The organism is Methanosarcina sp. DH1, assembly GCF_020804205.1.
In the GTDB taxonomy this organism is placed as follows: Archaea; Halobacteriota; Methanosarcinia; order Methanosarcinales; family Methanosarcinaceae; genus Methanosarcina; species Methanosarcina vacuolata.
Window position 1 is genome coordinate 89,492 of the sequence record NZ_WJBJ01000016.1, and the last position, 56,713, is coordinate 146,204.

The window sequence follows — 56,713 nt, forward strand, 5'->3', positions numbered from 1 at the left end:
AAGAGAGCAGGGAGCTCCGAAAAGTTATTAAGAGTAAGGTTTATAGTTACCATTGTTTTTGCCGTAACATCATTACATAATTATAGAATTATAATTTTGTGTAGTGATGTTACACTTACTTTTATCACTAGATTTTGGGACTGAGTCCAGTCAAGTTAAAAATTATATATTAGTTGGGATAAGTGCAGGAATTATTACAGGGTGTTTATTTGCTATAAAATTATATGGCAGGGATATACGGGTAATTATTCCACTTGCAATAGCATTACTGATATTCGGGAATTCAGTTAACAATATTTTAAAGCTTTTCGCAATTAAAGACTCCACAAAAGCGGAGAAACAACTCGAAATTGAAATGAAAGACGAAAGAAATACTCTCATCAGGGAAAAAGCCGGGTCAAAAACAAATGAATATATGCTATATCTAAATACTGTTATCGTATTTATATTGGGTTTCATGGGCGCAGAATTCTGGATGCTTTGTCTTTTTGGTTCTTTAATTCTGGCGCAGGGAGTTTTATCTATATATTTATATAATTATTATGCTAACCGATATTGAGATCTCAAATTTTATCGTTCCAGTCCAGTGCAAATGAGAGGTTGTAACCTGTTACCTTAGGCTGAATAAAAAATGATATCTTCAGATACTCTGCAAAAACGAAATTGAAAATAGCAATAGTTTTATGTTTAATAAATTTCTTGACAGTTTTTCGAAAACTGGGAAAAAATATTGTTATAGGTTTTATTGTTTCAGGTTTGGTACTGCAAGCTGAGGAGCTTTTTGTCAGATTTTAAGCCACTACATCCATAGTCGGATTTTCCTGTTTTTATAATCTTTTTGAACCCTCATTTTCTATTTTTACGGCCTTTCTTTTTTAGATATCTTACTTAAGGCCATCACAAGTGTTAAGACGAATATTATAGCAAGGAATATTATGTTTACGGGGCTGGTTAAATCTGAATAGTTATTGACAAAACCAGCAGTGAGAACATCAGTATTTCCAAGACGTAGTCCGTAGTAGGCTCCTTCTATAATTAATACTATAAGTGATACTAAAATGGCTATTAGAAAACTGCGTATTATAGTGTCAGACTTCATTCTTGATCAGCTTTATAACTACACACTGGAATATAAATACGTTTATTTCAGCCGGGTGCTCTGCGGGTTTGTCTGGGAGAGTGAAACTTTCCACGAACAGCAGAAAGTTAAGCTATACTTTGGTCACGCGCAATGTATGGCTGGAACCCGTTGTAAATTATGAAAAAATGGAAAGTAAGTAATCAAAAGCCTTCTCTAAATAAAGAAATAAAGATGGGGCTAAATAGATATAAAAATAAGATGCAGTTATGATGATTATAACCAGAGCACTAGTATAAAAAATTATTTTGATATTCCTGCTTTTCTTCCCTTGTTTTAGTGTTTTTTTTGTTTTCAGGTAGTCTGTACCTTGAATTTGATCCAGATTTTCAGCTTCTTCTTCACTTAGCTTTAAAACAAAATCATTTTTTTTGATACTAACCAGATCTTCTATCAAAGTCCCGAGAAGGATTCTTCCTTCATCTTTTGGCTTTGGAGGCGCTTCAGCGGCAATGAACTTTAAAAAGCTAATTTTGTCTGAATATTCAAATAGTTCTAGTGCCTTTTTAATTTCTTCCTTAAAAGATTTGTACTTAGAATTTTTTAAAGAGTTCTGTGCCCGCCTGCCACCTAAATTGTTTTGAGATGATTTCTCCAGTGAGGTATTACTAAAGAGCAAATTAAACAGGTCTTCATCATGTTCTGTGTATATACCTATTATAAGGTCTTTAATTGGGCCTTCAATATATACATTATTTGAGATTAATACTTTATAAAGATCTTTTTTACATTCTGGAGATTCAATTTTGTTATATATATCTAAGAGAACCTTTTTAATAATGGAATTACTGATATCAGCAGGTTTTTTGACTAACCCCTGAAATAGTTCAACTTTCTCATTATCATCAAATTCGTTTAAAACTAGATCAGAAGGACTACGATAATGTAACGAGTCACTTAATATTTTATTTACAACAGGGCTTATAAAGTCTGGTTGAGTTTGACTTCCTTTTGAATGAGAAGTTTTATCTTTTAAGGGTTCTTTACTCAGATCTTTATAAAAATCCCATAATTCTGATTCAGCAGATTTTCTGTATTTTCCGTTTTCTTCGATCTCAAAATCGGGGTTCGGTTTCATCAAACTAATAGATACTTCCGTCTCCGAAGGATACTGAGAAACATCTACACTAAACGTATATCTATACCTTAATCTTTCAATTAATCTAATAATCAAGGAAAGACCACTACTGAGGTCCGAGACCTTAACTGATACTTTTCTGCCAGCAAGAATCTTACCTGCTGTGTATTCTAAAACATCATCATTTATCTGAATTTCACTTATATTTCTAAAATCCTTTTCATCCCAAAGCCCTACTAACCTGTATTTCTTCAAATCTAGTCTCTCTACCTCAGATTCGACACCTTCATATAACTGCTTTAATGACTGAATATCAGAAAATTGCTTTAATAACTGAATATCAGAATTAACTCTATTTTGGGAATGTAAATTTTTGTAGACCTGAATGAACACAATTCTTTCTTCTCTTCCATTATCAGTTTTTACACTCAAACTACATCCCAAAATTACTTCGTTTCCGTTTTCGTTTGACTTTAAATAGAAAGCACTCCTTTTTGTATCAAGCTGCGTTGCCAGTTCAGTATATTGTCCAAAAAGTATATTGCCTTTTAATAGCTGGCCCGTTGAATTATATATCCCGTAAGGAGCAAAATCCTTTGGAGTTCCTTCAAGAGGATTAGAAGCTGAATTTTTCAATCTCAACAACCCTCCAGGGATTTATTTTTAGACATTTTTGTTGTGTTTCTGCATCCCCATATCCCATAATCTGAGGTTTCATGGTTGCATCCACACTAACGGTGTACATGTAGATCGGTATTTTTTCGGATTTATTCACAATTTCCTTGAATGTGTTAATTTCATAAAACATTTTATATATTTTATGTTCAATATTTTCCGCCTCGTTTGAGTTCTCAAGAATCTGAGAGAGGTCCTCGAACTTGTCAGTCTTAGTTACTACAATCGCATACGATTTCTCATTCCCAAATGTACTGATGATATGTGAGTATTGACCGAAAAGTTTTGTCAAATTATGTTTACCATCACCATCACGGAAATTAACGATATAATCCCCATCCACAAGGAAAATGATTTTACCTGCATTTACTAAACTTTTATATATATGGGCAAAAACAACTTTCTCCACAGACTGTGCAAAGTTATCAGGATTAGATTTTTGCAATTCCTTTACATAACTCATATCTTCTATTTTATTATTCAGTTCGACAGTTTCTGTACCGAAACTGTCGTGAAGGTCATCAATTGTTTTCTGATATATAGTTGAGTCAAAATCTTTTGTATGTTCTCCCCCATAGTCGATAAATTTCATTCTTACAGGCTTGAATCCTTTTTTACCTGATAACTTATATAGTGCAAGATCTGTCCGGAGGTTGCTTTTTGGTAGTTCTCCGTTTTCCAGAGCAGCAAGCATATTTCCAATCTTTAAACTTTCGTTGTTTTTTTCCGACACAATAAATTCTTTCCTTTCACCTCCTAAAAAAACTATGAACTGATCATATAACGCAAGCAGCAACAATGTTTTTCCTGATCCTGATGGACCATATACAAATACATCATAAGCCCTTATACCGTGAATGGTCTCCTTCAAAAGGAACGAAAATATAAACAAAATTACGATTAAAAATATAAATTTTGAAATCTCGTTTTGTGGGATTTCTTGAAAAGACTCATTCATGGTAGTAAAAGCTCGAATGACTAGATATAATGAGGTAAATACAAAAAAGGCCATGATCAACCGACGTAAATACATCGCAAGTCTGTCAAAGGAATTTTTAAAATATGAATAAAAACTTAGGTATCCACCTTCTAACATTCCAAGTATGAATCCGTCAACAAGTAAAAATCCACTTACGTAAAAGACATACAAAAATGGCAAGAACACTGAAAGTAAGAAAATTCCTCCAATTATGGAGTTTCGCTCAAGAATCATCCCAATAGCACTGGAAATAAAAGATGCTACGAGAAAACTGAGAGTGAGTTTTACGTACCATTTTGTATCTGCTATCCAGTAGGACCTACTCATATATAAAAAAATGAGAGATAGGAGAAACCCAACTAAAACAAAAATAATTTCTAAATTCGTATTATTTATAGTGATGTCCAGGCCTAAAACTGTACCTTTTTTACTTATTCTCAAGTTTCAAGGCCTCCTTTAATGGCTTCACTTCATAAAGGTTCTTGATTTTCTGGGGTATTTCCTCTATCCTTTCGTTATTTGCAATATTTCCTGCTTCTTCTGGACTTAAGAGAATATTTCGAGTTATGTATTTTCCATCCTGAAGTTTGAGGACGTGATGCAGGATATTTTCCTTATTCTTTGCATAAATTTCCCAGTACCCTCCTCCAGCTACAAGTGGGTAAATATTGTCAAGAAAACTTGATGCGGCAAAAAAGGTAAGAGCAATCTCCCAGGGTTTTGTATGTCCGTGAGTAGTAAACAGGGAATCATTGGGATGCTGCAAAGACAGGCTCTGATTGATATCTACGCCGATCTTGCTCTTCATGAGTTCAGAACGTACATATCCGGAGGTGGATGATACAACTAAAGCAGCTTTATCAAAAGTCCATCTTTCGGTATCAGTGAGTGAAATTTTTAAATAATTTACTCCAAGTGTTCTACTGTCAAATAAATTCTGATATTTGGCTCTTGCAAGGTTTATGAGTTTGTCAAGCTCTGATTTTCCGTTCGTATCCATGTCAAGGTTGCCCATATCAGATTTGTCTTCCACAAGAGACAGTATCTGGGGGTTAACACTTCCAAGTTTAGTTTTGTATATGCCATTCGTTGTTGCAATATCTATTTTTTTATTGATGTTCTCAAAATGTTCATAGAAAGAATCATAATGTCGAACGAAAGCTGCCCGGGTTGAATATGTTTCGTTCATGGCGACATCGACTTTTTCAAGCATATTCCGCTGAAGGTTCTTTTCTTTGAGTTCTCCCTCCAGACTTTCTTTGTATTCAGATAGCTCTTCCTTCTTTTTGAAGTAGCTAGCATCTTCCAGATAGAGATCTCTCAGATACTCTCGCAAAGATTTCCTGATTTTTGCCTTGTCATCGGATACGAATATTTCATCTAGTTTTTCAGTGCTTACATTATTATTAAGATCAGTAAATATAAAATTATTTATATGCTCTCGAAGTTCATCATTCTTTTTAATTAAATCTATAGTCAAAAAATTATCAGGTATGACTATAGTAAAGGGGGGATCGATACGAATACCCCATTGTTTTTTATTTAAATTGATATAATCTTCTGCTTTTCCAGCTTCTTGTTTATATTTATTTTTCAGTGCCTGTTTGTTCCCTAATATAAGCCTACGAAAGCTGAACTTTTCAACTTCTTCGGACATATAGTTATAAAAATAATAATTAGTGATAGCATCAATAAATTTACTTAGGTTTTCAAGATCATATTCATTATCTTTTGAGACTGCCTCAATTTCTGTTTTAATATTTTTAGTGCCTGCAGATAAAAACCAATTATTTTTATCTCTCCCCACAACTTTCCCGGTGCTCAATTTTTCTATATATTCATCTAATATTTCTTTCAACTTTCGTTCTTTATCAGGAAGGTATTTGATGTTCCTGTTGGTTTGCGCATAGACCCCAAGGTCACTATCGATATCGTTTAAGATATTATTGATGTTTTCATCTACTCCGGTGGAAACAGAATCTAACTCAGCTATATCTTGCTTGTTGACCTTCAGCTTCGTATTCAGAGTTTGAATTTCCTGACTCTTAGCGTTCAGCGCTCCATGAAGAGGAGAGATTTCCAGTTTTCCTTTCAGGATATTGATCATTACAGACCTGCACTCCTCATTCTCAACAACTGCAACCCGTTTGAATAAACTTGCAGTTTTTTCGAGCGTCTCAAGAGCTTCTGGAATCAAGCGGAATAATTTTTTATCGGTTTCATCTTTGAGTTCAGGTGGCGTAACGCCTTGAGTAGAATACTTAGCTCGTGAAATATAAGACGTCAGTTCATTATATGTTCCAATCTCATCAAATTGAATATCTGAAATATTATAGCCAATGAATGTCTTTATATTTTCCACGCTGTGGTACCTGAGCCGTTCTGCGATGTCGTTTGTCCACACTCTTATGATATTTTCACACTCGGTTTTCAGGAACCCAAAGACTTCAGTCGTTGGAGCGGATTCTCCATTTATATTGAACTTAATAAGGAGCCCTTCAACAGCCTCATTTATTTTTTTCCTTGCAACAACAATCTCCCCGAGTTCGTCAACAATCTGGCTGTACCGCTTCTTTAATTTCCTAAGTTCTTCTACGGGATATTCGATTACATGCGAATCAGCAAACAGAAAAGATGAATAGGGCTTTCTTGTGTCACACAGGTGAATATCACTGTTCTCTATATGGAAGAAGTTAATGAGAATCTGCGGGAAAACCGAATCAAAGTCACCTACGGCTTCTAACTCATGCTGTCCGTTAGCATATTCCGTGGGACCCAGGGTTGTAAATATTATATGATCAAAAAGGTTCTCATCACGAAACACATTTAAGTATTCAAGCTCTGTAAGAGAAATGGCAGCATTAAGCTGTTCTTTTTTTCCTTCTTTAGTTGTTGGAAGCACTGCAAAGAGATATATTTTATTTTCCTGTTTTTTCTTGATATATCTTGCAAGATCTATGAACATGCCTGAGCCAGTACCTCCCCCGACCCCTACTATAATAGCTGTGGCTTCAGTAGTCGAAAATGTTGGAAATCCATTCGATTGCCCTTCACTCAGAACTTTATACAGAATAGCTTTTGAGACAGCTCTTCTGCGATGCACACCACCCCCGAAGTCGTCCATGATGAAGGGATCAATACCTTTCAGGCCCTGGAAGGTAACTCCATTTTCGGGATCATGCAACCACCAGGTATTGATCGAGCGGAATCCCTTTATGCTCGCTGAAACTTTAGAGCTGGTTAAATCGGATACATTTGTAACATTTGCAAGTTCTGGCAGATAGTAGGATTTAAATTCGATGTTTCCCGCGCCCTCCAACTTATTTACTTTCGCCATGATTTTTGTTGCCAACTCCTCATCTATTTCAGATTCATTGGCGTCCGTATCCATTGTATAAATTTTAAGTTTATTTCTGCCCTTAGAGTAGTAGTGGAGCAACCAATCATAATCGCATATCTCACGAGCAAGTTTTTTTCCGCAGCCGCCCAAACCTATGATTGTTAGATTAGTAGGATATTTTAAAGATTGCCTTGAGTCGTCCATGTCTGTCATTCGATAACCTCTCGGCTGTTATTCATTCTTATACCGATTATAATACCGATTATCAGGCCCGCAATCACACCTATAATAAGCCACCAGTATGAAGGCCATTCATTATCTTCAGTCAAATGATCAGCAAGTGTTTTTGACTCTGTAACAAGTCCCTTGTCGTGAAGATCCTGCAGATAGGTCTTGAAAAAAGGGTCATCTATTTTATTTATTTGTTCTCTGAATGATTCAACTTCCGGAAGTGAAATTTCGAAGGGGCGTGTTTCCACGCTTTCGATCTGATCTCCTTTGCTATTTATAAGCGTGATTCTATCATAAGCATAGCCCGTATTTTTTTTATATTTAATGAGTGTTACACCATCATACTGTTTTTCTTCAGATATATGCGGAATTTGCCCTTTAATATTAACAACAATTTTTGTTGTGCTTTCATTAACCGGGAAATCGAATTTGTTGGAGTCACTTGTAACGTTTAAATTTGTAATATTATATAAATGAGAATTATCAATTTTAACCAAATCGGTGTCAAAAGATATGTAATCGGCAGCTGGTGAAATATTATTTATTGTTAGTGTATAATTTATTACCTGTCCCTCTGAAACTTTATCTTGTGTTTGACCGTTAATCTCAACATTTGTTGCTAATGCTGTACTTCCAAGAAGTAAAAGTAAGAACAGTGATAAAAATAAGTAGTTTACACTCTTGAACGATTTCATTTTTTATTACACCGTCGCTTTAAATTATTCAACAATAGATTTTCTATTAAACAGTTATAATATTGAAGTCTTTTTAATTAAATATTTGTTTAAATATTAATATGCTATAACTTACACATTTATAATAAATCTGGCAAATATTTAGGCATTAACAAGAATGATAGTCATAAACTAAACATTAAGAAATGCAGTTAATCAGTAGAGTCTAATTTCTCATTCGGATATATAACTCAAACCAAAGGTAAACCACTGAAAAAGCAGACTAAGAAGAATAAGAGCACAGAGATTTCAGTACTCTCAATAGTTATAAAGTCTGAATTGAGTCTTTTCCATGCCCGTTGGTGTTTCTACTTATAAATTTGGATTGTAGTGTTTAACTGTGTATTAATTTGTGCATTGACTATAAATAGTTTACACTATTGAGTGACCTTATTAACTCACAACTTTACCAACAGTTAAATACACATTGGCAGTCTGTACTGGATTTCACCTGACATTTCACAAATATTTTTAAGAAAATAACATTATTCTGCAATTATTCAGCCAAGTAAAACAATATCCGATTCGCATAAAGTATGATCTATCCAGGTCCATTTCAGTTAAGGTTTAAACAAGTGTTGAACTATTTATTTAAATGAAAGAACAAAAAATGACCTCTTATGAAAATCCACGTTCTCCAGCATTCCTCCATAAATACCCTCGGCACCATTGAAGAGTATGCAAAAACTAAAAACTACAGGCTTGAATCAACCCGTTTTTACGAAACGATAAGCTCTCCAGAACTTGATACTTTTGACCTTCTTATCATCGTGGGCGGCCCGATTGGAGTTTACGACTATAAAGAAAATTCCTGGCTGATAGATGAAAAAACGTTTATCAAGCAGGCAATCGAAGCAGGAAAACCTGTACTGGGAATCTGCCTCGGTGCACAATTGCTTGCCGATATCCTTGGGGCCCACGTATATGAAAATAGGCACATGGAAATGGGATGGTTTCCTGTAAAGGCGCTCGGAAGCGAGAATAAGCCGGAATTTCTTGAGGGGCTGCCGGACGAGATAACAGTTTTTCACTGGCACTCCAGGACTTTTGACCTTCCCGCAGGAGCAGTTCAGCTTTTTGAAAGCGAAGGCTGCAAGAATCAGGGGTTTATCTACAATGGCAGGGTTGTAGCACTTCAATTTCACCCTGAAGTAAATGAAGACAGAATTCTGAGTTTGATCAAGCGGTTTGGGGATGGGATGGCAAATGGGCCGTTTGTTCAGAAAAAAGAGGAAATGCTCGGGCAGAGCAAATATCTGGCTGCCACAAAGGAATTCATGTTTTTAGTGCTGGATAAATTTGAAAAAATGAGTTAACGAGTATTGAACTATTCAGCTATTCGGTCATTCAACCGGCAGAAGAATCAGGTGAGTTCTTCGGATGGCTTTTCCGGTGCCTGATGCCCTGTGAGGCTTGCTGTTCGTTTATTTTCTTTTGAGAAAATCCCTTTCACTCCTCCTGAGATCAGGGCTGCAATATCTTTCAACACAAGGCCCTGTTTTAGCCCTTTGGGAAGAGCAATATATTTCGGGCTCCAGACAGGGTTGAATTTTTCTTTAAAATCCCGAAGTCCTTTATAGTTATAAAAGTGTTCTCCGTGAGTAAAGATTAAAGACCCGATTTTATGCCACATCGGAGCGAATTGCCGCGTTTCAAGCCCTGAAAGTGGAGCCATCCCGAGTGAAAAACGCCTGTACCCTTTTTCTTTTCCCCAGAGCATGAGCTTGACAAAAAGATATTCCATTGTCCTGTCAGGGGCGTCGGGCTTGTGGCGCATGAGGTCAACACTGATTTCTTCATTATCCGCACCTGTCCAGATATTTGCAAAAGCAACGATTTCGGACTCGTTCCTGACAAGGGCAATCGGGAAATTACTCAGGTATTTTTCGTCAAAGTAACCAATTGAGAATCGCTTTTCTTTTCCTGCTTTCATTTCCAGCCAGGCATCCGAGATATTTCGGAGTTCAGGCATAAGGCTCCGAACCTCTTCTTTAGAGACAATTTCAAACCAGTATCCTTTTTTCTCCACATTCCTTACAGTATAACGGAAATCTTTGCTTGCACTTCCTTCCAGGGTAAAAGCCTCAAGGGGAACTTTCGCCTCTTCCCCGATTTTTATAAGTGTCAGGCCAAGGTCAAGATAAACCGGAATATATTTTTCGCTCACCTCATAGAAAGCAGCCCTGCCCTGGTGCAGCTTGCTCATTTCATAAAAGTCCCAGATCAGTTCTTTTGCCTGGCTGCTGGTTCCAACGATATCTCCCATTGCAACCCAGGTTTTTCCGGAAACTCCATACATCAAAAAAGCCTGCTTATTATCATCAAAAAGCAGATATTTGTCCCTGGTAAATACCAGGTTTCCAGCCGTTTCCTCACTCTGATTGATAATTCTTTTTGCAAGCTCCATCTCATCTGCCTCTGGAATGTGAATGTCCCTGGAAAAGGGGCTCAGGATTTTTGCCATCCCAAGAACAAGAAGCAGAATGAAAGCTCCTACCGTAGCCCTTAAAAAGCTGGAGGCCTGGGAATTGATCCCGAACTGCCACCAGAGTTCGTTTGAATATTTCACGTTATGGTATGAAAAAAATCCAAGCCATACGAAGCTTACGAAGACCAGGACTATTGCAATTACATTACTCCTGCTAAAAGACTGATGCATAAGCGAGGATTTTCTGTAAAAATATTTTCTGCAGGGAAGCAAAAATAAAAACAGGATAAAAAGAATCGCAGCTTCATGGTAATCAAAGCCTTTCAGGAGGGCAAATATCCCACCCATCAAAAGTACGGAAAGAGAAAGAATATAGGCTCCGTCAATTCTTTTCCAGAGGCCGTTTGCCATGAGCAGGAGTAATACCCCCATAATGCTTCCAAAAAGCCTGGAAGCTTCGATTAATGGAAGAGGAATAATGTAATTGAGGTCATGCAGGTACCTTGGATCTGAAGGTAGAGCTCCGGAAAAGAGAAGGGAAACTCCTCCAAGGAAAACAAGAATCGAAAAGACCTGAGGTGCTAGCTCGGACAGGCTTGAATACGTAGCTTTTTCAATTTTCCTCAGGAATTCGTCTCTCTCTTGATATTCATAGAACATAAGGGCCAGCAGCCCAATAAGGAAGGGCACGAAATAGTAAATTGTCCTGAAAAGAAGAAGCGGTTTAATTATATCGACCGTACCGAAATACGGTTCCAGCATAAACAGCATAAGGGTTTCAAAAACCCCAAGCCCGCCCGGGACAGTACTTATCAGCCCTATAATCTGCGCCAGCGCAAAGAACACAAGGACATGAAGCAGGGTAAGATGTGGATTTGAAGGCAAAAGGAAATAGATAATACTTCCCGAAAGCAGGTAATCTACTGACGATAAGCCAAGCTGCAAGAACGCTATTTTCGGTTCAGGGATCCTGATCTGGTACCCTTTTGTCATGAAATTCAATTTTCTGAACGAGAAAAAGAAATAAACAGCAACACTTAGTAGTAAAAGAATTCCAATAAGGTTTAACGGGATAGGGATCTCGGGCACGTAATCCGACAGTTTCACAGGATAGAATGTGAAAAGCAAACCACCGACAAAGCAAAACCCAACCCAGAAAGTAAGTATGCAGAAAATAATAATTTCCCAGATCTGGCGCAGGTTCAGCCCATTTCTGGAGTAAAACCTGTATCTAAGGGAACTTCCTGTCAGTATATTAAAACCAACACTATAACTTATGGACGTACTGATAAAAGAAGCCCTAGCAGTCTGCTTATAGGGCAGAGGGTTATTAATATGACGAACTGCCAGGTAATCATAACCTGTTAAAGCAAGATAACTCAAGAAGGTTAAAAAGAACGCAAGCTCTATATGGCTCAGTGGAATGCTGGTAATACTTTTGAGCACATACATCGAGTGCAAATGGCGTACCTGTTTATCCAGGGTCCACAAAGCCAGAGAAAATATAACCACTGGCAGAAGGTAGCCTGCAAACCTCTCTATTATAAGAGTCTTTTCCCGCATACTTCCTTTGTCTGTCATTGAGATCAGCGTTTTTCACTTAACTTTTTTCTCACTTAATTCGTTCATAATTTCTAACCTGACTTATTCATAATTTCTAACTAAGCTCTTTATTAATTTCTTATTTAAACCTTTTTAAATTTTTTACATAATTCTATTTAATTGCTTAGCAAATATTTTTAATTTTGTGTTTTAACAGACAAAGTAATTTCCTTAAAATATATACATATCGGCTCTAATCCCAGGAAACGTTTCAAAATATTTGTTTTGAGTGAGAGAATTTATTAAGTTGCCTGTTGCAGAAGAATTAAAACAAAAAGTAAAGAAGAAATGTAATAATTCAGGATGTATCAATAAAGCCTGTAAACACCAGCTACATGATTGAGATTTTTTATTCTACTTCTGAGCACAAAACATATTCCGGTAAACTTCCAGAAAGTATAAAGGGTAAATTTAGTCCTGGGATCAAGTCTCTTATGATCACTCTTAATCATGTTGCTAATTTTTCAGAACCCAAAATACATGAATTTCTAGTATATCGATTCTCAAATATATACATAATAAGAAAATAAATACAGTTTGCGACGCAAATATTATTTTAAAGTCACATGGAATTCTGTAACACGGAAAACACAGCCATGGAAAACACAGCCATGGAAAACGCAGCCTGTCGCAGAGTGATTCGATCTGGAGATTACACCCACGGAAAACACGGAAATCACGGAAGAAAAACGCCTTTACTACTGATTTCCGTGTCTTCCGTGCTTTCAGTGGTTTTCAAAAAATTCATTTCTGACATACTTTGGAATCGATGCACTGGAAAATATTGGTGTTCATATATCTAAAGCCACTATTTCTCGAATCTTGACAAAAGATATTGATTTCTTTCATCAGGAGAAAGCCGAGATTTTTCTGGAAGGTCTTAAGGTTACGCCTTATCAGCAGATTGATGATACAGGTGCAAGAGTCAATGGTGTCAATTATTATACTCAGATTCTTTGTAATCCTTATTATACCGCTTATTTTACAGTTTCCAATAAGACCGGGAAACCATTTTAGATGTGCTTTTATGTGGAAAAGAAAAAACGTACTGCTTTTGAGATGCCATCTCTGGCTCAACTAATCAGAGAAAAAAGCTTGGTGAGCGAAAGATGAGCGATTTCCACTCAATTTGAAGAAGATACGAAATTTCCATTCAATTTGAAGAGGAGACCTAAAAAACAGTTGCCTACCTGAACAGTTAGCCTTAAAAGAAAAACAAGGATAACTTCCCGAAACCGATTCATATTTAAGCGTTTGAAATAATACCACGCTACAAATGTTACTTTAAATCTTGCATCAAGTATTTCATTTAAGTCTTATATTAAATCTTATAAGCCTCATATTAAATCTCAGGTTAAATCTTATAAGCCTCATATTAAATCTCAGATTAAATCTCAGATTAATCTCACAGATATATTGCCACAGACATTAACAGAAATTAGATTCGTATCAACAGGAATTATACTCACACCTACTCATATCACAAAAATCAGAGAGAGGAAAACCGATGAGCAATATTTTACGCAGAGGCAGGCTGGAGGCTGCCCAGGACGAGGAAATTTTACGTTATACCTCCTCTATGGAAGCTGACAGGTGGATTTTTGATGCTGACATAGCAGTAGACCTTGCCCACACAGTAATGCTAAAAGAGCAGGGCATCATAAATAGGGAGGACTGCAGCAAAATCCTTAGCGGGCTTTTGAAAATCCGGGAGGAAGGGATGGAAAAGCTCGATTTCAGCTATGAAGACATCCATATCTCTCTTGAGTCAAGACTCATCGATATGGTTGGGGAAGACGTTGGGGGCAGGATGCATTCTGGGCGTTCCAGAAATGATGAGGTTGCGACCTGCATCAGGCTGGTGCTCAGGGAAGAACTGACCGGGCTGCTTGAAGAAATCCATGAACTAAGGCAAACGTTTCTGACCCTTGCGGAAAAACATACTGAAACGCTCATGCCTGGTTTTACTCACATGCAGCATGCACAGCCGACAACGCTTGCTCATCACCTCTGCGCCCACGAAGCCGCTCTTGGCAGGGACTTTGACAGGGTTCAGGACGCTTACTCCAGGGTAAACCTCTGCCCGCTTGGGGCTGCTGCTTTTGCTTCCACGGGATTTAACCTGAACAGGAAAAGGACCCAGGAGCTTCTGGGCTTTGACGGCTTGCTTGAAAATTCAATGGACGCGGTCAGCACCAGAGACTTTCTTATTGAATGCGCCTCAGGATTTACAAACCTCATGATAAACCTGAGCCGCATGGCCGAAGAACTTGTAATATGGTCCACTTCCGAATTCAATTTCATAGAACTGGACGACATGTACGCTTCTACTTCTTCAATCATGCCGCAGAAGAAAAATCCTGACACTGCCGAACTTATGCGCGGGAAAACAGGAGTAGCAGTGGGCGCACTAATGTCTCTGATTACTATCTGCAAAGGGCTTCCCCTGAGTTATAACCGCGACCTGCAGGAAGCAACCCCAAATATCTGGCGGTCTGTAGAAACGGTAAGGGCTTCAGTAAGGGTTATGGAAGGAATGATAAAAACTATGAAAGTCCACCCTGAAGTGCTTACTGCCCAGTCAGTTACAGGTTTTACAACCGCTACCGAACTTGCGGATACCTTTGTCCGGGAAACCGGAATTCCTTTCAGGACTGCCCACCAGATCGTTGGGATGCTCGCAAGGGAAATGGAAAAACCAACTCTAGAAAAAATCGATTCCGTAGCCGAAATTGTCCTGGGCGAATCTCTTTCAAGCCGGGGGCTCACAGAGAAAATGGTAAAAGAAGCCCTGAGCCCGGTTTCGAACGTAAAGAGAAGAAAAATCACTGGAGGACCAGCTCCCGAAGAAATGCAAAATTACCTCTCGAAAAGGCAGACTGAGCTTGAACTTAACAGGCAGGAAATTGCAACCCTGAAAGATATTACAGACTCAGCTTTTGAAAATCTGCTTGCAACCGTTAATGAGTACAGGAAAACTTGAGTTATAAAGAAGCAAACTCCATACTTAAGTATACTTGATGTCGATAAACTAAGTATTAATACCCAGTATTAATATTACATTGACCTCTTAAACTCAGTATTAATCTCAGTATTAATCTCAGAATTAATATCGGTATTGATATCACTATCACATTGGCCTCTTAAACTTATTAGTATTAATTTCAGTATTAATTTCAGTATAATTTCAGTATTAATACTACTTTGACTTACCAGTATCATGCAAAATGTATAATATTGTAAAAGTAGCCAGGTATTATACAGGAATGTCTGTATGATACCGGAATACCGATTATCTATAAAGAATTAAAAAAGTTATCATAAAAGGGATTATTTATGGAATTCAAACAGGGCGACCGGGTACGTATTGAAAAGAACGGCACTGTCTACGAAGGCAAAGTGATGCCGTCCATGGAAGGATATATTACAATAAAAATGAACAGCGGCTACAACGCCGGTTTTTCCACGGATAAGGTAAAGATAACTCTTCTGGGAAACAATGGAGAAAACAAAAACGGAGGCCGGAACGGCGGAAAAGGACCTAAAACGGCAGGAGAAGAGGTCCAGAAATCTGGAAAAAAGCTTCCAAAGGTCGCTATTCTTTCCACAGGCGGAACTATTGCAAGCAAAATAGATTACAGGACAGGCGCAGTAACTTCCCAGTTCACTGCTGACGATATACTTGCAGCTATCCCTGAACTCAGAGAGATAGCTGATTTCAAAGGCAGGGTAATCTCAAGCATTCTCTCGGAAAACATGGATTCGGAGTCCTGGCAAAATCTTGCCCGTGCTGTCGTAGAGGAAATCGAGGCAGGTGCTGATGGGGTAATCGTGACTCACGGGACAGATACCATGATGTACACGGCTGCAGCCCTTTCCTTTATGATTGAAACGCCTGTGCCCATCGTTATTGTAGGTTCCCAGAGAAGTGCAGACCGTCCGAGCAGCGACAATGCCATGAATGCAATATGTGCGGCCCTTGTTGCTATTAGTGATATTGCTGAAGTTTCGGTTGTTATGCATGGAACAACCTCAGATGATTTCTGCGAGATCCACCGTGGAACAAAAGTCAGGAAAATGCATACTTCCCGCAGAGACGCCTTCAAGTCAATAAATTCCCGACCTATAGGAATCGTGGATTACGATACAAGGGAAATAAAAACTTTCATTGACTATATTAAACGTGGAGAAAGACCTCTCAAATTCAAATCAGGCATGGAACCGAAATGTGCCCTTGTAAAATTCACTCCCGGCTCAAGCCCTGAAATTCTTGACCATTACATTGACAGCGGGTACAGAGGACTGGTTCTCGAAGGTACCGGGCTTGGGCATGTTTCTACAAAATGGATTCCCAGGATCCAGAAAGCAACAGATGCAAAAATGCCTGTTATAGTTATGTCCCAGTGCCTTAATGGCAGAATCTGTGACCGCGTCTATGATACCGGCCGTGATATGCTGAAAGCAGGAGCAATTGAAGGGGAAGATACCCTGCCCGAAACCGCCCTTGTTAAACTGATGTGGGTGCTCGGTCAGACCGATGAATTTGACGAAGCTGTCAAAATGCTCAGGGAAGATCTCAGTGGAGAGATTACAAAGTGCTGTTTTAAGTAAGAAATCATATATTTATCAGATATTTAAATCAGGTATTTATCAGATATTTAAATCAAATATTTATTTCTTCACTTCTTTTTCCTGAACCTCATTTTTGTTTATAGTTTGAATGGTATTTGTTCGAACAGATTTGAGAAAGATTTGAGAAAGATTTGAGAAGATCTGCAGGACTCCAAGGAGAAGTTGAGATAGAATGGCTTAGTAATTGGCTGTTAGAGCATTTACAACAATAAATTACCATTTTTCATATTTTTCCTATAGGGGAGGAGAATCAAACCATAAAGGAAATCAATGCAGGTTAAAGCAACACAACGAGTTTTTGTTTGAAAACAGGATTCAAGATGTTTATCTGAAATGTATTTTTTTACAGGAATATTATTTAACTTGATGAAGTTAAATGTTATTTGTTTTATGAAACTATATTTATAACGGAAAAATTATACTTCATGTTTAACGTAGAAAGGAAATATGAGAAAGTCAAGCTAATATAAAAGTTGGAAACGGTGGGAAAAAGAATATTATCTTAAAAAACGCATATGAAATTCTTCTAATCACAGGCATAAAGAAATGAAAGTACTTGGAAGAACTCTCATGCCAAAAATGCATATGAAATTCTTCTAATCACAGGCACAAAGAAACGAAAGTACTTGGAAAAACTTTCATGCCAAGAAATGAAAGTACTTGGAAGAATTTTCATGCCAAATAAATTATGTTTCATTTTTACATCAGGTGTCGAAATGTAAATTATATCACAAAAACCGATTTTTGTTATATATAAATCGTCATCTGTCTCACAATATAAAAAATTACTTATATGTTTCAAAACAATGAATTAAAAATTATTTTTTGGGTTGAAGTTCATTGAGGTAGGCCAGTAAATGGATAATGATATGGTGGAAGAACTACGGAAAATCGTAGTTGAATCTCTGCAATCTGAAGAAGGAAATTTAAACAAAGCAGTTGACCTTGCAATTAACTTTTCAACAAAAAATTCGATCTCTTTCGATCAGTTATTAGATCTGATCACTCTTTGTGGGTCTGAAGGATCCTATGAATTAGTATATATATTTGCAAAGACCGCTGCAAGCTTATCAACAGGACCTTCAAAAGCAGTTGCTCATTATAATGCGGGAACTGCTTCTTACTTTTTGAACCTACCTGTGGAAGCAGAAGAACAGTATAAGCTTGCTCTGGAAGCAGACTCAAATGATGCAAGCATACACTCAAATTATGGAATTCTCCTGAAACAAATGGGGCGCATTGAGGAGGCAGAAAAACAGTATAAACTTGCTCTGGAAACAGACCCAAAACATATCAGTACACACTCCAATTATGGCAATCTCCTTTCAGATATGGGACGCCTTGCGGAAGCAGAAGAACAGTATAAGCTTGCTCTCAAAGCAGATCCCAAACATGTCAACACACACTCCAATTACGGTAATCTTCTTTTAGCCATGGGACGACGCGATGAAGCAGAAGGACAGTATAAACTTGCTCTCAAAGCAGACCCAAAACATGTCAATACGCACTCTAATTACGGCAATCTCCTTTCAGATATGGGGCGCATTGAAGAGGCAGAAAAACAGTATAAGCTTGCTCTGGAAGCAGATCCCAAACATATCAACACACACTCCAATTACGGAAATTTCCTTTCAGATATGGGACGCCTGGAAGAAGCAGAGGAACAGTATAAACTCGCTCTGGAAGCAGATCCCAAACACGTCAATGTACACTCCAATTACGGTAATCTCTTCCAAAAAATGGGGCGCCTGGAAGAAGCAGAGAAACAGTATAAGCTTGCTCTGGAAGCAGACCCAAATGATGCAAGCACACACTCCAATTACGGCAATCTCCTTTTAGTCATGGGACGGCGCGATGAAGCGGAGGAACAGTATAAACTTGCTCTGAAAGCAGACCCCAAACATGTCAACACACAATCTAATTACGGTAATCTCCTCCAAAAAATGGGGCGCATTGAAGAGGCGAAACAAAGATACGAAAAAGCACTCGAAATTAGGCAAAAACTCCTCAATCAAGACCCCGAAAACATAGCCTATCAGTTAGATGTAGCAATAGCAATCAACAATTTAGGCGCCTTACTTTCTGATATGGGGTACATTGAAGAGGCGAAACAAAGGTACGAAAAAGCACTCGAAATTAGGCAAAGACTCCTCCAAAAAGACCCCGAAAATGCAGTTTATCAATCTTACGTAGGAACGACGCTCAACAATTTAGGTGCCTTACTTTCTGATATGGGGCGCATTGAAGAGGCAAAACAAAGGTACGAAAAAGCACTTGAAATCAGGCAAAAACTCTTCCAAAAAAACCCCGAAAACGCAGCCTATCAATCGGATGTAGCAATAACAATCAATAATTTGGGTGCCTTGCTTTCTGATATGGGGCGCGTTGAAGAGGCAAAACAAAGGTACGAAAAAGCACTTGAGATCAGGCAAAAACTCCTCCAAAAAGATCCCGAAAACGCAGCATACCAATCTTACGTAGGGACTGCGTTTAACAATCTGGCAGGAATCTACAAAGATATGGGAAGATATGAAGAGGCAATGAACCTGTATAGTAAATCTCTTGATATCCGTGAAAAATTGCTGGGGCCAGGACATTCTGATGTTGCAAATACTCTAAACAATATGGCTGTTCTCTACAGAGAAACCGGAAGATATGAACAGGCCCTTGAAACGTTTAATCGTGCACTAGAAATCCTGAAGAATGTTTATGGATCAGAACATCCTAATTACGGACCAGAACATCCTGATTACGGATCAGAGCATCCCGATTACGGATCAGAGCATCCCGATTACGGATCAGAGCATCCTGATTACGGATCAAAACATCCTGATGTTGCAAATACTCTAAACAATATAGCTGTTCTCTATGAAGAAACCGGAAGATATGAACAGGCCCTTGAAACGTTTAATCGTGCACTAGAAATCCTGGAGAATATTTACGGACCAGAGCATCCTGATATTGCAATTACTCTAAACAACATGGCTATTCTCTATAGGGAAATGAGAAGATATAACGAAGCTCTTAAAATGTTTAATCGTGCACTCAAAATCCTGGAGAGTGTTTATGGACCAGGCCACCCTTATATTCAAAAAATTCAGAGAAATATAATTAGCATTAACAAAAATACTGGCAGATAAAAAGATCCCTTCTTCAAGCTGGACGGGAATATTAAAACATTTGCATAAAAACAAAAAAATTCTGATTTATAAAAAGAGGGAGAGTAGAGAGTTCTGAATCACATTCCCGAGTATAAAAAAAGTCCGAAAGACAAATTAGATGATGTTTCTGTGGATTACAGCGCCAGAGAAACTATCTTTGTACCAGGTGTTTATATACGTATAAATGAAGATACTCTAAGAGTTTGTTTAAGTAATCACCTGAAACGATTAGAGAAGAAGAGTCGCTGGACTACTCCTTATGCTATATTTGCCACTATTGTAATAGTACTTGTCACTTCTGATTTTCATGATTTTATCGTCAGTGGCGATACATGGCAAAAAATATTTTATATTGCTGGTATCATTTCAGCTTTATGGTTTATTCGCTCAGTTTTGAATGCACGAAAATCAGAAACTGTAGACGATATAATTAACGATTTAATTGAAAAAGCTCAAAAATAACGTTTAAATTATTTATTTTCAGCTATTTTTTGGAGTGTTCCACGTATTCTATTACCGTGCCGTCGGGATGCTTTACTGTCATGTTCCTGCCGGTTGGAACCTTATTCGGGCCCCGTATGATTTCTGCACCTTTTTCTTCCAGATAAGCCCTGAATTCGTCAAGAGAATCAACAAGAAAAGTAGCCTGCGTGCTTCTGAAGGGTTTCAGGGCTTCATCCGAGCCGGCTATGAGCAAAATATTTTCTATTTGAGCCAGTTCCAGGCCGATTTGCGGGATTTCAAAGCGCATGGCTGCGGGAGAGCCAAGGAGTTCTTCATAGAATTCGAGGGCTGAGTTAAGGTCGTTTATGTAGAGGCGGGAGAGGGTTTGAAGGATTTTCATAATTACTTAAATAACTGTCATCCTAAATTAGTTATCAGGTAAGATTTAAATTGAATATAAAAGCCTTCAAAAAAATTCTCCAATATAGTTTGTTCATTTCTTCAAGCCCTTCTCGAAATCTTTAAGATTTCTCTCTATCAATCCTGGAGTTAGTTCAAAATTTTGTGGAGATTGTAATTCAATCTCGATTTCACTCCCTTTTAAACTTTTAAGACATGGAGAAACCAAGAAAAAGAAAAGTAACATAAATAAGAATGCACATTGCGTTGTGTTATCCTTCCAATCAATAAACGATAATGCAGTAAAAAAAAGAGAGAACATAATTAGCAAAATTGAATTAAGCAGTTCATAAATTGGTTGAAAAAACATTAATATTTTTGTAGTATAGTTATACAAAATCAAAAGAAATAAAAATGAGGATTCTGGTAGTAATAATCCAAAAATAAAAAACAATAAAAATAAAAATGTAATCTTTCTTCTAAAACTGTGGTAAGGTGACTCCCACCACCACTTCGGTATTGAAGTGTATATTTTGTGGTTCCAAATATCTTCAAGTAACTGTTCTGCAGAGTTAGTTACTTTAGATCCAAAATTGAGTTTTATACAATTCGTGAGTTCATCCTTTGCTGAAAAATGATCTTTGAGCTTATAATAGAAACAACCTAAAAAATAACTATTATATGATTCTATCCTTAACGTATTATATCTCAAAAGCTCGGAAGTTACTTTTGCTAGTAATTTAATTGAAATGCTTGAATTACATTTACGTTTAACTAAAAAGGATTGTGTGCTCATCAACAACTTTTTAATCAATTTCTCGCATATTTTTAAGTTTAAACACTCAGTTGTATTGTTTAAAGAAATATATGTGTTTGTTTTTTTGAGATCTTTTATTGGAGTACTTATTTTTTCTAGGTCTCTTATGCATGAAATAATTAAGTCTTGATACATTTTATCATTAGGATCAAAGCTAACTTCTGCTTTGAGGTATTTTGCATAAACTTCCCATATTAAGATTAATGGACTACCAGTACTCAATGAAATTGCTTTTTTAAAATAGTATATAGCACTATCGTATTGTTGCTTTTCAAGCTCAATTCTTCCTTTTAAGAATAACGTAAAATAATTTTTAGGATCTTTAAAGAAAGAGTCATTTAATATTGAACTAGCGTTTTTTAAGTCTCCAATATCTAGATAAAGTTCTGCTAAATTATTATATGCAGCAATAAAGTTGCTATCGTACGAAATTGATTTTTTGAATGAATATATAGCAGTATCAAATTGCTTAAGACTTAAAAGAACTAGACCCTTTCCATTCCATGCGAAGCTGGAAGTTGGGTCAAACTTTAAAGAATCTTCAAAAAGATTTAAGGCTTCTTCAAGTTTTCCAATACTATAATAAACAGTAGCTTTACCAGATAATGCAAAAGCTGGTTTTGGATCATCTATATTTAACGACTCTTTAAAAGCCTCTATAGACTTATCAAATTGCCCCAAACTTGCAAAAGCAACACCTATTCCGTTCAATGAAAAAGTAAGCTCTTTAGTATCTGGTTTTCTTTTGCTTTCATTCTTATTGAGTGCAGTTTTATAAGATTCAATAGCCTCAGTATATTTCTGAAGGCTTAGTAAAACGAGGCCTTTGCCATTCCATGAAAAAGCATTATCTTGGTCAATATAAGTTGATGTATTAAAAGCCTCTAAGGCATCATCATATCTTTTTAGATTACGGAGTACAAGGCCTTTGGTATTCCACGCTTTGGTTAATATTGAATCAATTTCAGTAGATTTATTTAATGTACTTAAGATTTCAATAGATTCATTTAGTGTGCTTAAGGCGTCATCACATCTTTTTAAATTCCAAAGAGCAAGACCTTTACCAATCAACGCAAGAGCTTTTTGTTCATTTTCTAAGGAGTTAGAACATGTTTCGAGAGTGTCTAGGGCTGTGTCATAGCTATTTAAGGCTTCCTCATATTGTCCCATATGACGTAATTCATCAGCTGTTTTGATCAGCTCTTCAACATCCATAAAGGTCTCCTTTTATGTAAGAACTAGCAAGTCATAGCAATTGGGCAGATCTTATATAATTAATTAAAATCACAATCTAATATAAAAACATATTTAAATTAAATAAAAAGTTTAAAAGTATAAATATAATTTTATATGCGATCAAATCAACTACAGGGCTTGAATAAGTGAAAAAGCCTCATCACAGAAAGTAAAAGGTTAAAGAAATGTTAATCCTCGACCACCCCTACGTCTCTGAATTCCTAAAAAATACCGCTGCGGAATTACAGATTCCTGTTTTAAAAAATGAAATGGCAGCCGGACTGAAGACTGAAAAAAGGCTAAATCTTCTTGAAGAAGATGAATTTATCGAATTAATTAAAGAAAAAGGTGAATGTGCCCTTTATTCCAATTCAGAAAATTCAATTGGCTGGATTTCGGAAAATCTAGGTTTTACCGGGCTGCCTGAGAAAATCGAGCTTTTCAAGAACAAAGTAAAGTTCAGAGAGCTGCTGGAAAGGCTTTATCCAGAATTATATTTCAAGAGTGTTAAATTTGAAGAACTGGACGAAATCCGGGTTGAGGAAATCAAAAAACCGTTCATCATAAAGCCTGCCGTGGGATTTTTCAGCCTCGGAGTTCATAAGGTTTCCACCAACGAGGAATGGGATTCGGTCCTGAAGTCCATAAAGGCTGAGGTTGAAGAAATCAAAAAGCTCTATCCGGCGCCAGTTTTGAATGTGGAGAATTTCATTATAGAAGGAAATATCGAAGGGGAAGAGTTTGCGGTTGACGCTTATTTCAACCGCGAAGGAAAGCCGGTAGTCCTCGATATCTTCAAACATATCTTTTCTTCAGAAGACGATGTCAGTGACAGGGTGTATTTTACTTCGAAAACGGTTATAGAAACCTACAGGGAAGCCATTGAGGATCTTTTAAAGGAAATCGGAAAGCTGGCCGGGCTCAGGAATTTTCCCCTTCATCTGGAACTTCGAATATCGCAGGACAGGAGAATACAGCCGATTGAACTGAACCCAATGCGCTTTGCCGGCCTGTGCGTTACTGATATTGCGTATTTTGCATATGGGATTAACACTTACAGGTATTTTCTGGAACAGCTTGAGCCGGACTGGGACAAAATTCTTGCAGATAAAGAAGGGAAGAGCTTCTGCTTTATTATGCTTAACAAATCGGAAGACCTCAATTTGAAGGACGTAAAGGCTTTTGATTACGAAAAACTGCTTTCGGGCTTTGAAAAGCCTCTGGAACTCAGAAAAGCGGATCACGAAACACGCGGCTACTTCGGGTACATGTTTACTGAAACCAGAGACAGTAGCTGGAGCGAGATTGAAAGGATTCTGAAATCGGACCTGAGGGAATATATCATTTTCAAAGAAGTAGTGCCTGCAAGTTCTGTGCTCAAAAATAATGCTCAAAAATAATGCTCAAAAATAAAGATCATTAAAGAAGTAGCTATAAATTTGCTCATTCAAAATAGCGAAGAGCCTTGATTTTGACCTATCATTTATATGAAGGTTCATTCACTGATTTCATTCACTGATTTCATTCACTGATCCATGTTTCTGCTTCAAGAAGCTCTTCATTCTTATAGGTCCTCACTGGAAAAGGAACAATAAACTTAAAGATTTCAACGGCAACATTCATCCAGTCCACGTCTGAAACAACTGCAATCTTTTCGAAGTCTGTAATGTTCAGTATGCCAACCTTGGCGTCCTCCAGCATGGCATTAAGGGTAAACCACTCGAGTTCCTTATCCATGTGATAAAGAATACGAACCTTACCGTACTTCTTGATTTTTTCCTCAACAGCAGGAATTAACACATTTTTGTAGTCATCTCCAGTTACTTCTCCACTCACATTGACTGCTACGACATTTCCCGGCAAACCCTGCATGATCTCTATCATTTAACTCCCCCTTCAGTATACAAGAACTGTAGCGCCCCACATATTCAAATGTTTTTTCCTGCAAATTGCTATCAGAAAGCAATTCAATAATTTTCTTAGCCTTATGCTATTAGAGTTTTGAGTTTTTAATTTGAGTTTTTGAGTTGAGTTTTTGAGTTGAGTTTTTGAGTTGAGTTTTTGAGTTGAGTTTTTGAGTTGAGTTTTTGAGTTGAGTTTTTGAGTTGAGTTTTTAATTTATTAATTTGAATGAATATAAACTTTGACTCGGACCATTATATTCATATCATATTCAAAAGACTCATCATGAAAAATGAATCGGACTTAAGCGGTTGAACTGAGAAAACAATAGCATCATAACCAGAAGTTGTTGAATGAAGAAATATACAAATCAATAGAAACGAATCGATAATTATAATTAAAGTTGTAGGTCTAAACATATGACCTGAAGGATAAGATCAAAGGTTTGCAAATCCAGGCGGATATTAGGCTGGTTTGATATATCCGTCATTCAAGGATTTCAATCAAAAAATTACCTTATTGTAAGGAGATTAGAACGAATATGAAACCTGCGCAGAATTCCAGAAGATCTTTTCATTTTTCCCTCTTTCAGGGAATATTACCCCTCAACTCCAAACAAATACCCCTGGAAATTATCGCAGGGATAACATTCGCAGCGTTTGCCATCCCCGAAGTTATGGGATACACTAAAATTGCAGGCATGCCTGTAGTTACTGGAATCTACACGATCCTGTTTCCAATGTTAGCTTTTGCCATTTTTGGTTCATCCCGTCATCTTGTCGTTGGCGCCGATTCAGCAACCGCGGCAATCATAGCAAGCGGACTGACAACGATAGCCGTGCCGGGATCTTCCCAATACGTCACATATGCGAGCGCAATAGCTCTACTCGTATCAATCTTGCTTTTCCTTGGAGGTCTGTTCCAGCTTGGTTTTCTCGCTGACTTCCTCTCCTACACGGTCCTGATAGGATTTCTCACAGGTGCTGGTATCTACATCTCTATATCACAGATTAGCGGGATGCTTGGGATACCTTCAGAACCGGATGGAACATCTGTGCAGATTATATCTTTAGTAAGAAACCTCTTTCTTACAAATACTCCCACGCTCCTGGTCTCATTATCCGTAATCGGGGTTATTGTTCTTGGCGAAAAGCTCAGCCACAAATTTCCAGGTTCACTAATAGCGATTATTGGCGCAATTGCTGCAAGCCGGATATTAGACCTTTCTTCTTACGGGATTAGCGTACTTGGCACAGTACCACAAGGTCTGCCGCAAATTTCTATTCCTCAAATCCCGCTTTCAAATCTACCAGAGATCTTCAACATATCCGTTTCTTGTTTTATTATTATCCTTGCCCAGAGTGCTGCAACATCTCGTGCTTATGCCATTAAGTTTTCCGACACTTTTAATGAAAATACAGACCTCATCGGATTGAGCCTTGCAAATGCAGCAGCAGGGATATCAGGGACTTTCGTTGTCAACGGCAGCCCAACCAAGACTGAAATGATTAAAAATGCCGGAGGTAGGACACAGCTTACTCAGCTCACAACGGTCTTAACTGTTATATTAGTCCTGCTGTTCTTTACCAGGCCATTCGCCTATTTACCCACAGCCGTACTTTCGTCTATGGTATTCCTCATTGGTCTGCATCTTATCGATATCGAAGGGATGACCGCCCTTCACAGACAGCGGCCTGTCGAGTTTGCTGTCGCTTTGATAACGGCTATAACAGTCGTAGTTATAGGTGTCGAGCAGGGAATCCTTATAGCTATTATACTCTCGATCATTGCTCACCTGCGCCATAGTTACAGGCCACTTAACCTTCTGCTTGTTCCAAAGGCAGGAGGGGCTATGAAGACAGTTCCTCTCGAAAGTGGACAGCAAGCTGTCGAAGGACTGTTAATCTACCGTTTTGGTTCAAACCTCTACTTTGCTAACGAAGACCGCTTCGCGGAAGATATAATAGACCTTGCCATAAAAAATGGCTCACTTAAATGGTTTTGCATTTCTGCCACAAACATTGGAGATATCGATTTTACTTCTGCAGAGACGCTCAAAAAAGTGTATACCCAACTGCGAAAACTGGGCATTACTCTTGTATTAAGTGAAGTAGTACAGCCTGTGATGAGTGAGCTGGATAAAGACGGCATAACCCAAATGGTTGGTAAAGACCATATATTTGAGTCAGTTCAGGATGTTATAGAAGCATATAAAAGATCAACAGATAGTTCGTCACATAGATCTACAGATAATTTTTCACAATAATTTTAAAGCTTCAACTTTTTCCAGTGCCTGGAATTTCTGCGCTGTAATCCTTTTGCACTGTACTTCTTTTTCACTGTAATCCTTTTTACACTGTAATCCTTTTGCACTGTAATCCTTTTGCACTGTAATCCTTTTGCACTGTAATCCTTTTGCACTGTAATCCTTTTTTTAGTGGGTCACTTTGAAATTAGCACAACTACACTCCTGCCCTGCACAATGTAGCTGTTCCCGCTGACCTGAGTTTCGTCTCCGTCTCCGGCAATTTCCTGAGGAGAAGGCAGGAACGTATCGACTGCTCTATACCAGTTTCTACCTGTACATTTGAGTTCCGGAATCTCGAATTCAAGAGGCTCCCAGTACATATTCATCATAACATGTATATCTTCTTCGTCCCCGGGTTCTCCCATGGTAAAAGAAAGGGCTCTTGCATGCGGGTCGTCCCAGCCTGGACTGTAGAGATTGCACCCGTGCCAGGAAATATCTTTTAACCCACGTTCGTTTTCCTTGCCTGTAAAATATCGGGGGCGAAGGATGGTAGTATGGCGTTTTCGAAAATCAATCATCAATTTCCAGAAGCGGAACATATCACGATTTTTCTCTACTAAGTTCCAGTCAAACCAGCTTGTCTCATTGTCCTGGCAATAAGCATTGTTGTTGCCTTTCTGAGTGCGTCTGACTTCATCTCCCATGCAAATCATCGGAACACCTATAGAAAGCAATAGAATTGCAGCGAAATTTTTAATCTGCCTTTCCCGCAAGGTTTTAACCTCCGGGTTTTCGGTCTCTCCCTCAACCCCGCAGTTCCAGCTCAAATTATTGTCAATTCCATCCCTGTTATTTTCCCCGTTAGCCTCATTGTGTTTGTAGTTATAAGAAACAAGGTCGTTAAGTGTAAATCCGTCGTGGCATGTCACGAAATTAACACTATTGATCGGAAGCCTTGATTCGGACTGGTAGAGGTCAGGGCTCCCGGCAATCCGGCTTGCAACCCTCCTTACAAGCCCGGGATCTCCTCTTACAAAGCGGCGGATCTCATCCCGATAATAACCGTTCCATTCAGCCCACCTCGGGCCCGGGAAGTATCCTACCTGATTGAGTGCAGCTGCATCCCAGGCTTCAGCAATCACTTTTATGTATCCGAGAGCATCGTCAAGTTCAATCTGCCATATAACAGGGGGATACTTCATAACCTTCCCATCGGTATCCAGCGAAAGGATAGAACCCTCATCAAACCGAAAACCATCAACATGCATCTCTTCTGCCCAGTATTTTAAGCAGTCTACTATCAGCTTCTGGGGAATAGGATGGTTGCAGCTCACTGTGTTTCCACACCCCGAATAATTGCTGTAGTATTGCTTGTCAGGTTCCAGGAGATAATATATGCTGTTATCTATACCCTTGAAAGAAAACACCGGACCCAGGTTGTCTCCTTCGGCTGTATGGTTGAAGACCACATCAAGAATTACCTCAATTCCAGCTTTGTGCAGAGCTCTGACCATGTCTCTGAATTCTTCCATATGAGCTCCGTACTCAGGATTCACACAATAGCCGCTATGAGGCGCAAAAAAACATATCGGGTCATAGCCCCAGTATTGTTTTCTTCCGTCAAGGCTTGTTGCATCATCAAAATCAAAGACAGGCATTAATTCTACAGATGTAATGCCAAGTTCCTTGAGATATGGAATTTTTTCAATTACTCCTGAAAATGTACCGGGCGCTGTAACTCCTGATGTTGGAGATCTGGTAAATCCGCCTACATGCAGCTCATAGATGATGGTTTCATTCAGTTCTTGCAGCCTTTTTTTGCCGTAGAGCTTTTCGCCCATTCCGGGCATCTCATATATCTTTTCTGCAGTTATGTGGCTGTTATTTCCCCATTTGTAGTGGGACATATCAATTACCACGCTGCGCATAGAAAAAGCAAGGTTGTCTCCTGGAATGCAAGCTTTTTCTCTGTTCCAGAGTGTTTTGTTGTTTCCTTTAGAATAAGGATCTATCAGGACCTTATCTCCGTCAAAACGATATCCTCTGGAGGGATCAAGAGGACCGCCTATCCGATATGCATAGTGGACTCCAGGCTTAAGGCCCCGCACATATACATGCCAGAAGTGAAATGTTTTATTAAGGGCAATACTTGTGGCTTCAGTGGTTTCAATACTTGTATATTCAATGGTTTCAATATCCTCGGAAACCTTAACTGAATTCTCAATATTTTCAATATCCTCGGAAACCATAACTGAATTTTCAACATTTTTAGAATGGGTAAATTCTCCAACTCTGTTTGTGTAAAGGATAAGAGCAGGTTTCAGATCATCACATTTGTGAAAAAGCAGAAGTTCAACGTAATCTGCATGTTCGGAATAAATCGAAAAATTTACTCCATCTTCATCAGGCGTTGCCCCAAGAGGATGGGGATATCCCCTTTCGATAACATAGCGATACTTCTTAAAAGTCTGTTCGTGATCCGTATATAATTCTCTCCTAACATTTTTTGGCTCTAGAAGCATGCCTGAAGTTCTGCAAACTGTAACTCAAATCAAACTGTGGCTCAGATTATCCAGCTTTTCAGCCGTTGACAGATTACCTGCTAACTAACCTGTTTACTTTCTTTTCTCCTTTTAAGCAAATAATTTTTGCTGCCTTTATCTATTCAGGCTCGCAAAAGAGCCATTTCACGAAATATTCCTTTCCAGTAGCCCTTAAGAATTCATCGGTGGCTTTCGATACTTAGATATGGTTTTATCCATATTCATTAACCAGTTTACTTTCTGCAGAAACTCAGGCAAAATACCTATTTATCAATGAAAGTTTCATTTCCTTTATAGATAGAAACAGAGGGAGTACTGGCTCTGGAAGACAATATCATAGAAGTAACTAACCTTGAATATTTTTTCGGCGAAATAAAAGCCGTCGATAACATCAGTTTTACGGTAAGAAAAGGGGAGATATTTTCTTTTCTCGGACCAAACGGAGCTGGGAAGAGTACTGTAATTAATATTCTTACCACTCTCCTGCCTATGCAGAAAGGCAGAGTAACTATTGCAGGCCATGATTTGAGAATCGAGCCTGAAAAAGTAAGGGAATCAATAGGGATTGTCTTTCAGGAGTTGACTCTTGACAGGGATATGACTGTTCGGGAGATTCTGGAATACCACGGAAGGCTCTATTCCATGCCAAAAGCTCAAAGGCAGGCGCGTGTTGACGAATTGCTCAGTCTGGTCGAGCTTGAAGCAAAGAGGGATGTCCTGACAAGATACCTGAGCGGCGGAATGAAGCGCAGGCTTGAGATTGCGAGGGGCCTCATGACCCGCCCGAGAGTGCTTTTCATGGACGAGCCTACAATCGGGCTTGACCCTCAGACAAGAATCAGAATATGGGATTATGTAAAAGACATCAACCGGCAGGGCACAACCATTTTTCTGACAACCCATTACATGGACGAAGCCGACCAGCTCAGTAACAGGATAAGCATCATAGATCATGGGGAAATCATTGTCACAGGCAAGCCCTGGGAGTTAAAAAACGCGCTTGGTGAAGATCTTATATATTTCGAAACAAGTGATAACAGGGAAGCGTCCAGTCTGTTAATGAAACTTGATACTGTAAAAGGAATTCGAGACAAAGCAAAAGGAATAATTGCTATGGTCAATATGGACGGCACCTACCTGCTGCCTGAGATCATGGATAAACTTCGGAACGGGGGTATTAAGATCAGGGCCGTAAACCTCAAAAAGCCATCAATGGATGACGTTTTTGTTCATTATACCGGAAGGGAGATCAGGGATACGGGGACCGAAAAAACGATTGTGTCAAAACCAGGGAGGCGTTAAGAGATGCATAAAGGCTTTCTTACCATATACTGGCGTGACATGCTACGGTTTGTCCGGTTCCGAACTCTCCTGTTTACTTCCCTTGTACAGCCTGCACTCTGGCTAGCTTTTTTCGGAGTAGCAATGTCAAACAACTTTGAAAGGCTTACTGCAACCATGCCGGTTATTCCCGGGGTGAGGGTTGTGGGATACCTGACTTTCATAGGCGCAGGCGTTATTGCCATGACCACGCTTTTTACAAGCCTTTTTGGGGGGACAGTGCTGCTTTTTGACAAAAACTGGGGGCTTATGCGGGAGACCCTTTCAAGTCCTCTTCCAAGAATCCATATAATCATAGGGATAGGACTTTCAGCCATGACAAAATCCTTTATCCAGGCTACTGTGATCATGGTTTTTGGGCTTTTACTGGGAGTCCAGTTTTTTGAAGGCTACACAGTAACGCAGATTCTGGTTTCACTCATCGGGATCATGCTTTTTGTAGGGACATTTTCTCTCGGGTTTCTTTTCCTTTCGGCTGCAATAGCAATAACAATGGAAAGCCCGGAAGGGATGCAGGCTGTAATAACCCTGCTTACTATGCCTTTCTTTTTCACGAGCAATGCACTTTACCCTGCAAATTCATTTCCTCCTGTGCTCCGGGCTCTGTCCACAGTCAATCCTCTCACACACCTTGTCAGCGGAATAAGATATTTTGCAATAGGGAGTGAATTTTCGTCAATTGGACTCCGCTATACTTACACTCAGGGAGAGGTTATTGTCTCCTTCCTGGCTCTCCTGGCTTTTGCGGGAATAATGTTTCTTATTGCAAGGTGGAGGTTTACCAGGGTTACAGTTACGTAATTTCAATACTGCTCATTTTTAAAGCTGTAAAGATAAAAGTAAAAAGGAAAAGTGGAAGGGTAAAGTGGGAGAGTAAAGTGGGGGGATAAACACTGTGGTCTGTACACACAGAACTATGATAAAAATTAAAAACATAGAGCAGGGCTCAAAGGGTTGTGAGGAATGCCTGAAAAGCAGAGATAGCTGGGTACACCTGAGGGTTTGCCTGACCTGTGGACATGTGGGCTGCTGTGACCAGTCAAAAAATAAACACGCAACAAAGCACTTTGAAGAAACCGGGCATCCTGTGATCCAGTCTTTCGAGCTAGGTGAGAACTGGAAGTACTGTTATATTGATCACCAGTATCTTGAGTAAAAGTATAACGCGAATGTCAGATTTTCGAATAATGCTTCGCGTTGTCAGGGTGAAAAATTTTCGATACTGTAATAACAGGAAAACATTTTGAAATACGATAATTACTATCTTTTTTGAATCCGCGCTCTCTACCGCTAATCCTTTTTAGATCCAGCCTGGAAGTAATTAGCATTTTTTGCGGGAATTTTCCCTGATTCTTTTCCATCTAGAGCTTTTATCCAATTTTCCCCGTCCCATTTTTTCCAGTGCATCATTATCATTGCACGGTTTAACAAAAGTTCTTCCCCTGAGTCTATGAAACCGTTTCCATTCTTGAGTCCATGTTCGAAAGTATATCTCAGGCGTCCAGAGTACCATTCCAAAAATCGTGAGAATGCTTCGGATTTCGATATCCTCAGATTATGCATAAAGAATGTGATACAGATTTCTTGAAGTTGATCTTGTCTCGGTAGCCAGATATAATTAATAGAATTATTTTCAGGGTCGAGTAAAACCTCAATTTTTTCAAAAGCTGAATTATAAACAAAATCACCGGATTGAAATACCCACTTCTGCTGAATTTCCTTCGCTAGTGAGCACATTCTGATATACTTCTCTGATGTGTCCATTTCAACCAACCTCAAAAGGAAATATCGAGTAATGGTTAAAAGGTTCACCTGAGCTATGTGAAAGTATTAACCTTAAATGGTAATATAACAGACCTTAAATGGTAATATAACAGACCTTAAATGGTTAATATAATAGCCCTTACAAGGTAATCACTATTTTTTGCAGTTGTTTCGTGTTTTGAATGTATGATGGCACCAGTTACCTCTAGTGTTTAAACAAATTGATGTCAATCGAATTTCCCATAGCAACATAACCAGCAGCGTTTGGATGGCACCCGTCTCCAGAATCGTACTCTTGTCTCAGATTATCATGGCCATCACCCAGCACAGAGTTAAAATCTATCACTTTATAGCCTTGTACATTTGAATATGATAGAATCCACTTGTTCAGGTTGTTTGTTTTTATTTTCAAATTCCGTGGAACATAAGTCATTGGTGTGATTGAGCAAAGTACTGGTGTAATTCCATTTTGTATGGAATTCTTGCACATTACAGCTAGATCATCTTCAATAACCTGTTCAGGCTGTCCAAGGAGAAGGTCATTGATACCGCCCATTATTATAACAAAATCCGGATGGCGTGATATCACATCTCTATCAAACCTGGCTAGCATCTCGTAAGTCTGATCTCCGCACTCACCAGCGTTGTTTATTACTGCCCCAGACAATCGTGATTGCAATATTGAAGGATATGAAGTTCCATTTCCACAAAAACCGTATGTGATGGAATCACCCATACACACTACAGATATTTTATTGTTATTTAGTGTATTATTTTTTAGTGTATTATTTTTTAGTGTATTATTTTTTAGTGTATTATTTCCGATGTCTGCATGACCAGAAAGGGATATAGATGACACAAACATGAGTTGTTATATATTCAGTGTATTCATAAATTTTCTTCTCAGATTCGACTCTTCAAATATGGATTAACTTCAAAGTTTCTTCCATCTTTTCAGGGCTGATGGAGGGATCTTCACATAATCTCAGACGCCTTGGAGCGTCAAGAATGGTACAACCCAAAACGAAATATTATTCGTCTGCCGGAATTCGCACCAGAATTCTGAATAAAAGGCTGACAACCGAAGAAATTGAGAATATCAAAAAGCTCATTCTCGTGAGAAGAACTTCTTTTCAGAAACTTAATTTCCAAAAATATATCCCTTTTTTCTCCGTTCTATCTTTTATTTAATAAAAAACAATTATATAAATATAAACCGATAAAAGGAGTAGCAATGAGTTTAGCAGGTCAAACAGCTCTTGTAACTGGGGGGAGCAAAGGGATAGGAAGAGCTATCTGCCTTGCTCTGGCAAAAGAGGGAGCAAACGTCGTTATTGCAGCAAGGAATGAGAGTGAAATCAAAGAGATCGTAAATAAATTAAAAGCAATGGGCAGTAAAGCCATGGCTGTCCAGGCTGACGTGCAGAATGAAGAGGACGTAAGACGCCTGATTTCAATGACAATTGACAAATGCGGCAGGCTTGATATCCTTATCAACAACGCGGGAGTGGCTTACAAAAAGAAACTGGAAGATACCACCCTGGAAGAGTACGAACAAATGATGGATACCAACTTAAAAGGAGTTTTTCTCTGCACAAAGTATGCGATTCCATACGTCAGAGAAAGCAATAATGGAAAAATAATCAATATATCCTCGGTAGGAGGATTACACGGGCTTCCGAATTTTTCCGTATACTCTGCCTCTAAATTTGGAGTGAACGGAATAACAGAATCTATTGCGTCCGAGTTAGAAGGAGAAATAAAAGTCTATGCTATCTGCCCTGGCGCTGTGGATACGGGTATGTACAGGTCACTATTTTCGGACAGGCCTTCGCTCAAGCCAGAGCACATCGCAGAAAAAGTGCTGGAACTTGCCTCGCCTGATTCAAAAGTTACATCAGGGAAGATAATCGAGATACAGGCGCTTCCAGTCCCTCAGCTTTAATTATAAATACCAAGGAGCAGACCTCCGATAACTATAGGACAGTCATGGGACATTTATGGGACAGTCATGGGACATTTATGGGACAGTCATGGGACATTTATGGGACAGTTATGGAACAGTTCTGGCAGACTTATAACAGATAGCTCTGGCAGCTTTATAGTATCTAAATCATCTTTTTGCCAGGTCTTCTGCATTCTTTTGCCGGAATTTCCTTTTCTTTTTAAGAGATAGCTCTTGATTGCAGTTTAGAAATAGTGCTTCCAAAATTATATCCTTATCCTGCTTGACAATTAATAAAATGACTGTAGAGTGACTGCTGACTGTAGAGTGACTGCTATGAGATTGAAAGGCCAGACAGCCATTGTAACCGGTGGGGGAAAAGGAATTGGCAGGGCCATCTGCCTGTCACTGGCAAGAGAAGGAGCCAACATTGTAATTGTTGCAAGAACCGAAAGAGAAATTAGAGAAACTGCCAGGCTGGTGGAGAGGGAAGGAAGAAGGGCCCTTGCAGTAAAGACCGACATTCGAAAAGAAGATGAAGTCATAAACATGATTTCAGAGGCAGTAAATGCTTTTGGAAAAATTGATATCCTCGTGAACAATGCAGGAGTGGCATACAGGAAATACCTTGTAGAGACTTCAACTGAAGAATATAATGAGATTATGGATACAAACGTGAAAGGTATGTTTTTCTGCACAAAATACGCTCTTCCTCATCTACTTAAAAGGGGAGAAGGCAGGATTGTAAATATATCTTCGGGAGCGGGAAAGCATGGCATACCGAAGCTTTCGATATATTGCGCTTCAAAATTTGCAGTAATTGGTTTTACAGAGTCTCTTGCTTACGAAGTCGGAGGTGGACTTCAGGTTTATGCAGTCTGTCCTGCAGGTGTGGATACCGACATGTACCGCTCGCTTTTTTCAGATGAGCCTGTTCTCAAGCCTGAAGATGTTGCAAACAAAGTTTTGGAACTTTGTTTACCAGAAACCGTTCTTCCTTCAGGCTCTTCAGTAGAAATTTACAGGCGGCCTATGAGGATATTTTGATTTTAATATTTGTACGGAAAAAAGGCATAATTTTTGAATATAAGGTGGAAACATGTTCAAAAACCGTAAAGACGCAGGAGAGAAGCTTGCAAAAGCTCTTGAAAAATACAGGATTGAAAATCCTATTATTCTTGCTATTCCACGTGGGGGAGTGGAAGTTGGACTGCAGGTTGCAGCGAAGCTGAATACCGATTTTTCTCTAATTATTTCAAGGAAACTACCTTTCCCGGACAATCCTGAAGCCGGATTCGGGGCAATAGCCGAGAACGGGAGCACGTTTATTTTAGAAAATGCACACAACTGGCTTTCAGGAGAAACCATTGAACGGATAAAACAGGAGCAAATTGCTGAGATTGAAAGGCGCATAAAAGCTCTCAGAGGAGGAAATTCACTGTCCGAGCTTGAGGGAAGAACTGTAATTCTAATTGATGACGGCATTGCAATGGGTTCTACAATGCGGGCAGCCATTGAACTTTGCAAAAACAGGAAGGCCAGAAAAATAGTGGTTGCAGTGCCTGTAGCAGGAATAGAGATCACAGAAGAGCTTCGGAAAATAGTAGATGAGCTCGTGGTGCTTGAGATTCCTGCATATTTCAGAGCTGTTGCTCAGGTTTACGAGAGATGGTACGATGTTTCGGATGAAGAGGTGCTGGACCTGCTCAGAGAGAATATCAGGAAAAAAGAACTGAAATATCAGGAATTTCATGAGCTTGAAACCTGAAAAATATCTTCCTCTACTGTTCTATATCAAATGATCCCGGCTGTTAAATGATCTGGACTGTTGGATTATCTGGACTGTTAAATGATCTGGACTGTTAAATGATCTAGACTATTGCACAATTTCTGTCAATTAATTCATATTAAATAGTCTATTTGAATAACTATAGAAATACTATACAATTAGTACTCTTAAAAACCAAATTCTGTTACATTAATACTCTGTTACATTAATACTCTGCTACAGTACTCTATTACAATTAGTAATTATGCAATAACTTCTCTACTTTTCCAGAATGAAGTTAGGAGCAGATTTAGAATCCTTCCACAAAATATATCCAAAGACTTCTTTTTTAAAATTAAACATTTTTATTGAAGTTCTGGAACAGATTTAGAATCCTTCCACAAAATATTTTCAGAGACTTCTTTTTCAAAATTAAACATTTTTATTGAAGTTCTGGAAAGGCATATCCGAATAAAAACTTTACGTTATTTTGAATAACGGAAAAGCTTTGTTCTCTTAGAGTTTGTCCATGTTATCTTCAGATAGGAGATTTAAAGCTGCTAACCCTGAGGTAAAGAGAATATGAATATATCAAAAATAGTTGTATATAGATCTATAGATTATATAGAGCGCTCGAAAATATATGGAAACTATAAAATATAATGAAATGGTCTGAAATAGCATACAAGCTCAGAATTAAAGAAGTGTTCAGGAATTAATGAAAATAATAAATCTTTGGATAAATGAAACAGATAAACTTATTATAATAACTAAAAATCGGAGTTTATGGTTATTATTAGTTAAGGGTTATAATTATAATTACTAAAAGATTTGAGGTTTAATATTTCTGGAGCAGAAAAAAATGGATGTACTTATCATAGCGCTTATTTTAGCGGGCCTTTATATGGCCTGGAATATAGGGGCAAATGACCTCGCAAATGCTATGGGGACTTCAGTTGGAACAGGATCCTTATCAATCAAGCAAGTGATTGTTATTGCTGCTGTTTTTGAACTTTTAGGCGCCGTATTGTTTGGTGGACGAGTAACTTCTACAATTGCCAATGGGATTGTCCCCATCAGCATCATTGGCAAAGTCCACCCAGGTATTGTGGCGGTCGGGATGCTGGCTGCGATTCTTGCGGCAAGTTTCTGGGTAACTCTCACCACTTTTTATAACCTTCCCGTTTCAACCAGCCATTCCATAGTTGGTTCAGTGCTTGGCTTCGGGCTGATTGCGGCTTACAATGGAACGATCTCTTTTTCTGAAATCCACTGGGGAGAGCTTCTGAAAATTGTCGCCAGCTGGTTTATATCTCCAGTTCTTGGAGCGGTTTTTGCTTATCTGACCTTTTCCCTAATAAGAAAAATCTACCTTCATAGAGCTATAGACCTGCCTTTTGTTGAGAAAAAATTCATATCCTTACAACTCATTACTGGTTGTTATATTGCATTTGCACACGGGTCAAATGACGTAGCAAATGCGATTGGTCCTCTCTGTGCAGCACTTAATGTTATGGGAGTTTCAGGGACAGAATCCGGAATTCCTTTCTGGGTGCTTTTACTGGGAGGTCTTGGAATGGTAATAGGAATGGCCACCTGGGGCTATAAAGTAGTTCTAACAATTGGCTCAAAGATTACGCAACTTACTCCTACACGTGGTTTTTCTGCCCAGTTCGCAACAGCGACAGTGGTTTTGCTTCACAGTTACAGTTCCCTTCCGATTTCGACTACGCACACTCTTGTCGGCTCGGTTATAGGGGTTGGACTTGCAGGCGGGATTGCAGCCGTTGACCTGCGCGTAATCTGGAAAATTGTTTCTTCCTGGGTAGCAACAGTTCCTATAGCCGCCCTAACATCGGCATTGATCTTTGTAGGATTAAAGGTGATCTTTTTATGAAAGACTACATCCGTTCTGTCCTTGACGTGGTTGCTGAATCTCCCTTTGTGCCTCTGGAAACACACGCAAAAAAGGGAGTGCTGGCAGTTGAAAAGCTGGCTGAAGCAATGGAAGCCTACTGTGCAGGAAACCAGTCCATTCTGGAGGAGAGAACAGATGAGATTGACAAACTGGAACATGAGGCTGATAAACTCAAACAAAAGATAAGAGCAAGCATTCCCTCATCAGTAAGATTGCCCGTGAATAAAAAAGACCTCCTTTCCTTTCTTAAGCAGCAGGACTCTATTGCAGATTATGCTCAGGCGGCTGCCTACTGGATGACCCTTCGGTCCTGTAAGGATGTCCCTGAGGAAATCAAAAAAGGCTTTATGGAACTGATGAACACCTCCCTGAAGACTGCAAGGCTTTACGATGAACTTGCTGGCGCACTTTACAAGCTTCTCGCAACTTCCTTCAGCAAGGAAGAAATCAAAGAAACTATGACCATCATCCCTGAAGTCGAAAGACTGGAACATGATGTGGATGTGCTTGAAACCGCACTCCTGAAAAATATCTTCGAATACGAGGATGTTCTCGGAGGCGCAGGCGTCTGCCACCTTATGGGACTTGTCGAAAGAATAGGAGGCATCGCTGATAAATCCGCAAGCGCTGCTGACCGTCTGAGGACAATGATTCTCAGAAGATAACTTTTTAGTTATCATCTTTTTACAACACATTTTCCTTTTCGACTATAACATTTACAGTATCCTCTTCAAATTGAGTGGAAATCCCTCAATTTCCATTCAATGAACTTTTTTCTCTGATGAGTTGATCCAGAGGGGCCAGAGATGGTATCTCGAATTTGTTGGCAAATCTGTCACATAGAATCTGTCACATATGTACTGATATGTATTTACACCCAGTCTCTTTGCTGTCTGAAAAATCGTCATAAATGTGTCATTTGCCTTTGTTCCTTTCTCTGTTATGGTTTGAAAGCTCACATCTCTTTTTCTGACCTTTGCTCTCGCAGCCAGTTCCGCCACATTGTTATGCAGTAGAACCTCTGGCAGAACCAGTACCTTTAACAAATGTTCCCTGCTTTCCTTCTCCTTAGCGATTCTTTCATCCCGCTGTTCATATCCTGTTTATTTTTTACAAGTCTTTCCTCCCCAACCTGTTTATACTATGAAGTTTTTTCCTATCTATACATTATACTTAGTTTTCATCATGAAACTTTATGGAGATTTATAATGAGAAGCGATATCATCAAAGAGGGACCTGAACGTGCTCCCAACCGTTCACTTCTGAAAGCGACAGGAGTCACAGATTCCGAGATGAGGAAACCATTCATCGCAGTCGTTAATTCCTGGAACGATATAATTCCTGGCCATATCCATCTGAATAAACTTGCTGAGGCTGTAAAAGCCGGAATCAGGAACGCCGGGGGAGTTCCTTTTGAATTCCATACTATAGGAGTATGCGATGGAATCGCAATGGGACATGAGGGTATGAAATATTCCCTTCCCAGCAGAGAAGTTATTGAGGACACGATAGAGCTTATGGTTAAAGCCCATCAGTTTGATGGGATTGTCCTTATTCCCACATGTGACAAGATTGTGCCGGGTCACCTCATGGCAGCAGGCAGACTTGATATCCCTGCAATTGTCGTAACCGGAGGGCCTATGCTTCCGGGTTATGTTGATGACAAATATACAGACCTGATCTCAGTTTTCGAAGGAGTGGGCGCTTACAGTGCAGGCAAACTCTCAGAACCTGATCTTAAAAGGCTTGAAAATCTTTCCTGCGGAGGAGCCGGGTCCTGTGCAGGGATGTTTACCGCAAACACCATGGCCTGTGTGACCGAAGCGCTTGGCCTGAGCCTTCCTGGCTGTGCAACTGCTCACGCAGTGGATGCAAAAAAGGTCCGGATTGCCAAGGAATCAGGTGAGCGTATCGTCGAAATGGTTAAAGAAAACCTGACTCCCAGAAAACTTGTCACTTTGAAGTCTTTTGAAAATGCAATTATGGTAGACATGGCAGTCGGGGGGAGCACAAATACTACTCTGCACCTTCCTGCCCTTGCCCATGAATTCGGGCTGAATCTTCCTCTTGAAAAATTTGACGAGTTGAGCAAGACAACACCCCACCTGATCTCGCTTCGCCCTGGCGGTCCTAATTTCATGCTACACTTTGACAGAGCAGGTGGAGTTCAGGCAGTCATGCAGAGGCTTTCCTCCAAACTTCACCTGGATCAGCTTACAGCAAATGGCAAAACTATCGGGGAAAACCTGAACGAGTTTGAGATTATTAACCCGAAACTCAATAAAGATATAATTGCAACTCTCGACAAGCCTATTCATGCCGAAGGGGGAATTGCAGTCCTTAAAGGCAACCTTGCCCCTGACGGTTCGGTCGTAAAACAGGCAGCCGTTGACCCTAAAATGCGCGTTTATACAGGCCCTGCCAAAGTTTATGACTGTGAAGAAGATGCTATGGAAAGTATCCTTGCAGGCAATGTAAAACCTGGAGATATTGTAGTTATCCGCTACGAAGGCCCAAAAGGCGGCCCTGGAATGAGGGAAATGCTTGCAGCTACAGCCGCAATCGGAGGCATGGGCCTGCTGGAGTCTGTGGCTCTGATAACTGACGGGCGCTTTTCCGGAGGCACACGCGGACCATGTATAGGGCACGTCTCTCCTGAAGCCAGCGAAGGAGGGCCAATTGCTCTGGTAAAAGACGGGGATATGATAGAGATTAATATTCCTGAAAGAGTTCTGAACCTTAAAGTCCCAGAAGAAGAGCTTCAGAAAAGAAAAGCGGCATTCGTACCTCCAAAAAAGGAAGTTACAGGCTACCTTGCAAGGTATCAGCGTTCCGTTCACTCTGCAAATACAGGTGGAATAGTGGACTGAGCTTTCCAAGGTTATTTAAAAACATTATATCGGAAGGGTTCATCCTTCCTCTTTTTTAACCCTCTTCAGCAAATGAAGAATATTTGTTCTTACAAGTAAATAAACCGCCCTGGCTCCGTTCGGCATCTTCACCATAATAGCCGCTTTAACCGCAACCGTTACGTTGGTTTATCACAAACCGTTGCGCCTGTTGATCACAAACCGTTGCGCCGGTTTATCACGCCGATAGGGTTTGGGGATAAGGTTACCAGACTCAAACGGTTCTTGGGGTTTTCGCTCAAGCCTTTTTTGAAAAGGGTTGCGGGCAAGCAGTTTTTTGAAAAGGGTTGCGGGCAAGCAGTTTTTTCAAAAGGGTTGTGGGCAAGCAGTTTTTAGGAAAGGCTGATTTATTCATGTGGTATTTGTGTAATCTGGATGGAATTCTTGAGCAACTCATCAAAAAGCTCACTTCCAAACTGGAGGGCTGAAGGCTCGTAACTTATCAGGCTTTCCCTATCGAAATGCTTCTGACTTTTCGGGAAAAGGGAAATCATGACAAATCTGTCGGTTGCGGTTAGATTTGCGATCCGGAGTTCTCCAGAGTACAGGAAAAACTTCACGCTCTCGAATGTCAGTATATTCTGGAGGTCTTCGAAGTAATCCTTAGAATAGTGCTCAAAAACAGGGCCGGACATGAGAAAGGAAAGCTTGACTCCATCTCTGGCAAGTTCCTTACACATCGAAATAAGCGAGGGGTCAAAATAGGCTATACATTCAAGAATACTACTCGATTTAGAGAGGTTTTCAACGATTTTTGGATCAAGTTCAAACATCCTGTCCAGATCTGGCTGAATCAGGTCACACCTTCCGAGTTCTCCAAGCCGCCTTCGGAAAGAAGAGGGAATTCCCTGAAAATCTCGTTCAGCCCAGTAATCAAAATTGTCCTCGAAGACATCAATTATGCTGACAAGAGGCTGCATCTTTTCAACAAGGACTTTTCCTATAAGTGAAAGGCTGTAGATTTTGTCTTCCTGAACGACCAGGGATTTTTCTTTTAATTTTTTTATTTGAGGCAAAATGGCAGTGGACGTTACCTCAAGGGCTTCCTTGATCTCATCTATGTTTTTCGGACCGCCTTTTAGAAAGAGCAATAACTGCTTTCGCTTGTCGGAAAGAAAAATCAACTCTAGAAGTTCGAATTGCAACCCTTTTCAGTCTCCTATTGAATTATATATAGCTAAATAGATTAAAGCTGTCAAAGATATATAAGTTACTACTGTTTTCAACTTTTTAAGTGGATGACTTTATTAAAATTATATATTTGTTGGGCGGATTGGTCAAATAGACCTAACTTAAAAAGGTTAGTAGATGAAATTGGGATTGAGATAAGAATGGCTCATTATCCAGCACATACCTTGAAATACAGCCCAATAGAGCGCAGGTTATTCTGTCATGTCACAAATGCCTGTAAAGGGTATCGTTTTCAGCATTATTGATGTGGTCAAAAGCCTTGTTGATAAGACTTCTATATCAACAGGACTTAAAAGTGTTATCGACTATCAAGGACAAAATGTATGAAACGGGAAGAAAATTAAGTGGGACCTTCAAGGAAAACATGAAAATTGTATTTGATGATTATTTGGGGAAGTGGAATTATAAAGCAATTCCCAATGTAAAAACATGAAGTATTGGCATGAAAGTATCTCTAATTTCGCACTCTTGGCCCTCGTTCAAAATTTCTGATTATATTGGACACCAACATCACATTTTTGTCCTGTTAAATTTGGGTCAGTGTCCGGAATATGAACTTGAGAATTCTATGCCTTCATTTAATGTCAGGTTCCTCTTTCTTTACAATAATGAAGATTTCACTAATTATTTCATTCGAATACCCCGCTAGCTTGGAGGCTGTCCGACAATTATTGATAGTAATAATAAAGTGCTAAAGAGAAAGCAAATAAGACCTTTAAATCAAAAAAGAAGGAACTCTTTTATTACCGAAGGTAATTGTCGGACAGCCTGCTTGCAGCGGGGTGCGCCAGCGCAACTTTGATTTTAACTGCGGTCTATAATAGCGTTATTATCAGATACTTGAAAAACTAGTAAGAGTTGAGTTTACCCTCAAGTTTTTCCATTAAAGAACGTGCCACTTCTTATAGAATAGTACACATTGTTTTATCGTAAGAGTTCAGCAGGTTACAAGGCTTTCGGATAGGCTAAGTTGGAACTAAGTTGGGACCTTTTTCTGATTCAACATAGTTAGAATTTGGAATTGAGTCGTAAGTGTTCTATGTTTGTCAACCTTTTCACAATACTTGATTGGCAATTAGGACTTACGCAGTTGAACTGAAAAATCAACAGCATCAGATCATCAACTATCTATGATGCGACTTAAATCCACAGTCTTTACTATACTTGATTTTGCTCCTCATGTGCGTAAGTCCTTAAATATCCTTAAATAGGCTCTTCGCTGTTTCGAGTTGGTAACTTATATTCATCTCCGAAATGTCGAAGTAGCATATCTAAAATTTATAAACATTTATTGTTGAAAATCACATTCAGGCTTGACGTTTCTCTTCTTGGCCTAGTACCACGAAAATTTATTTATGGAGCATAAAACTTGGATAGTTATTCATGACAAATCGGCAAGAGCAAGCTTCTTTGAGTAAAGGAATTCAAAGCTTATTCAGGCGATCCATAATTACGTTTTCTCGGCACTAGCTACTTTTTTACCAAGTAATTATTATTAATCCATCCAAAACAGCGAAGAGCCGGAAAACATAACGTTATCTTTTTAGGCGCATATAAACTTACTTCCAAAATATAATGATGAATATAAAACTAAAAATCACTAGATTTTGTAATTGGTTACATTCCTGTGATTATACATATGGATTGAAGGCTTTACACATTGAATTTTAATTTTTATTGGAGACTAAATTCTTATTACAAATTCAGATTTTCGATCAAGAAATTAAAAAATCACTAGATTTTGGAACAGAGTCCGCATATATGTTTTTCTATAAATTGGTGAGATCAATGATTGCGATTTAGAAATTTTACCTTGCGGCTAAACGTGCTTAAGTTTAAATGCATGTATCAATACCAGGCCACATTTATGTGCTTAAAAGTGTGGAACTAAGGATATAAATTAAAATTTTGGTATCCTCTGCAAATTGTATGGGTAAAAGTAAATTTCATGTATTTGCTGAAAATTTAATAATGTATCCAAATCTGAAAAACAACTTCAAGTGATGTATTTAACTTTATAACTGTGTGACAAAATTATTGCATATTTTTTGAGTTGGAAAATTCTCCATTGAATTTGAAGAGGATACAAATTTTGAGATTATTAATAATTATCTTCAGTTTTTACTAACTTATAATTTATATAAGGAAAAGTACGAAAATGATTTAACATCTTTTAACTTTATTTTAAGATTGTAACACTAAAATTATATGATATGTATAAGATAATTAGAGAGTAAGAGAATTAATAAAGCTTTAGAAATCAAAAGGATGAAGATTACATGAAGATAGAAGGGGAATTTGATGAAAAGGAGAGTTTCAATTTTATAAAGAATAAATTTTCTAAGATTGAAAAGATGGTTAGCGATTTTAAAAAGATAAATTTCAATGATGCGGATTCAATCGAGAAACTTGAAAAATACATTCAAAAAATTCCAGAGCTTTCAGATTTAAATCTTTACTTTGAAGATCTAAAAAAAGAATTACAGACACATGTCGTAGAAGCAAAAAGAGTTAGATCAAATAATTTCAGAAAAGCATTCAATGATTACATAAATTGGATTCAGGAAGAGAAAAGACCGTATAGAATCATGGACAAGGATATACTGCGTGTCGGGGTACTTGAGGTTCAGACAAATCCAAAAGATTATTCTGTTAGTTTTTTTTTCAATAAACAAATTCTAATGTCAGGAAAAAAGATTCGTAGTGAAGATGGAATAATAAAGTATGAACAAGAATGCCTGGAAATGCTGAAAAAAGCTGAAATTCCTGAGAAAGATATTGAGAATATCTTTTACAACGCTTACGGGAGTGCTCTGAGAGCTAAAAAAAAGAAAAGCACTTATAACCATAACTTTGTTCCAATCATTCAATTCTACAAAAATATTCAGATAGAGTTGTTCAAAAACCAGCTCGAGAATAAAAAGCCTGGAAGTAATATAAGTATTGAATTTCCTGTCTGGGCACTTCTTTATAATTTAGATATTTACCGGAAAATGAAGAACATATCAGATGAGAAAAGAATATTTTTTGAAACCGGGAACCAGGCAGAAACACAAAAGAATGGAGTCGTATTAAACGGTCTTGATCCTCACTCTAATTATAAAATGTTCTGTTACATTCGGGGAAGTGGGGATTCCTAATGATTAAAAATTTGATACCCGAAAAAGATACTCTTATCGAGTTACTTGAAGTCCTTGCTGAGAATGGAACTCCAAAGCAGGGGATAGCTCAGATTATAGACGTTGGCTCGAACGATTTTCTTAATTTTATTGAAACGGAGCTACTTGATGATTTCATACTCAAAGGTGGGTCCACCTGTCGTTTTTTTGAAGGGACATATGGATCAGGGAAGACTCACCTACTTCAGTTAATTGAAAATTTAGCCCTTGAAAAGGGCTATGTTGTATGCCGGATTGATTTGGCAAATGATCTAAGTTTTGAACATTGGGATCAGATTACAAAACACATATTTGAAAACTGCAGCATGCAAATTAATAATGAAATTATTCGTAAACTTCCAAATATACTATTTGAGATTGAGAATTTAGGCAGTATAAAAGGAGAGATACTGGAAAGATCTCAACTTCCACATCCGGGATTCCAAAATGCGATCCTATACGCGATTAAAAGTTCAGTTCTGGACACTGAGGCACGAGATAATTTATATCGATTTCTTCTGGGAGAAAAAATTACATCAAGCGCCATGAAAGCCTCTGGGCTGAAAAATGTAAAAAATTCATTATCTGTAAGTAATGCTGAACTTATACTTAACACGGTATTAAATGGGTCTCAACTTATCGGATTAAAAGGCTGGGTCCTGCTTTTTGATGAGACAGATAAATCCTGGATGCTTCATACAAGAAGTGCAATTCCAAGAAGAATAAAAACGGCATCCAATATAATTAGGCGATTTATTGACTCCTGCGCCCTTGGGAAAAACCGGGGAGTACTTGCAGTTTTTGCAGTACTTCCAAATTTTATTGCGGACTGCAAGCAGTGTTATCCTGCTCTAGGAGAAAGATTGGGTCTCGAAATGGCTGAAGAAACCGGCTCTGCATGGAGGTGGCCAGTCTTACCAATTTCTGCAGTTAATTCTCTATACTCCTCTGGTAAAACTGAAGGAGAAGCCAGAGAGAATTTCCTCAAGAAAATTACTGAAAACTTCATATCAATTGTAGATTATTGCGAAGGAGATTCCATTAGACTTGAACAGGAGTTGCTAAAAATAGGGATCGAACAACTTGAAGAACATGCTGGAAAAGACTACAAGAGAGCTATTATCAAAGCCTTTGCTCAGCATTCAATTGAAATGATAGGAGTTTGAGGCAAAGATGGAAATATTACATTTGATTGATACTATGGCTGAAAACGGTCATGCTCCAGATGAAGGTTGCGGACTCTTTGGGATTGGAAACGATGATGCAATCCGAAGGATACGTGAAACTTATTTGATAAGAAGATTTTTAAGAGGAGGTTCTGCAGAAAAGTTCGTAGTTGGGCCTTATGGTTCGGGAAAGACTCATTTTATAAACCAATTGTTAGAGGCTGCACGTGGAGAAAGTTGCGTTACTGCAAAAGTGAATCTCACCAAAAGTGTAGATGTCACAAGCAATTATATGATTTATAGGGAGTTTATTCGAAATCTGAGAACTCCAGAATCAACTCCAGAATCTGAAGGTGAAATGAAAAGTTTACTCATTGCATGTATGGAAAAAGTAAAAAATGACATACTTAGGAATGGTCAAACTGAAAAAGATGCTAATGAATACCTTCGCTTCTGGATATCAGGACTGGAAAATTATCATTTTGAACTTGAGATTTTTGGAAGAGTCGTAAAACAGGCTTTTGATGCATACCAGAAAAGAAATGATGAAAAATTCGAATTTGCATATCGCTGGCTCTCAGGAGAATTTGACAATAAGGAAATAAACAAAATGCTCAATGTTTCTAGAATTAGTAAAAGTGAGCAAAATATCATCTCAAAAAGATCGGGGCTTTCACTTTATCAACTCATCAAAAGAGCTGGGTTTACGGGCACTGTAGTCGCATTTGATGAAGCGGAACAGGGTTTTTCAATCAGCTCCCAAAAAAAGAGCCAGCTTCTTTCACTTCTTCAATCTGACATCAATTCTATAAATGAACTTCATAATGGTTCTGCTTTGGTACTTTATGCAATTACTCCAGATATTTCCGAGGAGATGATGGAGTTTGCAGCTTTACAACAGCGAGTTCAGGACCCATTCCGTGGAACGAGTTTCTGGGATGGAAATACGCGTGCTCCTTTAATTTATCTCACGAGAAGAGATGGAATTACAAGAAGCGAAGTTGCAGATGAACTCACTGAAATCGGAAGAAAATTAGTTGAACTTTTGTACTCAAAAGTAGGCAGTGAAATAACAGTCCCGAGAGAAGAAGTTATAGAGAAGATTAAGAGTTTTGCTATTGCGATCAGTAACGAAGACCTTAGTCCTAGTAATAGGAGAAAAATGGTAAAGGGAACGTGCATTATGCTTATACGTCTTTATGAAGATGGAGAGCTTGTTGAGCCTGCTCTTGGAGATGATGAGGACTTTGAAGAAGATGAGGCATAAAAATGGATTGGAAGCCACAAAAAGGAGATTCGGTCAAAACAAAGTTCGGAATCGGCATTATTGTGAAAGTTTATCTGGATAAATTTCTCGTCTGCCTTATAGAGAAAAACCTTGAAGGATATATGGGAATAGATGAAATTTCTCCTTTAAATGTAACAAAAACTCCTGCAATAAAAAATCCAGCAAACCACAAGTTAAGTTTAAATGATAGATTAGCAGCGAGACCTAAGATTCCAACCTTTTTTACAACAAAAATCCAAAAAAGTGATGAAATCAAAGAAAATATCCACCAATCCAAAGTTTGCATAGATGCCCTAAGATTCGGTCTTGTTCCTGATAATTACCTAGAAGATCTGACAATTAAATATGAAGAAACTAAAAAATGGGTAAGATCCTCCTTTCCCAAATCTACAAAAGAAAATAACCAGATAATAAAAAGACCTGTTACGAATCAAATTGTGGGTCAGTTTGGAGATGGAAAAAGCCATTTGATGTCAACTATCAGGCATATTGCAATGGAAGAAGGATATCTTATTGCGCGAACAGAGGTAGATGGCAACAAAGTTAGCTTTTCCAATCCAAACACGCTCCTGTATAGTTTATGGAGAAACTTAGAAGGTAAAGAACTTTCAAAATCCACACCTCTTCTAGACCTTTTTTGCAAGGCGATTCACAATGGGTACGAGATACCAAAGATTTCCTGTCTTAGTACTGATCGAATAAGAAAATTATATTATTTAATTAAGAAAATGGATGCGCAGGGAGACCTTGAGAACGTCAAATTTATGATAAATGATTTTCTAAGCTGTAATGAAAGAATAAATGCTACGGAAGCAAAAAAAGTCCTGAAGGCAGAGACAAAGCTCAAAACCTGGGATATTACCAACGAAGTATTTCCTCTAATCAGCCAGCGTGTGAATGAGAGAACGTACACTTTTATTGAGTGTATAGTTGGAATAGCTCTTCTGTCTCGGTATGCAGGATATGAAGGACTGATTTTACTGATTGACGAACTTGAAGTTGAATCTGTCCTTCTTAGTACAAGTAAGCAAAGAGAACGTTTTATAGAGAATTTAGAGATGCTTAGCACATATGTGACAGGTAAAACAGAATATCCAGAAACTTCTTTAGGGATTTATTTTGCAAGTGTGGGGGATGAATGGGATATTGGAAGTAAATACATAGCCTATATGGTTAAAGGTTCAGGCCAAGAACCGTATCATATACAACCAATAGTTGATTGGAATTTATCCAATAAGGAAATCTTAGAGTTTGTAAGTAATGTATATCACATTTACAGAGAAGCATACACTCTCATGGAAGACCCAGATTTCGGTATACTATCTGAATTGGAAGAGATATTGCAGAATGAGCAGATGTATGAAAGTGGGGCAATTCGATACTTTGTAAAGAAGTATGTTGGGCTGTTGGACAAAAGGTATGGACCTCCGTGACTTTGCAAAAGAATTTAAGGGTGTCTTATATGGAGCAATTCGCCTTTTTGAGTAAAGACTATAAAATTGACTGCAGCATTGCAGGCATGCTTCCTTCCACTTGGCATGCATTTTTTCAGATTTTTGGTAGACTAAAAGCGGTTCAAAGAGAAGTGATTCCTAACATACTACGCGGAGAAGATGTACTGATTGTTTCTGGAACAGCTTCAGGGAAAACAGAAGCAGCCTGCGCACCCCTAGTGGAGAGAAATCTCCTCCGAAAGGAACCTTGGACCATTCTGTACATTGCACCTACCAGAGCACTGGTTAATGATCTGTACGAACGTCTCTATATGCCTGCGCAAAGACTAAACCTTCGAATCAAAAGAAGAACAGGAGATCATAGGGATGATTTGACAATTTCTCCAAACATTTTGATAACTACTCCTGAGTCTTTTGACAGCATGCTCTGCCGTAACTGGAGAGAGAACCACGAAAGACACGACCTTGAAAATGTTGTTGCTGTTGTACTTGATGAAATACATCTGCTTTATGGTACTCCCAGGGGAGAACAAGTCAGATGGCTGCTAGAGCGCTTAAAAAAGCTACGTATTCATGCTGCTTCAAAAAAATGGACAAATGACTCAAAACTTCAAATACTAGGACTAAGTGCAACTGTGCCTGCCCCAGAGGAGGTGAAATGGTACTATTTCTCAGAGAGAGCCGCAATTGTAAAAGGGGAAAACGGGAGAAACATAAAAGTAGTTACAATTCATCCAGATAGTACTTCTGAAAATAATAGTACAGTATCAGCACTTAAAGCATATATTAAACAGCAGGAAGAACCCGAAAAAATTCTCATTTTTTCAAATTCAAGAAAACGTGTTGACAACTTAGCTGAGGCTCTAAAAACCTCGCTTGAACCTTTAGGTTATGATGTATATGCCCACCATGGAAGTCTTGATAGGAAGATTAGAGAGTCTACAGAAGAGGCAGCAAAAAAAAGAGATAAAATTGTAGTATGTTCAACTTCTACCCTTGAAATTGGTATTGATATCGGAAATATTGACCTAGTTTGCCTTGACGGACCTGCCCCTAACGTTTCTTCATTTTTACAGAGAATCGGAAGAGGCAATCGCCGGACAGGAGAAACAAGATTGATGCCTCTCTATGAGTCTATTGAAGAATTCATCATCCACAGTGCACAGATAGAAGCAGCAAGAGACGGATGGCTTGGGGAAGGAAGTATTGGCCCTGAATATGCGGTTCTCAGACAGCAGATTGCCTCATATATTTTTCAATCCAAAAAAAATAAGCGCTCGCTACAAAAACTAAAAGAACTTTTCACCTCGGATTTACTTAATGAAGAAGTATTTGATTCAATTCTAAGGCAAATGGTCTGGAACGAAGAGTTAAAAGAGGAAGGCATCTCGAATAGCATATTTAAACTTGGCCAATACTGGCTTGACGAGACTCAGGAAATGGGTAAAATACACTCCAATATTGACTCTAAACCTGGAATGACTATTGTAGACAGAAACAGCGGCCAACCTATTGCCAAAGACTTGATTCATAAATCAGGAAAGAATCTTAGCATTGGAGGAAATAAGTTTGAAATATGCAAGTGGAAAAATTGGACTATTGAAGTTAAAAAAGCTGTTAAAGACTGCGAACCTTCCGGGTTATGGCAATATGTACCTTCTTCGGGGCATATAAATTCAAACCAGCCTGCAACAGTAAAATATTATCTTGAAATTGACCAAAATATATGGCCTGTGGTTAAAAGAAGTGGATACATGTATGTATTCCACTTTGGAGGGGCAAGGACTCACGCATTTCTTGAACTTGTTGTAAAGGACTATTCTCTTGAGTCAAAAATTAATGAAATTAACGATTGGTACATCTGCTTCCATGACATAGATTTCTCCGGAAGACCGGAAGCTTTTACCAGACTTAACCTCTCTATGTTAAAATTATCACTTCAGGAAAATGAAAAGCTTCTAAGTAAACTTGAAAAAATTATGAGTCGGCCGCATGCAAACAAAACACTTCCTTTAAAAGTAAGACTCTTAGAAATTTGGGGATGGTTAAATCCAGATTTCGAAATAAAATCCCTAATAAACTCCAGTTGGGAAGTCCTTAAAGATAAAGAAAAAGAGAATGTACTAGCATATTTTTTATAAGCCTCAATAAAATTCAAAAGTAGTGAACACTACCCTAAATGCAATCTTCAGTCTTAACAAATTTTCAAAAACCCAGAATCTTCTCTTTGGACAATTCTATCGGTTCTTACCTCTCTTCTACTTAATAGAAATATAATTTTAAAATAAATAATGCTGAGCCTACTCATTTAAAATTTTGTATTCAGGGGTCCGGTTTGGGGATTTCACGATCTAGAGATTCTGTCGCGGATCGGTTTGGCGAAGGATCAAAAACTAAAAAACGGTAGGTAGGGAAGAGGGGAGCGGTAGGCGCGGGATATATATTTTTACAGAAATAATTATGTAGTCTATTTGAAATCAGCTTTTCCATAGAATCCTCTTCCTGAAAACAGACCTGCAAAGAGTAAACGAGAAAGTTAACGCAGCTATAAATAAAATCATTGGAATATGATTTATATCTGAAAGACGAGGCCAGTCAATGAGAGAATTTACTGTAGTTATTGAACAGGACGAAGATGGAGTCTATGTAGCTTCTGTGCCTGAACTTCCAGGATGCCATACACAAGCAGAGAATCTTGACGAATTAAACAGAAGAATAAAAGAAGCAATTGAGCTGTACCTTGAGGTTGAAGCCGAAGAGGGAGAAGAGGAACATCTTGATTTTGTCGGGATACAGAAGGTCAAAGTTGAGGTTTGAATGGATAAAATAGTGCCTCTTCCCAGCAAAAAAGTCATAAAAGCACTTGAAAGTATGGGTTTTGAGCAGATAAGGCAAAAAGGTAGTCACTTGTTTTTACGGCATCCAGATGGAAGAACAACTATAATCCCTGTACATCCCACAAATAAGATTGGAAAAGGAATGATCAATAAGATAATAAAAGATGTAAAAATTACGCGGGATGAATGGATTGAACTTATTAAAAGCCTAATTGTTTTTTAAAGATAGAATAGTGTTAAACTGTAAAAAGAGCAAGATCTTTTCCAGCTCAGGGACTTAACCAACTGAAACCCCTGGCTGCTGAGTGCCCTGATAACTTCACGAGCTGACGGGGTGGGAAGTTTTGGCATGGGAAGAGACCTCTACCGTTGTGGTAAAAACCTGGCCAGCTACGGGGATCTGAGCGTCTTCGTCTTCGAGATCGAGTTCGATTGCTTCTTTTAAGTTCTCAATGGCTTCTTCAATTGTTTCTCCCTGGCTTGCAATATCAAGTTCGGGGCACCATGAAACATACCGTTTTCCTTCTTTTTGGATGACGGCTGAAAATCTGTACGTTTCTACCATAATTAACAGATTTCCGCATTGCTATAAAATATTTATCTTGCTGATGCCGGCCCGAAAAGCCTGGCTTAAAAAATATAATTCTTAAAAAATATACTTTTGAAGAAACCAGTGGCTGCCTTATTTGTCGTTGGGGAAAAATCTCACTTATTCCCGGTAGCTATCAAAAATTTCGCATTCAGGGGTCCAGTTTGAGAATTCCATGATTTTGGAAAAAATGGCAGGTGGGGAGAGAGGGAGCCGTCTGCAGAGAAATATATTTTTACAGAAATATCAGACCGTTTTGACTTTTATTCGATTGTGAGCCCGCGTGAACGTTAATAATTAATTTACCTCTAATTCATAGACCTCAAACTCAGTCAAGAAATTCCTGAACGTGGATTTTAGTCACAAATAATTTACCTGAGTAAGTTTAAATGAGATATAAAAAAACTGAAAATGTAAACTTTTAAAATCTCGCGCCATTGGTGCGAGAAATTTGATACAAAACAAATGGAAATTATGCGTAAAGGCAGATACGACTGAATGCGCCTGGTATCACCTCATAACGAAATTTCAAAAGTATGGGGGAAATAAAGTAAAGAAGCCAGTTTTTCCATTTCAATCAAAACATAATCCTCCTCTAAAACCAAAGTAAGAAAATACCGCCAAATCTTCCCCTCTCCTCCTCTTCCTTTCCTACATTCTTAGAACATTCTCAAACACCCTGATCCCGGAAAATTTAAATGACCTATTTCACATTAACCAGTTCCTCAAGAGAGATTTTCAGTAAATTCCATAACCCCCTCCTGAAGCTTTTAATAAGTATCTTCTGAATTCCCGGGCGCTCTCAAAAATTTTGCATTCAGCCTCCTTTCGGCAGGTCGACATAAGGAATTTGAATATTTTTCTTGATATCGTTTTTCAACATTTGATAATTATCTAGTAAAGTTACAGCTGGTTAACGTGTGGCTCAACTCCAACGACATATATAAACACTGAATCCTTTTTCTATCAAAGTTTAGCATGAAAGATTATGTTTTGATCATATGTAAACCTAATAACTATATACAACAAGGGATCATTATTTCAAAATCGGCATCAATAAAACTATAAAAAATGAAATGTCGACCTGCCGAATCTAGGATTCAGGGGTCCGGTTTGAGAATTTCATGATTTTGGAAAAAACGGCAGGTGGGGAAGAGGGGAGCAGTAGGCGCGGGAAATATATTTTTACAGAAATAATAATGTAGTCTATTTGAAATATACTCTGCATTGTCCCGTCTGAAGGCAATCGAAGATTCCTTTTTCAGTCAATCAATCTTGCACAAAATGAAGTTGTTCAAAAAAGTCACTTAAAATTAAAGGTGCTCAAGCAATTCCTCGAGTGAAACGTCAGCCTGTTTCAGGATTGCGTTTAATGTAGATTTTTTAATAGGGTCGTGAAGTGGTACGGTGACCAGGTTTGATTCTCTTTGCAAAATTACGTGGCTTCCTTTCTGCCTTACAACGACAAAACCCAATTTTCCGAGAGCTTTTATAACCTTTTTTCCGGAAGTCGAAGGCAATTTAGCCAACTGAAACCTCCACAGTAGCGATTTCTCCCAGTACCTGAGCTTGCTCTCTTGTTACTTCCAGGACAAGCTGAATAGCTTCCTTAATGTTTTCAAGTGCCTCTTCTTTAGTATCTCCTTCGCTAATAGCAGCAGGAATTTCGAGGCACTGGGCAGTATAGCCTCCGTCCTCAGATTCTTCAAGTTTGATTGTAAACCGCATAAAGAATAATTGGTAATTTTGATATTTAATATACTCTGCCTCTGATGATTTTAGCGTTGTAGATAAACGGCAGACTTCCAGCCTTTACCCTGAAAAATCAAACAGTGACATCTTTACATCTTTTCTTTTTCTTTCTTCAGCGCATCTATTTTTGCCTGTATCTCATCCTTCTGCTGCTTGTACCTGACTTTGATTTCTTTAACCTCTTTGTAGATAAGCAGGCTTTCTTCACTGATTCCTTTCATTGACTCAATATGTATTACGAGTTCATCTACCCCTTCGTCCAGTCGCGGTTCTACTTCCCGCCATTCTGCATACTTAGCCTCTAATTCTTCCTGACTTTTGTCGTCAAGATCAAAGATCTCGTCCCAGAGGTCCATAATCTGGCTCTCTATCTCTTCTTTTGTAGGCATTGTCTTCTCCTCGGTTCGGTAAATCTGATTATAAGAGCACTACTATTAATTCCTTTCAGTAACCTTTTTCTTGCAGCCGTCAAGCCGGCTTTTTCAACCAGTAGAATGGAATTAATAGTAGAATGGAATTAATATTATTTTTATCCGACTTCCTCATATGTCCTATCAATTTTCAGAATGTTTTTCTGCTATCGTTTTTTCTGAAAATTTTCCTGATTGCTCAAACGTATTTTTTTGAAATTTCTAAAACTCTTTGGCCTTCAAACTCTTTGGCCGTTTGCCTTCATTGAGGACTTCCAGAAGACATTTTCCTAAACTTCAGTTGAGATTATCACTGTAAATTTTCAAATCAAAGTTGATCTGGCGCACCCCGCAGCAAGGAGGCTGTCCGACAATTACCTTAGGTAATTGAGGTTTTTGCTTTGAATATATTAATTATTATATAATATTTTACTAATTTTTTGGTTTATGGTTTTCATTAAATCTTTAAAGAATCAAGTTTGGACTTTACCTCCAGATATCCGAGATCTTATTCCTTCAGATCATATCTGCTATTTAGTTGAGTCTTTTGTGGATGAAATGGATTTTAGTGAATTTGAAACTAGGTATGATGGTTCTGGACACCCTGCTTATCATCCTTGCATAATGTGTAAGATTTTGATTCAATCTATGCTTGATAGAGTTCGATCATCGCGAGCGATAGCTCGCAATGTTCGAGAAAATATAGTTTACATGTATTTAGCTGAAAACCTACAACCTGATTTTAGAACAATCAGTGATTTCAGAAAAGAGAATGAAAAATTGATTACTGCAATGTTCAAAAATACAGTTAAAGCAGCCAGAGATCTAGGAGTAATAGGTCTTGAACAATTAAGCATTGATGGATCTAAAGTAAAAGCTTCTGCGTCAAGAAAAAGTGCGATTATGAAAAATGTCTTGGAAGTAATTGAAGAATACGTCAAGAATGAATTAAAAAAAGGTATTGAAATAAACAAAGTTGAGGATGAGCATTTTGGAAAATGCCGTGGTTATGATCAGTTGAATGAAAGTGAAAAACATAAAGTAAAAGCTGTAGTCGTGAAGTACATAAAGCAAGTCAATAAGGATGAATCTGGCGATAGAAAAAGGAAGATTGAAAATACGATTAAGGAAGCACTTAATGAATTTGAAAAAGACAATATTGATAATGTGAGCTTGACTGATCAAGAATCTCGGTTTATGCTTAACAAAAAAGGAACGATTGAGCTGGCATATAATACTCAAATTACAGTCGATCATAAACTAGTACCATGAAAACTTAATTATGGATCATCAATGTAGATCAAAATAATATCAGCTGATGGTAATCGTTAAAATATATGTTCAACATTTGGGTTTTCACGATACTAGGAATCATAGTTGCAAACGATGTATGCCAAGACAGAAACGACATGTATCAATTGAAGCCTCAAATTGAAATTGTGGAAGAAAATTGTGGTTTATTAAAAGTAGGCACTAAGCTATGTGCAGACACTGGATACTATAGCGGAAACAACATACATTATTTGAATGATAAAAAATTGGATCCATATATTCCAGAGAAAGAAGTAACTAAAACAATAACAGAAAACGTCGAAGATGTTAGGTTCGATATTAGTAATTTTGAATATAATGA

At 38.4% G+C, this 56,713-nt stretch carries 45 protein-coding genes and 2 pseudogenes; 29 read left to right on the top strand and 18 right to left on the bottom strand.

Annotated features, from left to right (window positions below):
• Positions 1-106 precede the first annotated feature (106 nt).
• Together FXW07_RS07820 and FXW07_RS07825 are read left to right on the top strand one after the other, a co-directional pair.
• Complete coding sequence (locus FXW07_RS07820; RefSeq protein WP_229394957.1) at positions 107-559, top strand: hypothetical protein; 453 nt, start codon at positions 107-109, stop codon at positions 557-559.
• Positions 560-1,058: 499 nt separating this feature from the next.
• Complete coding sequence (locus tag FXW07_RS07825) at positions 1,059-1,262, top strand: hypothetical protein (RefSeq protein ID WP_229394958.1); 204 nt, start codon at positions 1,059-1,061, stop codon at positions 1,260-1,262.
• On the opposite strand, the gene FXW07_RS07830 is transcribed toward FXW07_RS07825, so the two are convergent.
• From FXW07_RS07830 to FXW07_RS07845, 4 genes are read right to left on the bottom strand one after another with little or no spacing between them, the layout of a single operon-like run.
• Positions 1,257-2,852 (bottom strand): hypothetical protein, encoded by a 1,596-nt coding sequence (locus tag FXW07_RS07830; RefSeq protein WP_229394959.1) that lies wholly within the window; start codon positions 2,850-2,852, stop codon positions 1,257-1,259. The two genes, FXW07_RS07825 and FXW07_RS07830, sit on opposite strands and share 6 nt — an antisense overlap.
• Positions 2,833-4,311, bottom strand: a complete 1,479-nt coding sequence (locus FXW07_RS07835; RefSeq protein WP_229394960.1) for a hypothetical protein — start codon at positions 4,309-4,311, stop codon at positions 2,833-2,835. The genes FXW07_RS07830 and FXW07_RS07835 overlap by 20 nt, the downstream gene beginning before the upstream one ends.
• On the bottom strand, positions 4,298-7,423 hold the full coding sequence (locus FXW07_RS07840) for a tubulin-like doman-containing protein (protein WP_229394961.1): 3,126 nt from the start codon (positions 7,421-7,423) through the stop codon (positions 4,298-4,300). Before FXW07_RS07840 ends, FXW07_RS07835 begins: the two co-directional genes overlap by 14 nt.
• Positions 7,420-8,136: a hypothetical protein gene (locus tag FXW07_RS07845; protein WP_229394962.1), complete on the bottom strand. Its 717-nt coding sequence runs from the start codon at positions 8,134-8,136 to the stop codon at positions 7,420-7,422. The genes FXW07_RS07840 and FXW07_RS07845 overlap by 4 nt, the downstream gene beginning before the upstream one ends.
• A 659-nt stretch (positions 8,137-8,795) precedes the next feature.
• On the opposite strand from FXW07_RS07845, the gene FXW07_RS07850 reads away from it, so the two are divergent.
• Positions 8,796-9,491, top strand: coding sequence for a type 1 glutamine amidotransferase (locus tag FXW07_RS07850; protein ID WP_229394963.1), 696 nt, complete (start codon positions 8,796-8,798; stop codon positions 9,489-9,491).
• A 47-nt stretch (positions 9,492-9,538) separates the two neighbouring features.
• On the opposite strand, the gene mprF is transcribed toward FXW07_RS07850, so the two are convergent.
• Positions 9,539-12,184 carry a bifunctional lysylphosphatidylglycerol flippase/synthetase MprF gene (gene mprF / locus FXW07_RS07855; RefSeq protein ID WP_229394964.1) on the bottom strand — a complete coding sequence of 882 codons (2,646 nt, stop codon included), beginning with the start codon at positions 12,182-12,184 and terminating at the stop codon, positions 9,539-9,541.
• Between the two features lie 587 nt (positions 12,185-12,771).
• Between mprF and FXW07_RS07860 the strand changes: the two genes are divergently transcribed.
• The 6 genes from FXW07_RS07860 to FXW07_RS07885 all read left to right on the top strand — a co-directional run bounded on the left by FXW07_RS07860 (position 12,772) and on the right by FXW07_RS07885 (position 20,460).
• Entirely contained in the window at positions 12,772-13,008 is a 237-nt protein-coding gene (locus FXW07_RS07860) for a hypothetical protein (RefSeq protein WP_229394965.1), read from the top strand.
• Positions 13,009-13,027: 19 nt separating this feature from the next.
• Positions 13,028-13,222 carry a hypothetical protein gene (locus FXW07_RS07865; protein WP_052725477.1) on the top strand — a complete coding sequence of 65 codons (195 nt, stop codon included), beginning with the start codon at positions 13,028-13,030 and terminating at the stop codon, positions 13,220-13,222.
• A gap of 490 nt (positions 13,223-13,712) precedes the next feature.
• The gene (argH, locus tag FXW07_RS07870) at positions 13,713-15,188 is read left to right on the top strand and encodes an argininosuccinate lyase (RefSeq protein WP_229394966.1); all 1,476 of its coding nucleotides are present in this window, start codon (positions 13,713-13,715) and stop codon (positions 15,186-15,188) included.
• A gap of 353 nt (positions 15,189-15,541) precedes the next feature.
• The gene (gene gatD / locus FXW07_RS07875; RefSeq protein ID WP_229394967.1) at positions 15,542-16,816 is read left to right on the top strand and encodes a Glu-tRNA(Gln) amidotransferase subunit GatD; all 1,275 of its coding nucleotides are present in this window, start codon (positions 15,542-15,544) and stop codon (positions 16,814-16,816) included.
• An 878-nt stretch (positions 16,817-17,694) separates the two neighbouring features.
• Positions 17,695-19,977: a tetratricopeptide repeat protein gene (locus FXW07_RS07880; RefSeq protein WP_229394968.1), complete on the top strand. Its 2,283-nt coding sequence runs from the start codon at positions 17,695-17,697 to the stop codon at positions 19,975-19,977.
• 150 nt (positions 19,978-20,127) lie between these two features.
• A complete protein-coding gene (locus FXW07_RS07885) occupies positions 20,128-20,460 on the top strand; it encodes a hypothetical protein (protein WP_048156897.1) in 333 nt (110 codons plus the stop codon).
• A 22-nt stretch (positions 20,461-20,482) separates the two neighbouring features.
• Here FXW07_RS07885 and FXW07_RS07890 read toward each other — a convergent pair whose 3' ends face one another.
• Positions 20,483-20,842 carry a VOC family protein gene (locus FXW07_RS07890; protein WP_229394969.1) on the bottom strand — a complete coding sequence of 120 codons (360 nt, stop codon included), beginning with the start codon at positions 20,840-20,842 and terminating at the stop codon, positions 20,483-20,485.
• A 93-nt stretch (positions 20,843-20,935) separates the two neighbouring features.
• Positions 20,936-22,873, bottom strand: coding sequence for a tetratricopeptide repeat protein (locus tag FXW07_RS07895; protein WP_229394970.1), 1,938 nt, complete (start codon positions 22,871-22,873; stop codon positions 20,936-20,938).
• Positions 22,874-23,079: 206 nt separating this feature from the next.
• On the opposite strand from FXW07_RS07895, the gene FXW07_RS07900 reads away from it, so the two are divergent.
• Positions 23,080-24,294, top strand: coding sequence for an ATP-grasp domain-containing protein (locus FXW07_RS07900; protein WP_229394971.1), 1,215 nt, complete (start codon positions 23,080-23,082; stop codon positions 24,292-24,294).
• Between the two features lie 121 nt (positions 24,295-24,415).
• On the opposite strand, the gene FXW07_RS07905 is transcribed toward FXW07_RS07900, so the two are convergent.
• Positions 24,416-24,778, bottom strand: a complete 363-nt coding sequence (locus FXW07_RS07905; protein ID WP_229394972.1) for an STAS/SEC14 domain-containing protein — start codon at positions 24,776-24,778, stop codon at positions 24,416-24,418.
• 559 nt (positions 24,779-25,337) lie between these two features.
• On the opposite strand from FXW07_RS07905, the gene FXW07_RS07910 reads away from it, so the two are divergent.
• Positions 25,338-27,062, top strand: a complete 1,725-nt coding sequence (locus tag FXW07_RS07910; protein WP_229394973.1) for a SulP family inorganic anion transporter — start codon at positions 25,338-25,340, stop codon at positions 27,060-27,062.
• Here FXW07_RS07910 and FXW07_RS19260 read toward each other — a convergent pair.
• Positions 27,054-27,185 (bottom strand): hypothetical protein, encoded by a 132-nt coding sequence (locus FXW07_RS19260; protein ID WP_255678944.1) that lies wholly within the window; start codon positions 27,183-27,185, stop codon positions 27,054-27,056. The genes FXW07_RS07910 and FXW07_RS19260 overlap by 9 nt on opposite strands.
• A 53-nt stretch (positions 27,186-27,238) precedes the next feature.
• On the bottom strand, positions 27,239-29,569 hold the full coding sequence (gene glgX, locus FXW07_RS07915) for a glycogen debranching protein GlgX (RefSeq protein ID WP_229394974.1): 2,331 nt from the start codon (positions 29,567-29,569) through the stop codon (positions 27,239-27,241).
• 342 nt (positions 29,570-29,911) lie between these two features.
• On the opposite strand from glgX, the gene FXW07_RS07920 reads away from it, so the two are divergent.
• The 3 genes from FXW07_RS07920 (at position 29,912) to FXW07_RS07930 (ending at position 32,087) form a co-directional block, all read left to right on the top strand.
• Complete coding sequence (locus FXW07_RS07920; RefSeq protein WP_229394996.1) at positions 29,912-30,892, top strand: ATP-binding cassette domain-containing protein; 981 nt, start codon at positions 29,912-29,914, stop codon at positions 30,890-30,892.
• 3 nt (positions 30,893-30,895) lie between these two features.
• On the top strand, positions 30,896-31,732 hold the full coding sequence (locus FXW07_RS07925) for an ABC transporter permease (RefSeq protein ID WP_229394975.1): 837 nt from the start codon (positions 30,896-30,898) through the stop codon (positions 31,730-31,732).
• Positions 31,733-31,826: 94 nt separating this feature from the next.
• Positions 31,827-32,087, top strand: a complete 261-nt coding sequence (locus tag FXW07_RS07930; RefSeq protein ID WP_229394976.1) for a UBP-type zinc finger domain-containing protein — start codon at positions 31,827-31,829, stop codon at positions 32,085-32,087.
• Between the two features lie 134 nt (positions 32,088-32,221).
• Here the strand turns inward: FXW07_RS07930 and FXW07_RS07935 are convergent, their stop codons facing one another.
• Both FXW07_RS07935 and FXW07_RS07940 read right to left on the bottom strand, forming a co-directional pair.
• Positions 32,222-32,695: a hypothetical protein gene (locus tag FXW07_RS07935; RefSeq protein WP_229394977.1), complete on the bottom strand. Its 474-nt coding sequence runs from the start codon at positions 32,693-32,695 to the stop codon at positions 32,222-32,224.
• A gap of 205 nt (positions 32,696-32,900) precedes the next feature.
• Entirely contained in the window at positions 32,901-33,560 is a 660-nt protein-coding gene (locus tag FXW07_RS07940) for a GDSL-type esterase/lipase family protein (protein ID WP_229394978.1), read from the bottom strand.
• A gap of 369 nt (positions 33,561-33,929) precedes the next feature.
• Between FXW07_RS07940 and FXW07_RS07945 the strand changes: the two genes are divergently transcribed.
• From FXW07_RS07945 to FXW07_RS07965, 5 genes are all read left to right on the top strand, one after another.
• Positions 33,930-34,640: an SDR family oxidoreductase gene (locus tag FXW07_RS07945; RefSeq protein WP_229394979.1), complete on the top strand. Its 711-nt coding sequence runs from the start codon at positions 33,930-33,932 to the stop codon at positions 34,638-34,640.
• A gap of 336 nt (positions 34,641-34,976) precedes the next feature.
• Positions 34,977-35,687, top strand: a complete 711-nt coding sequence (locus FXW07_RS07950; protein ID WP_229394980.1) for an SDR family oxidoreductase — start codon at positions 34,977-34,979, stop codon at positions 35,685-35,687.
• A gap of 52 nt (positions 35,688-35,739) precedes the next feature.
• Positions 35,740-36,408 carry a phosphoribosyltransferase gene (locus tag FXW07_RS07955; protein WP_229394981.1) on the top strand — a complete coding sequence of 223 codons (669 nt, stop codon included), beginning with the start codon at positions 35,740-35,742 and terminating at the stop codon, positions 36,406-36,408.
• Positions 36,409-37,270: 862 nt separating this feature from the next.
• Positions 37,271-38,305, top strand: a complete 1,035-nt coding sequence (locus tag FXW07_RS07960; RefSeq protein WP_229394982.1) for an inorganic phosphate transporter — start codon at positions 37,271-37,273, stop codon at positions 38,303-38,305.
• A complete protein-coding gene (locus tag FXW07_RS07965) occupies positions 38,302-38,991 on the top strand; it encodes a TIGR00153 family protein (RefSeq protein WP_229394983.1) in 690 nt (229 codons plus the stop codon). The genes FXW07_RS07960 and FXW07_RS07965 overlap by 4 nt, the downstream gene beginning before the upstream one ends.
• Before the next feature lie 96 nt (positions 38,992-39,087).
• Here the strand turns inward: FXW07_RS07965 and FXW07_RS07970 are convergent, their stop codons facing one another.
• Complete coding sequence (locus tag FXW07_RS07970) at positions 39,088-39,372, bottom strand: hypothetical protein (protein ID WP_229394984.1); 285 nt, start codon at positions 39,370-39,372, stop codon at positions 39,088-39,090.
• A 162-nt stretch (positions 39,373-39,534) separates the two neighbouring features.
• On the opposite strand from FXW07_RS07970, the gene ilvD reads away from it, so the two are divergent.
• Positions 39,535-41,196, top strand: a complete 1,662-nt coding sequence (ilvD, locus tag FXW07_RS07975) for a dihydroxy-acid dehydratase (protein WP_229394985.1) — start codon at positions 39,535-39,537, stop codon at positions 41,194-41,196.
• A gap of 386 nt (positions 41,197-41,582) precedes the next feature.
• On the opposite strand, the gene FXW07_RS07980 is transcribed toward ilvD, so the two are convergent.
• On the bottom strand, positions 41,583-42,380 hold the full coding sequence (locus FXW07_RS07980) for a winged helix-turn-helix domain-containing protein (protein ID WP_229394986.1): 798 nt from the start codon (positions 42,378-42,380) through the stop codon (positions 41,583-41,585).
• A gap of 2,325 nt (positions 42,381-44,705) precedes the next feature.
• Between FXW07_RS07980 and FXW07_RS07985 the strand changes: the two genes are divergently transcribed.
• The 7 genes from FXW07_RS07985 (at position 44,706) to FXW07_RS08015 (ending at position 52,552) form a co-directional block, all read left to right on the top strand.
• Positions 44,706-45,566 carry a hypothetical protein gene (locus FXW07_RS07985; protein ID WP_229394987.1) on the top strand — a complete coding sequence of 287 codons (861 nt, stop codon included), beginning with the start codon at positions 44,706-44,708 and terminating at the stop codon, positions 45,564-45,566.
• Positions 45,566-46,750 carry a BREX system ATP-binding domain-containing protein gene (locus FXW07_RS07990; RefSeq protein WP_229394988.1) on the top strand — a complete coding sequence of 395 codons (1,185 nt, stop codon included), beginning with the start codon at positions 45,566-45,568 and terminating at the stop codon, positions 46,748-46,750. Before FXW07_RS07985 ends, FXW07_RS07990 begins: the two co-directional genes overlap by 1 nt.
• Positions 46,751-46,757: 7 nt before the next feature.
• Complete coding sequence (locus FXW07_RS07995) at positions 46,758-48,017, top strand: BREX system ATP-binding domain-containing protein (protein ID WP_229394989.1); 1,260 nt, start codon at positions 46,758-46,760, stop codon at positions 48,015-48,017.
• A 2-nt stretch (positions 48,018-48,019) separates the two neighbouring features.
• Positions 48,020-49,471, top strand: a complete 1,452-nt coding sequence (locus FXW07_RS08000) for a BREX system ATP-binding domain-containing protein (protein WP_229394990.1) — start codon at positions 48,020-48,022, stop codon at positions 49,469-49,471.
• A gap of 2 nt (positions 49,472-49,473) precedes the next feature.
• Positions 49,474-51,633, top strand: coding sequence for a DEAD/DEAH box helicase (locus tag FXW07_RS08005; RefSeq protein ID WP_229394991.1), 2,160 nt, complete (start codon positions 49,474-49,476; stop codon positions 51,631-51,633).
• Between the two features lie 457 nt (positions 51,634-52,090).
• Entirely contained in the window at positions 52,091-52,309 is a 219-nt protein-coding gene (locus FXW07_RS08010; RefSeq protein WP_229394992.1) for a type II toxin-antitoxin system HicB family antitoxin, read from the top strand.
• Entirely contained in the window at positions 52,310-52,552 is a 243-nt protein-coding gene (locus FXW07_RS08015) for a type II toxin-antitoxin system HicA family toxin (protein WP_011307098.1), read from the top strand.
• Between the two features lie 96 nt (positions 52,553-52,648).
• Here the strand turns inward: FXW07_RS08015 and FXW07_RS08020 are convergent, their stop codons facing one another.
• The 4 genes from FXW07_RS08020 to FXW07_RS08035 all read right to left on the bottom strand — a co-directional run bounded on the left by FXW07_RS08020 (position 52,649) and on the right by FXW07_RS08035 (position 55,059).
• Complete coding sequence (locus FXW07_RS08020; RefSeq protein WP_229394993.1) at positions 52,649-52,894, bottom strand: type II toxin-antitoxin system HicB family antitoxin; 246 nt, start codon at positions 52,892-52,894, stop codon at positions 52,649-52,651.
• Positions 52,895-54,231: 1,337 nt separating this feature from the next.
• Positions 54,232-54,447 (bottom strand): type II toxin-antitoxin system HicA family toxin, encoded by a 216-nt coding sequence (locus FXW07_RS08025; RefSeq protein WP_048121588.1) that lies wholly within the window; start codon positions 54,445-54,447, stop codon positions 54,232-54,234.
• Entirely contained in the window at positions 54,440-54,646 is a 207-nt protein-coding gene (locus FXW07_RS08030) for a type II toxin-antitoxin system HicB family antitoxin (RefSeq protein ID WP_048121586.1), read from the bottom strand. Before FXW07_RS08030 ends, FXW07_RS08025 begins: the two co-directional genes overlap by 8 nt.
• Before the next feature lie 113 nt (positions 54,647-54,759).
• A complete protein-coding gene (locus FXW07_RS08035; protein ID WP_229394994.1) occupies positions 54,760-55,059 on the bottom strand; it encodes a hypothetical protein in 300 nt (99 codons plus the stop codon).
• 468 nt (positions 55,060-55,527) lie between these two features.
• Between FXW07_RS08035 and FXW07_RS08040 the strand changes: the two are divergent.
• Together FXW07_RS08040 and FXW07_RS08045 are read left to right on the top strand one after the other, a co-directional pair.
• Positions 55,528-56,343: pseudogene (locus FXW07_RS08040) on the top strand (transposase); the annotation flags it as partial.
• A 101-nt stretch (positions 56,344-56,444) separates the two neighbouring features.
• A pseudogene (locus tag FXW07_RS08045) lies at positions 56,445-56,713 on the top strand (IS5/IS1182 family transposase); the annotation flags it as partial.

Excerpts from the sequence above, each read along its gene's own strand:
- FXW07_RS07965 (WP_229394983.1), top strand. The coding sequence starts at position 38,302 with ATGAAAGACTACATCCGTTCTGTCCTTGACGTGGTTGCTGAATCTCCC.
- FXW07_RS08010 (WP_229394992.1), top strand. The coding sequence starts at position 52,091 with ATGAGAGAATTTACTGTAGTTATTGAACAGGACGAAGATGGAGTCTAT.
- FXW07_RS07940 (WP_229394978.1), bottom strand. The coding sequence starts at position 33,560 with ATGTTTGTGTCATCTATATCCCTTTCTGGTCATGCAGACATCGGAAAT.
- FXW07_RS08030 (WP_048121586.1), bottom strand. The coding sequence starts at position 54,646 with ATGCGGTTTACAATCAAACTTGAAGAATCTGAGGACGGAGGCTATACT.
- FXW07_RS07950 (WP_229394980.1), top strand. The coding sequence starts at position 34,977 with ATGAGATTGAAAGGCCAGACAGCCATTGTAACCGGTGGGGGAAAAGGA.
- FXW07_RS07895 (WP_229394970.1), bottom strand. The coding sequence starts at position 22,873 with ATGGATGTTGAAGAGCTGATCAAAACAGCTGATGAATTACGTCATATG.
- mprF (WP_229394964.1), bottom strand. The coding sequence starts at position 12,184 with ATGACAGACAAAGGAAGTATGCGGGAAAAGACTCTTATAATAGAGAGG.
- FXW07_RS08015 (WP_011307098.1), top strand. The coding sequence starts at position 52,310 with ATGGATAAAATAGTGCCTCTTCCCAGCAAAAAAGTCATAAAAGCACTT.
- FXW07_RS07890 (WP_229394969.1), bottom strand. The coding sequence starts at position 20,842 with ATGAAAATCCTTCAAACCCTCTCCCGCCTCTACATAAACGACCTTAAC.
- glgX (WP_229394974.1), bottom strand. The coding sequence starts at position 29,569 with ATGCTTCTAGAGCCAAAAAATGTTAGGAGAGAATTATATACGGATCAC.
- gatD (WP_229394967.1), top strand. The coding sequence starts at position 15,542 with ATGGAATTCAAACAGGGCGACCGGGTACGTATTGAAAAGAACGGCACT.
- argH (WP_229394966.1), top strand. The coding sequence starts at position 13,713 with ATGAGCAATATTTTACGCAGAGGCAGGCTGGAGGCTGCCCAGGACGAG.
- FXW07_RS07955 (WP_229394981.1), top strand. The coding sequence starts at position 35,740 with ATGTTCAAAAACCGTAAAGACGCAGGAGAGAAGCTTGCAAAAGCTCTT.
- FXW07_RS07985 (WP_229394987.1), top strand. The coding sequence starts at position 44,706 with ATGAAGATAGAAGGGGAATTTGATGAAAAGGAGAGTTTCAATTTTATA.
- FXW07_RS07820 (WP_229394957.1), top strand. The coding sequence starts at position 107 with ATGTTACACTTACTTTTATCACTAGATTTTGGGACTGAGTCCAGTCAA.
- FXW07_RS08020 (WP_229394993.1), bottom strand. The coding sequence starts at position 52,894 with ATGGTAGAAACGTACAGATTTTCAGCCGTCATCCAAAAAGAAGGAAAA.
- FXW07_RS07840 (WP_229394961.1), bottom strand. The coding sequence starts at position 7,423 with ATGACAGACATGGACGACTCAAGGCAATCTTTAAAATATCCTACTAAT.
- FXW07_RS07910 (WP_229394973.1), top strand. The coding sequence starts at position 25,338 with ATGAAACCTGCGCAGAATTCCAGAAGATCTTTTCATTTTTCCCTCTTT.
- FXW07_RS07850 (WP_229394963.1), top strand. The coding sequence starts at position 8,796 with ATGAAAATCCACGTTCTCCAGCATTCCTCCATAAATACCCTCGGCACC.
- FXW07_RS07860 (WP_229394965.1), top strand. The coding sequence starts at position 12,772 with ATGGAATTCTGTAACACGGAAAACACAGCCATGGAAAACACAGCCATG.
- ilvD (WP_229394985.1), top strand. The coding sequence starts at position 39,535 with ATGAGAAGCGATATCATCAAAGAGGGACCTGAACGTGCTCCCAACCGT.
- FXW07_RS07825 (WP_229394958.1), top strand. The coding sequence starts at position 1,059 with ATGGCTATTAGAAAACTGCGTATTATAGTGTCAGACTTCATTCTTGAT.
- FXW07_RS07995 (WP_229394989.1), top strand. The coding sequence starts at position 46,758 with ATGGAAATATTACATTTGATTGATACTATGGCTGAAAACGGTCATGCT.
- FXW07_RS07990 (WP_229394988.1), top strand. The coding sequence starts at position 45,566 with ATGATTAAAAATTTGATACCCGAAAAAGATACTCTTATCGAGTTACTT.
- FXW07_RS07925 (WP_229394975.1), top strand. The coding sequence starts at position 30,896 with ATGCATAAAGGCTTTCTTACCATATACTGGCGTGACATGCTACGGTTT.
- FXW07_RS07935 (WP_229394977.1), bottom strand. The coding sequence starts at position 32,695 with ATGGACACATCAGAGAAGTATATCAGAATGTGCTCACTAGCGAAGGAA.
- FXW07_RS07900 (WP_229394971.1), top strand. The coding sequence starts at position 23,080 with ATGTTAATCCTCGACCACCCCTACGTCTCTGAATTCCTAAAAAATACC.
- FXW07_RS08000 (WP_229394990.1), top strand. The coding sequence starts at position 48,020 with ATGGATTGGAAGCCACAAAAAGGAGATTCGGTCAAAACAAAGTTCGGA.
- FXW07_RS07945 (WP_229394979.1), top strand. The coding sequence starts at position 33,930 with ATGAGTTTAGCAGGTCAAACAGCTCTTGTAACTGGGGGGAGCAAAGGG.
- FXW07_RS07960 (WP_229394982.1), top strand. The coding sequence starts at position 37,271 with ATGGATGTACTTATCATAGCGCTTATTTTAGCGGGCCTTTATATGGCC.
- FXW07_RS07845 (WP_229394962.1), bottom strand. The coding sequence starts at position 8,136 with ATGAAATCGTTCAAGAGTGTAAACTACTTATTTTTATCACTGTTCTTA.
- FXW07_RS07905 (WP_229394972.1), bottom strand. The coding sequence starts at position 24,778 with ATGATAGAGATCATGCAGGGTTTGCCGGGAAATGTCGTAGCAGTCAAT.
- FXW07_RS07880 (WP_229394968.1), top strand. The coding sequence starts at position 17,695 with ATGGATAATGATATGGTGGAAGAACTACGGAAAATCGTAGTTGAATCT.
- FXW07_RS08035 (WP_229394994.1), bottom strand. The coding sequence starts at position 55,059 with ATGCCTACAAAAGAAGAGATAGAGAGCCAGATTATGGACCTCTGGGAC.